The organism is Anaerolineales bacterium (genome assembly GCA_015075725.1).
In the GTDB taxonomy this organism is placed as follows: Bacteria; Chloroflexota; Anaerolineae; order Anaerolineales; family Villigracilaceae; genus Villigracilis.
This window is the reverse complement of the sequence record JABTTV010000001.1, coordinates 922747-980417: the sequence shown is the minus strand read 5'-3', so window position 1 is coordinate 980417 and position 57671 is coordinate 922747. Positions and strand designations below refer to the sequence as shown.

The 57671-nt window shown below is 51.2% G+C and carries 46 protein-coding genes and 1 pseudogene (1 of these 47 running past the window's edge); 17 read left to right on the top strand and 30 right to left on the bottom strand.

All coding sequences use genetic code 11. The features are described 5' to 3' along the window. Positions 1 to 21: 21 nt before the first annotated feature. The 9 genes from HS100_04725 (at position 22) to HS100_04685 (ending at position 9075) form a co-directional block, all read left to right on the top strand. Positions 22 to 408 carry a response regulator transcription factor gene (locus tag HS100_04725; GenBank protein ID MBE7433196.1) on the top strand — a complete coding sequence of 129 codons (387 nt, stop codon included), beginning with the start codon at positions 22 to 24 and terminating at the stop codon, positions 406 to 408. Positions 409 to 426: 18 nt separating this feature from the next. Next, positions 427 to 987, top strand: a complete 561-nt coding sequence (locus HS100_04720) for a hypothetical protein (GenBank protein MBE7433195.1) — start codon at positions 427 to 429, stop codon at positions 985 to 987. Between the two features lie 14 nt (positions 988 to 1001). Further along, positions 1002 to 1967 carry a DUF2807 domain-containing protein gene (locus HS100_04715; GenBank protein MBE7433194.1) on the top strand — a complete coding sequence of 322 codons (966 nt, stop codon included), beginning with the start codon at positions 1002 to 1004 and terminating at the stop codon, positions 1965 to 1967. Between the two features lie 122 nt (positions 1968 to 2089). After that, positions 2090 to 2545 carry a hypothetical protein gene (locus HS100_04710; protein MBE7433193.1) on the top strand — a complete coding sequence of 152 codons (456 nt, stop codon included), beginning with the start codon at positions 2090 to 2092 and terminating at the stop codon, positions 2543 to 2545. Positions 2546 to 2553: 8 nt separating this feature from the next. Further along, positions 2554 to 2841 carry a superoxide dismutase gene (locus tag HS100_04705; protein MBE7433192.1) on the top strand — a complete coding sequence of 96 codons (288 nt, stop codon included), beginning with the start codon at positions 2554 to 2556 and terminating at the stop codon, positions 2839 to 2841. 23 nt (positions 2842 to 2864) lie between these two features. Continuing rightward, the gene (locus HS100_04700) at positions 2865 to 3788 is read left to right on the top strand and encodes a hypothetical protein (GenBank protein MBE7433191.1); all 924 of its coding nucleotides are present in this window, start codon (positions 2865 to 2867) and stop codon (positions 3786 to 3788) included. 98 nt (positions 3789 to 3886) lie between these two features. Then, positions 3887 to 5029, top strand: coding sequence for an ATP-binding cassette domain-containing protein (locus HS100_04695; GenBank protein MBE7433190.1), 1143 nt, complete (start codon positions 3887 to 3889; stop codon positions 5027 to 5029). A 27-nt stretch (positions 5030 to 5056) separates the two neighbouring features. Continuing rightward, positions 5057 to 7462: an FtsX-like permease family protein gene (locus HS100_04690; protein ID MBE7433189.1), complete on the top strand. Its 2406-nt coding sequence runs from the start codon at positions 5057 to 5059 to the stop codon at positions 7460 to 7462. A gap of 104 nt (positions 7463 to 7566) precedes the next feature. Then, entirely contained in the window at positions 7567 to 9075 is a 1509-nt protein-coding gene (locus HS100_04685; GenBank protein ID MBE7433188.1) for a glycosyltransferase family 39 protein, read from the top strand. A 414-nt stretch (positions 9076 to 9489) separates the two neighbouring features. Here HS100_04685 and HS100_04680 read toward each other — a convergent pair whose 3' ends face one another. From HS100_04680 to HS100_04660, 5 genes are read right to left on the bottom strand one after another with little or no spacing between them, the layout of a single operon-like run. Further along, complete coding sequence (locus tag HS100_04680; GenBank protein ID MBE7433187.1) at positions 9490 to 10416, bottom strand: CPBP family intramembrane metalloprotease; 927 nt, start codon at positions 10414 to 10416, stop codon at positions 9490 to 9492. A gap of 37 nt (positions 10417 to 10453) precedes the next feature. Further along, positions 10454 to 10903 (bottom strand): SRPBCC family protein, encoded by a 450-nt coding sequence (locus HS100_04675; protein MBE7433186.1) that lies wholly within the window; start codon positions 10901 to 10903, stop codon positions 10454 to 10456. Further along, positions 10900 to 11415, bottom strand: coding sequence for a YbaK/prolyl-tRNA synthetase associated domain-containing protein (locus tag HS100_04670; protein MBE7433185.1), 516 nt, complete (start codon positions 11413 to 11415; stop codon positions 10900 to 10902). Before HS100_04670 ends, HS100_04675 begins: the two co-directional genes overlap by 4 nt. A gap of 5 nt (positions 11416 to 11420) precedes the next feature. After that, a complete protein-coding gene (locus tag HS100_04665; protein MBE7433184.1) occupies positions 11421 to 12296 on the bottom strand; it encodes a CPBP family intramembrane metalloprotease in 876 nt (291 codons plus the stop codon). Positions 12297 to 12302: 6 nt separating this feature from the next. Next, entirely contained in the window at positions 12303 to 12779 is a 477-nt protein-coding gene (locus tag HS100_04660; protein MBE7433183.1) for a cupin domain-containing protein, read from the bottom strand. A 101-nt stretch (positions 12780 to 12880) separates the two neighbouring features. On the opposite strand from HS100_04660, the gene HS100_04655 reads away from it, so the two are divergent. Next, complete coding sequence (locus HS100_04655; GenBank protein MBE7433182.1) at positions 12881 to 15403, top strand: helix-turn-helix domain-containing protein; 2523 nt, start codon at positions 12881 to 12883, stop codon at positions 15401 to 15403. Between the two features lie 439 nt (positions 15404 to 15842). Here HS100_04655 and HS100_04650 read toward each other — a convergent pair whose 3' ends face one another. Continuing rightward, positions 15843 to 18203, bottom strand: a complete 2361-nt coding sequence (locus tag HS100_04650; protein MBE7433181.1) for a tetratricopeptide repeat protein — start codon at positions 18201 to 18203, stop codon at positions 15843 to 15845. A 160-nt stretch (positions 18204 to 18363) separates the two neighbouring features. Between HS100_04650 and HS100_04645 the strand changes: the two genes are divergently transcribed. Beyond that, positions 18364 to 18696 carry a hypothetical protein gene (locus tag HS100_04645; GenBank protein ID MBE7433180.1) on the top strand — a complete coding sequence of 111 codons (333 nt, stop codon included), beginning with the start codon at positions 18364 to 18366 and terminating at the stop codon, positions 18694 to 18696. Positions 18697 to 18908: 212 nt separating this feature from the next. Here the strand turns inward: HS100_04645 and HS100_04640 are convergent, their stop codons facing one another. The 21 genes and pseudogenes from HS100_04640 to HS100_04540 form a co-directional block, all read right to left on the bottom strand. Further along, positions 18909 to 19904, bottom strand: a complete 996-nt coding sequence (locus HS100_04640; protein MBE7433179.1) for an NAD(P)-dependent alcohol dehydrogenase — start codon at positions 19902 to 19904, stop codon at positions 18909 to 18911. Between the two features lie 61 nt (positions 19905 to 19965). After that, the gene (locus HS100_04635) at positions 19966 to 20673 is read right to left on the bottom strand and encodes a DUF4386 domain-containing protein (GenBank protein MBE7433178.1); all 708 of its coding nucleotides are present in this window, start codon (positions 20671 to 20673) and stop codon (positions 19966 to 19968) included. Positions 20674 to 20688: 15 nt separating this feature from the next. Beyond that, the gene (locus HS100_04630; protein ID MBE7433177.1) at positions 20689 to 21348 is read right to left on the bottom strand and encodes a DUF4386 family protein; all 660 of its coding nucleotides are present in this window, start codon (positions 21346 to 21348) and stop codon (positions 20689 to 20691) included. A gap of 583 nt (positions 21349 to 21931) precedes the next feature. Continuing rightward, a pseudogene (locus tag HS100_04625) lies at positions 21932 to 22141 on the bottom strand (hypothetical protein). A 145-nt stretch (positions 22142 to 22286) separates the two neighbouring features. Continuing rightward, positions 22287 to 25019, bottom strand: a complete 2733-nt coding sequence (locus HS100_04620) for a helix-turn-helix transcriptional regulator (GenBank protein MBE7433176.1) — start codon at positions 25017 to 25019, stop codon at positions 22287 to 22289. Between the two features lie 512 nt (positions 25020 to 25531). Then, positions 25532 to 26170: a corrinoid protein gene (locus HS100_04615; protein MBE7433175.1), complete on the bottom strand. Its 639-nt coding sequence runs from the start codon at positions 26168 to 26170 to the stop codon at positions 25532 to 25534. A gap of 19 nt (positions 26171 to 26189) precedes the next feature. Then, positions 26190 to 27917, bottom strand: coding sequence for a phosphoenolpyruvate--protein phosphotransferase (gene ptsP, locus HS100_04610; protein MBE7433174.1), 1728 nt, complete (start codon positions 27915 to 27917; stop codon positions 26190 to 26192). Between the two features lie 25 nt (positions 27918 to 27942). Next, positions 27943 to 28218: an HPr family phosphocarrier protein gene (locus tag HS100_04605; GenBank protein MBE7433173.1), complete on the bottom strand. Its 276-nt coding sequence runs from the start codon at positions 28216 to 28218 to the stop codon at positions 27943 to 27945. 81 nt (positions 28219 to 28299) lie between these two features. After that, positions 28300 to 29613: a 2-oxo acid dehydrogenase subunit E2 gene (locus HS100_04600; GenBank protein MBE7433172.1), complete on the bottom strand. Its 1314-nt coding sequence runs from the start codon at positions 29611 to 29613 to the stop codon at positions 28300 to 28302. Between the two features lie 19 nt (positions 29614 to 29632). After that, on the bottom strand, positions 29633 to 30619 hold the full coding sequence (locus tag HS100_04595; protein MBE7433171.1) for an alpha-ketoacid dehydrogenase subunit beta: 987 nt from the start codon (positions 30617 to 30619) through the stop codon (positions 29633 to 29635). Next, complete coding sequence (locus HS100_04590; protein ID MBE7433170.1) at positions 30612 to 31637, bottom strand: thiamine pyrophosphate-dependent dehydrogenase E1 component subunit alpha; 1026 nt, start codon at positions 31635 to 31637, stop codon at positions 30612 to 30614. The genes HS100_04595 and HS100_04590 overlap by 8 nt, the downstream gene beginning before the upstream one ends. Positions 31638 to 31648: 11 nt before the next feature. Continuing rightward, entirely contained in the window at positions 31649 to 32617 is a 969-nt protein-coding gene (locus tag HS100_04585) for a sugar-binding transcriptional regulator (GenBank protein ID MBE7433169.1), read from the bottom strand. A gap of 20 nt (positions 32618 to 32637) precedes the next feature. After that, positions 32638 to 33780 (bottom strand): cysteine desulfurase, encoded by a 1143-nt coding sequence (locus HS100_04580; GenBank protein ID MBE7433168.1) that lies wholly within the window; start codon positions 33778 to 33780, stop codon positions 32638 to 32640. A gap of 39 nt (positions 33781 to 33819) precedes the next feature. Further along, the gene (locus HS100_04575; GenBank protein ID MBE7433167.1) at positions 33820 to 34119 is read right to left on the bottom strand and encodes a hypothetical protein; all 300 of its coding nucleotides are present in this window, start codon (positions 34117 to 34119) and stop codon (positions 33820 to 33822) included. Positions 34120 to 34205: 86 nt separating this feature from the next. Then, a complete protein-coding gene (locus HS100_04570; GenBank protein MBE7433166.1) occupies positions 34206 to 35474 on the bottom strand; it encodes a PTS galactitol transporter subunit IIC in 1269 nt (422 codons plus the stop codon). Positions 35475 to 35521: 47 nt separating this feature from the next. After that, the gene (locus HS100_04565; protein ID MBE7433165.1) at positions 35522 to 35821 is read right to left on the bottom strand and encodes a PTS galactitol transporter subunit IIB; all 300 of its coding nucleotides are present in this window, start codon (positions 35819 to 35821) and stop codon (positions 35522 to 35524) included. Between the two features lie 109 nt (positions 35822 to 35930). Continuing rightward, the gene (locus tag HS100_04560) at positions 35931 to 36395 is read right to left on the bottom strand and encodes a PTS sugar transporter subunit IIA (GenBank protein MBE7433164.1); all 465 of its coding nucleotides are present in this window, start codon (positions 36393 to 36395) and stop codon (positions 35931 to 35933) included. After that, positions 36392 to 37048 (bottom strand): class II aldolase/adducin family protein, encoded by a 657-nt coding sequence (locus HS100_04555; GenBank protein ID MBE7433163.1) that lies wholly within the window; start codon positions 37046 to 37048, stop codon positions 36392 to 36394. The genes HS100_04560 and HS100_04555 overlap by 4 nt, the downstream gene beginning before the upstream one ends. Beyond that, entirely contained in the window at positions 37045 to 38199 is a 1155-nt protein-coding gene (locus HS100_04550) for a hypothetical protein (GenBank protein MBE7433162.1), read from the bottom strand. Before HS100_04550 ends, HS100_04555 begins: the two co-directional genes overlap by 4 nt. Before the next feature lie 113 nt (positions 38200 to 38312). Next, positions 38313 to 39353: a zinc-binding dehydrogenase gene (locus HS100_04545; GenBank protein ID MBE7433161.1), complete on the bottom strand. Its 1041-nt coding sequence runs from the start codon at positions 39351 to 39353 to the stop codon at positions 38313 to 38315. A gap of 40 nt (positions 39354 to 39393) precedes the next feature. Continuing rightward, on the bottom strand, positions 39394 to 40209 hold the full coding sequence (locus HS100_04540) for a DUF4097 family beta strand repeat protein (GenBank protein ID MBE7433160.1): 816 nt from the start codon (positions 40207 to 40209) through the stop codon (positions 39394 to 39396). A 289-nt stretch (positions 40210 to 40498) separates the two neighbouring features. Between HS100_04540 and HS100_04535 the strand changes: the two genes are divergently transcribed. The 3 genes from HS100_04535 to HS100_04525 all read left to right on the top strand — a co-directional run bounded on the left by HS100_04535 (position 40499) and on the right by HS100_04525 (position 42385). After that, the gene (locus HS100_04535; protein MBE7433159.1) at positions 40499 to 40615 is read left to right on the top strand and encodes a family 1 glycosylhydrolase; all 117 of its coding nucleotides are present in this window, start codon (positions 40499 to 40501) and stop codon (positions 40613 to 40615) included. A 487-nt stretch (positions 40616 to 41102) separates the two neighbouring features. After that, a complete protein-coding gene (locus HS100_04530; GenBank protein ID MBE7433158.1) occupies positions 41103 to 41687 on the top strand; it encodes a hypothetical protein in 585 nt (194 codons plus the stop codon). Positions 41688 to 41695: 8 nt separating this feature from the next. Beyond that, positions 41696 to 42385, top strand: coding sequence for a nucleotidyl transferase AbiEii/AbiGii toxin family protein (locus HS100_04525; protein ID MBE7433157.1), 690 nt, complete (start codon positions 41696 to 41698; stop codon positions 42383 to 42385). 238 nt (positions 42386 to 42623) lie between these two features. Here HS100_04525 and HS100_04520 read toward each other — a convergent pair whose 3' ends face one another. The 3 genes from HS100_04520 to HS100_04510 all read right to left on the bottom strand — a co-directional run bounded on the left by HS100_04520 (position 42624) and on the right by HS100_04510 (position 46150). Further along, positions 42624 to 43898 carry a protein kinase family protein gene (locus HS100_04520; protein MBE7433156.1) on the bottom strand — a complete coding sequence of 425 codons (1275 nt, stop codon included), beginning with the start codon at positions 43896 to 43898 and terminating at the stop codon, positions 42624 to 42626. A 501-nt stretch (positions 43899 to 44399) separates the two neighbouring features. Continuing rightward, complete coding sequence (locus HS100_04515) at positions 44400 to 45203, bottom strand: hypothetical protein (protein ID MBE7433155.1); 804 nt, start codon at positions 45201 to 45203, stop codon at positions 44400 to 44402. 143 nt (positions 45204 to 45346) lie between these two features. After that, the gene (locus HS100_04510; GenBank protein MBE7433154.1) at positions 45347 to 46150 is read right to left on the bottom strand and encodes a VWA domain-containing protein; all 804 of its coding nucleotides are present in this window, start codon (positions 46148 to 46150) and stop codon (positions 45347 to 45349) included. Between the two features lie 586 nt (positions 46151 to 46736). Between HS100_04510 and HS100_04505 the strand changes: the two genes are divergently transcribed. From HS100_04505 to HS100_04495, 3 genes are all read left to right on the top strand, one after another. Beyond that, positions 46737 to 52235: a hypothetical protein gene (locus HS100_04505; protein MBE7433153.1), complete on the top strand. Its 5499-nt coding sequence runs from the start codon at positions 46737 to 46739 to the stop codon at positions 52233 to 52235. A 73-nt stretch (positions 52236 to 52308) separates the two neighbouring features. After that, entirely contained in the window at positions 52309 to 56439 is a 4131-nt protein-coding gene (locus HS100_04500) for a tetratricopeptide repeat protein (protein ID MBE7433152.1), read from the top strand. A gap of 285 nt (positions 56440 to 56724) precedes the next feature. Further along, on the top strand, positions 56725 to 57671 hold the 5' end (the start) of the coding sequence (locus tag HS100_04495) for a hypothetical protein (GenBank protein ID MBE7433151.1). The gene runs 1495 nt beyond the window's last position; the window shows 947 of its 2442 coding nt (coding positions 1-947); it begins with the start codon at positions 56725 to 56727; its stop codon lies off the right edge, out of view.

The window sequence follows — 57671 nt, the reverse complement described above, 5'->3', positions numbered from 1 at the left end:
TAGACTACAAGCGAGGCTCATATGATTCGCATCCTCATTGCAGATCCCGACCCCGCAACCCGCAAAGCCCTTTCCCTTTTGCTTCGCCGCAAACTGGGTGTGAACGGCATCGTCAAAGTGGGGGATGTGGAGTCATTGATCCGCACTCTGGCGGATTCGCCGCCCGATCTGCTTCTACTCGATTGGCAACTCTACGGCTCGCCCGCCCCCGAAACCTGCCGCCTGCTCCAGAAGGCGTATCCACGCCTGAAGATCGTTCTGCTCAGTGTGAATGCCAGTGACGAGGCTGCGGCAAGAGAGGCAGGCGCGGATTTCATCTATAAGGGCGCGCCGCCTGAAGAATTGATTGCAACGTTAACCAGGTTTTTGCGTAGGGACTCAATAGTCACCCAAACTCGAAGGAATTAAACCGAAAGGAGAATGAAAATGCAAACGAATCGTTCCAACGCCGGCGCTTTGATCGGGGGTACGCTTCTGATCATCTTTGGTATTCTGGCGCTGGCCGGGCAGATCTTTCAGGGATTTAACTGGGGGTTTCTGTGGCCCTTCATCGTGATCGGATTGGGAGCCATGTTCTTCGTGGGAATGTTCGCGGGCGGCAGGCAGGTTGCCGGTCTCGCCATCCCCGGAAGCATCATCGGCGGTATCGGGCTGGTGCTGCTGTTTCAGAACATCACCCAACGCTGGGAATCCATGTCCTACTTCTGGACGCTGATCATCATGTTCGTCGGGGTGGGAATCTACATCATGGGTTGGTATGCAGGCGACGAGGGCCAGAAAAAATCGGGCATCAATGTGATGAAAGTGGGCTTGATCCTGTTCATCATCTTCGGCGCTTTCTTCGAAATGATCTTCTCGTCGTTCAACGGCCTGATCTTCCCGGTCCTGTTGATTTTGCTCGGCATCTATTTGATCCTGAGCCGCTCGGGGCTGCTCGGCGGGAAGAAGGACGCTGACTCGTCAGAGCAGGTTCCCCCGGCAAGTTGAAAGGAAGAATCAATATGTCTCAACCTCGATCGATATTCGGTCCATTGTTCCTCATCGGCGCAGGCGTGATCTGGTTGTTGGTCAGATCGGAGTACATTCCCGCCTCGAATTTGTGGGCGTTGACCTACATCTGGCCCTATTTGATCATCGCGGCGGGCGTGGGATTGATCTTGCGATCCTTTTGGAAATACAGCTCCATCCTGATGGACGTGCTGGTCATCGGAGGCATCCTGCTGGCTATCAACTTTGCGCCAAACCTTGGATGGAACACACCCTCCCTGCCGTACTTTGCAGGCAATGACGGTTTTTATTTCGGTCCCAGTGACCCCGGCTCTGGGAACGTGGTTACCGAGTCGCGTGAAGTCGGCGATTTCACAACCATCGAGTTGGACTATCCGGCCCGGGTCACGGTCACCCAGGGCGATTCCGCATCGGTCACGATCGAGGCGGAAGACAACATCCTGCCGGGTTTGCGGACGAGGGTCCAGAATGAAGCGCTAAAGATTTATTATGACGCGGAAGACGGGAAGCACGTCAACCCGACCAGGGTCGTCAAGATCACGATCGTCGTCACCGAACTTCATGAAGTGGATTTCGATAGCGCGGGCGAGATTACCATCAGCGGCATCCAGACCGACGAATTGGATATTTCGCTCAGCGGCGCCGGGAATCTCAAGGTGAATGATCTCGATGCGGTGAAATTTTCCGTTGACTTGAGCGGAGCCGGGAGCATGACTGCCTCTGGGAAAGCGGATAATTTCGAACTGGACCTGAGCGGCTTCGGCAGTTTCACCGGCAAGGATTTGCAAACCCAAACGGCAGATGTCAACCTAAGCGGGGCTGGAAGCGCCACAGTTTGGGTGGAGGATGAACTCGACGCGACGATCTCCGGCGCGGGCTCGGTCAATTACTTCGGCTCGCCGTCCGTGAGCAAACAGATAAACGGCGTGGGCACGGTCAGCAAATCCGGCGATAAATGATCCGTTCATTCCTCCGCACCGTCCAATCGGACATACTCGCCGTTCGGCTAGTAAAGACTCTCCCATCGGCGGGGGAGTCTTTTTTTATCCTTCGTTACGATTAAGGTGAAAAGGATCAATGAATGTCACAAGTTTTTATTTCCTTGTCCAGCTGGCTTCATGCTTTGGCAACCGTTGTCTTCATCGGACATTTCGTCCTGCTCGCTGGAATCTACCTGCCTGCACTATCGAAAGATGGAGCAGCGCTCAGCGAAATCTCCAAACGAAGCCGCTTTTGGATGTACGCCGCGTTAATCGTCTTCACGATCACAGGGACGCATCTCATGCTGATCGACCCGGATTATCTTGGTTTCATGAATTTCGGCAATTTCTGGGGAATCGTGATGCTGGTCAAGCACATTCTCGTCCTGGTGATGATCGGGCTTGGGTTTTGGTACAACGCCATCCTGCGCGTCGGTCCGTTGATGAGTTCGAACAGCCCGGAAAAAGCGATTGTCCGTTTTCGGAATCACACCCATATGATGGCGGTTTGCGGTGTGTTGGTTTTGCTTCTTACCGCGCTGGCGCAGATGGAATAAGTAAGTACATGAAGATCCTTGCGCTCGAACACGAACTCGATGATGCAACAGCCGGGGGGTTCCAGCAATATGCCAAAGACGAGGCGAGAAAGGTCTGGGAGTTGGTTCAGGCTGGAGTGGTCCGCGAATCATACTTCCGCGCGGATCGAAGCGAGGCGGTTTTGGTGTTGGAATGTCAAACCACGGATGAAGCGCGGGAGGTGTTATCCACGTTGCCGTTCGTCCGGAATAAGTTGATCACATTCGAGTTGATTCCCTTGAAAGCTTATACCGGCTTCGAGAGATTGTTTGTGTAAAAAAACAAAAAGGAGATTCGACCATGCGTAACCATGCAAAGAGAAAAACCTTGCTTTTCTTTTCCGTGTTCATCATTTTAACCCTGGCTTGTGATATTGCCATCAACCTTATACCTGACAGCGGGGTCCCGGCCGCTGCGGAGACCCCTGTTCCGATCGAGCCTTTCACAACCACACCCGAGGTTTTTATCTCATTGACCCAAGCCATCCCGGCGACCGCTATACCCACAGAAGTTGGAACTGTAATGGTAACCGTCGACCCGCTGACCATAAACCTGCCGCCTGCGCTGGCAGAGGGTGTACGAGGTCTTCAGGTGCCGCCCGCCGCCGGACAGGACCTTCCTTACTGGGAGTTGACCCCCGGCCATACGATAATCGAGTTGGAAGATTATGTTCTGCAAGAAAAATTCCACAAGCCGCAGATCTATGTGTACCCCGCAACTGCATATGCCGAGATTTTTCCAGGCGCGTTTGAAAGTATGCATCGATTGCGCAACGTCATGAATGATCCCGGCATGGCCATCAGCGCCGACCAACTTCCTGCGGTTCCATTCTTCAATGCGGCGCAGATCTTCGCTTCGAACTTTCGAACCATCTCGTTTCAAAATGGGAGCGGTGTGCGCTTCCTGACCGAATATGCCCAGTACTTCGCAACGGTGAACAACTACGATCTGATCTACCATTTTCAGGGATTTACCGACGACGGAGAATTTTACATTATCGCGATTTTGCCAGTCACTGCCCCCGCGTTGGCTGAGACCAGTGACTTTGAGGCAGTTGTCCCTGTGGGAGGAATCGCATTTCCCGACATCAACGATCCAAATGTGGATATGCAAGCTTATTACGCCTCGGCCACGGAACTGTTGAATGCGACGCCTTCCGAAGCCTTTACTCCCGCCCTCAGCCAATTGGACGCATTGATCCAGTCCATGCGGGTGAATCCTTAGGGGTCGATCGAACTATCCACTTGGCTAGCAATACACTCTCCCTTTGGCAGGGGGAGTGTTTTCCTAAAATCCGTATGATTGGAGTGAGGAGATGCAAGATGTCCATTCTGACCGATCGTATAAACCTCGAGCCTTCGAGCGATGCGAATCCGCCCATGGTGGACTTGCGTGAGGTTGACAAGTTCTACCAAAGTCCCGCCGGTGATTACCATGCCCTGAAATCCGTCGACCTGCAGATCAATGCCGGAGAGTTCGTGAGCATCATCGGCAAATCCGGAAGCGGAAAGAGCACCCTGCTCAACATGATCACCGGCATCGACCGCCCCACAACAGGCGAGGTCTATGTGCATGGAAGCGCAATTCACGATATGAATGAGAATCAACTGGCGGGTTGGCGGGGAGAGAATTTGGGCATTATTTTCCAATTTTTCCAATTACTTCCCGCGCTCAGCCTCAAGCAAAATGTGATCCTACCCATGGACCTGGCTGGGAAATATAGAGCGCGCGAACGGCGTGAACGCGCGGAGCATCTTCTGGAGATCGTCGGTCTCGAGGAACACATGCATAAATTGCCAAGCATGGTTTCCGGCGGTCAGCAACAGCGGGCGGCCATGGCGCGCGCGCTGGCAAACGACCCGCCCATCCTGATCGCCGACGAACCGACGGGCAACCTTGATTCCAAGACGGCCGCAACCTTGTTCGACCTTTTCAATCGACTGGTGGCGGATGGCAAGACCGTCATCATCGTCACACACGACAGCAGCCTTGCCAGGCATGCACACCGCACTGCACTGATCGCGGACGGTGAGATCGTCAATGAATACATTGCCAAGGCGCTGCCAACCCTTACATCCCAACAGCTTCTCCTCGCCACGCACAAATTGAGATCCCGCATCTATGAACCCGGGGCGATGATCCTCACCGAGGGGAAGAACAGCGACGCGTTCTACGTCATTTCCAAGGGCACGGTGGATGTGATCCTGCCGCGCGAAAATCAATCGGATGTCGTTGTGGTTCAACTGGGTCCTGGAAAATATTTCGGTGAAATGGAATTCTTTCATGAACGGCGCAGCCGCGCTTCCGTTCGCGCCTGTCCCGCGTGCCCGGTCGAGGTGCTTGCTCTCGACTATGACTCGCTCGGCGCCATTTTAAATGAATCCGAACCGACGCGTGAAGCGCTGCACCTTGCTGCCGATCGCCACGAGGATGAAAATGTCGGAATGCGGAAACCAAAGAGATAGACCCTCCGCAATTTCCTGGAGAATGCCATGAGTGTCATCTGGCACAAGATCTGGTTCGATATCTGGCACAATAAAACGCGCACATTCCTTGCCGTGTTGAGCATTGCCGCGGGCGTATTCGCGGTCGGGTCGATGTTCGGAATGAGCGACATGCTCCTGACGACCATGAACGAATCGCACCGGGCTGTTCGCGCCACACACATCAATGTGGGATTGTACGCCCCGATCGACCGCGAAACGATCCTCAGCCTGCGCGATGTGCCGGGAGTTGAAGATGTGGAGCCGTACAATGCCGTTTCCATTCTTTATAAACTTAAATCGGAAGATGAATGGCGGCAGGGTGTGATCCAAATGCGCGATGACTACGACGCGCAAAAATACGAACTGCTCCAACTGCGCGGCGGGGAGTGGCCCGACGGGAAAAATGATTTGAGCGTGGAGCGCATGGCGGCGCAATTTCTGAATGTCGGGGTCGGCGATTCGGTCATCATCAAGATCGGCGACAAGGAACGCGTCTTTCCCATAACGGGTCTGATCCGCCATCCTTTTGTCCCCCCGCCTCAGTTCATGGACCTGGCATTCTTCTTCATGAGCGCGGAGGGGATGCAGCGTTTCGGCATTCAACCAGGCACGTTCAATAACTTTTATGCGCGCGTCACACCCTACAGCGCGGAGTATGCAAAACAGGTCGCCACGGCGATGAAGGAAAAACTGGCTAAGCAGGACATCAATGTAATGGGTTTCAGTTATGAAGATCCCGATGAACATTGGGGGCGGATGTACTTCGACTCGGTGACCCAGATACAAAAACTGCTTGCGCTCATCTGCCTGGCGATCAGCGCCATCCTGGTCTTTAACACGATCTCGAACCTGATCACGCAGCAAACGAATCAGATCGGCATCCTGAAAGCCATCGGGGGAAAAACGACTTCGATCGTCGGCATGTATCTGATCAACGCGCTGGTGTACGGCATGCTGGCATTCGTCATTGCATTCCCTTTGGGGATGGTGGTGGCTTACTCAATGACGAAGACCTTCCTCAACCTGTTCAATATTGATTTCGAACAGTTCCAGATTTCCAAGAGTGCGGTCGTTCTGCAGGCGTTGTCTGCCATTCTGGCGCCCCTGCTCGCGGGATTGCCTCCCATTTTAAAAGGCGCGGCGATCACCGTCAGGCAGGCAATTGCAAGCTACGGGATCGCCGGTTGGTATCGCGCAGGGAGGCTGGTCCGCTTTGTGGAGTCCATCGGTGAACGGCTTTTACCTTCGCACTATGCGACGGCGCTTGGAAACATGCTCCGTCATCGTGGGCGGTTGATCATGACCCAATTGGTGTTGATCGCGGCGGGTGTATCTTTTCTCATGGTGATGAGTCTCAACTCGTCACTAGACCTGACCCTTGATAATTTTTACGGACGAATGCGTTTCGATACAACCATCCAGTTCGAACAGAACGAGAGGGCGGACCGCGCCATCCAATTGGCAAAGTCGATCCCCGGCGTGGAGGAAGCGGAGATCCGTTTCATCCAGCAGGCGAATCTATTTGTCGAGGGTCAACTTGTCAAAGAAGCGGGCCTGAGTTCAACCATCCGCAGTAATTCCGCGGGGAGCGACTTCTTTGAACCAATGATTATCGCAGGTCGCTGGTTTGAGCCGGGAGATGGCCGGGCGGTGGTCATCCCCCGCGAGATGGCGGAGGATAACAATATTGAAGTGGGCGATATTGTAACGATCGACATTGGCACATTAGGCAGTGAACACTGGCAGGTGATCGGGTTGTATGAGCCGGTATTTGCCGGCGGATTTACATCGGTGATCCTCTTTGCTCCAGAGGAGACCCTCTTCAAGATCAGCAAGAAACACAATCAGGCGGCATGGATCGTCGTCCGCACGACCGAACATGATGGCGCGTTCACAGCAGAGGTGACCAAAAACTTGAAGGAGACCTACGAGCGACACAGCATGAAGGTTTCCTCCAGCCAGACTCAAGCAGATGCGCGCGCGACCAACGAGTGGTCGTTCAGTATCGTCACGTCGATGCTGCTGGCGCTGTCGGTCATTGTTGCCATTGTCGGCGCGATCGCCCTGATGGGGGTACTTTCCATCGGCGTGATCGAACGAACAAAGGAGATCGGCGTCTTGCGCGCCGTTGGGGCGCGGTCCCGCACCATTCTTGGAATCTTTGTGATGGAAGGTGTCCTGCAGGGTGTGATCAGTTGGATTGTGGCGGCACCCATATCCATTCTGGTCAGCCCGGTTGTAGCGCGCATGATGGGCAACATCATGTTCGGCGCGACGCTGGATTATCAATATAACTGGGCGGCAGTTTTAGACTGGCTCGGGATGATCGTTTTGATCTCGATCCTCGCTTCCATCATGCCCGCGCGTGGAGCGACCCGGATCAGCGTGCGGGAAAGTCTGGCGTACGCATAATAATCGACTCATGGGACTGTGCATGGGCGCTCACATCGGTGTATTTCAAGGACGGTTCATTGCCCGGCGACGTTTCAACAAGATAAAAATAACGAGAAAAGATTATGTTCAACGAACAAAAAACCGATAATCTCACCCTGCTCTTTATGGCACTTGTCGCGGTCATCTTCCATATTGCCCTCAATGGACAATATGGTTTTCATCGCGATGAACTCGACTTCATCATGAACGCACGCCGATTGGATTGGGGATACGTTTCGTATCCACCGATCACGCCGTTCTTTGCGCGCATCGGGCTGGAAATCTTCGGCGAATCGTTACGCGGATTACGCGTCCTGCCTGCCATTGCGCAAGGCGCTGCGATGATCCTTGCAGGGCTGATGGCGCGAGACATGGGCGGCAAGCGCAGCGCGCAAATCCTTGCCGCGTTCACTGTTTTCATCGCCCCCATGTCCCTGTTTGGCGGCACGGTCATCATGTACTTCGCTTTCGATTATTTATGGTGGGTGTTGGTCGCGTTCTTCATGGTTCGTTTACTTGCTACCGACGACCCTCGTTACTGGCTCGGCATCGGCGCGGGCATTGGTCTCGGCATGATGACCAAGTACACGATGGCGTTCTTTGTTGTGGGACTGATTGTGGCAGTGCTGGTTACGCCTGCGCGAAAGTATCTAAGGACGAAGTGGTTATATCTTGGCGCGGCTTTGGCGCTGCTCATCTTCCTTCCGAATCTCATCTGGCAAATTCAACACGACTTCATCTCGTTGGAATATCTCGCTTCGATACATGCGCGGGATGTTTCATGGGGACGCGGGAATGATTTTTTGCCCGAGCAGCTTTTCCTCACGACCAATTCCTTCTCCATCCCCTTGTGGACGGTCGGACTCAGCCTGTGCCTGTTCTCTGCTTCGATGAAACGCTTCCGCACGTTGGGTTGGATGTTCCTTGTTACGTTCGTGTTGTTCCTCATCAATCAGGGACGCGGCTATTACACGGGTCCCGCGTATGTGATGTTGATGGCGGCGGGATGTATCTGGTTCGAGAGTTGGTTTGAGAGGCTTGGCGGGAAAAAACGTCAGCTTGGATACGTCGTATTGTGGACGATGCAGGTCCTCGGGGGTCTGATCGGGGTTATCCTGATGAAACCGATCGGGGCAATTAATTCCACATTATGGGACTTCCGATCCGATGTGAGCGGCGATCTGTTTGTCGAGATGGTTGGCTGGGAAGATTTGACAAGGCAGGTCGCGGAGATATATCAAGCGATTCCTGAATCCGAAAAACCGCGCACAGTGATCCTGGCGGGCAACTACGGCGAAGCGGGCGCGATCGATTTATACGGAGATGAGTACGGCTTGCCGCGTATGATCACAGGCACGAACAGCATGTGGTATCGCGGCTACGGCAATCCCGAACCTCAAACTGTAATCGTGGTCGGTTTTGAAGGTGATTATGCAAGGCATTTTTTCAAGTCGTGCGAATACAGCGGCACGGTGACAAATTCTTATAACGTGCAGAACGAAGAGACGACCTTCCACACAGGCTTATACATTTGCCGCGAGCCGCGCCGACCGTGGAGCGAGATGTGGCAGGAAATGCGGTGGTTTCAATAGCCTGATCTGATGTTGTTTATAATTTGGGTTGCCGCTGAATTTCTGGCGGTAGAGCGCTGGCATCTTTAACCCGGATTTTAATATCACGTCATCACGAGCCTGGGAGTGGCAAGGGTGTTTGTCAATGTCTGGGACGGGATATCGATACATTAAGCAGGAAATTGAACAGAGGGAGCGTCCAATATCAAAGATAGGAAATGTCATTGCGAGCCTGATAGGGCGAAACTATCTAAGACTCTAGGGGAAGATTGCTTCGTCGGGCTGCCGCCCTCCTCAAAACGACATAATCTGATGTGTCGGATGTTAGACACTCCCTGGATAGAAGTTTGGCGTCATTCCATGGAACCAGTTGAATCCAAATGTTGTTTTGGCGATGTTGTCCTAAGGGATCACAATAATTTAGTAGCTCAACCTTTACAACCTCCCCGCCAGCGGTAGGTGCAGCCCTGTTTTCTTTCGGAGCCATTTGACCCACATTAAAGTTAACCCGCAGCCGATGAGCGCCCACACAAGCCCGATGAGTCCCACCTCTGGCCCGTAGATCCCGCCCGTCCAGGCGGTGGGACCGATGACTTCAATCGAGAGAAGATGCGTGGCAGGGGTCGAGCCGCTCACGGAGAATCCAAACACGTTCGCTTCAAATAGATTCCAGGTGAGATGCAGGCCGATCGAAATACCCAATTCCCCGGTAAGCATATAGGGCAGGCAGAGTGAGAGACCGGCAATTATCGTGGTGATGACACTAAAAACGGTCGCGTGTCCATTTGCCATGTGGCCGAGCCCAAAAATGGCAGACGAGAATAAAAAGGCGAGCAGAATCGCAGAACGCGGACCAACATGCCTGCCGGCAAACCCCTCGGCGATATTTTTCAATTGATAGGCGCGAAAAGCCATTTCTTCGTTGATGGATATCACTGTAAACATCAACACCTGAAGAAGAAAAGCCAGGCTGAAGGGCAAGCCGGATGCGGCGCTGGCAGAGCCAGTGATCAATAACCAGCCTGCTATTTTCATTGAAAGAAAAATACCGGCCATAAGGAATATGCCGAGTATCAAACCGAAACCCAGATCCAGCCACCAGTTGCGGTCAAAGTTGAAGCCAAGGTCAACAAATGATCGGTGATCAATGAAGCGTGCCATCCACCAGGTCAGGACCAACCCGCTTGCAAGATAGATCAAATAGGCAAGGGCTTTCGACAAGGGGGCCGCGTTAAAGGAACTGACCAAAACATCTTTGCCTATGGTGAGCATAAAGAAAAGGATCAAATAGAATAGGAAACGCCAGCCAGCACGTAGACGGTTTTGATCGGTGTTCCAGAAAATGTTTGTAATTGTCTTCATAATAAATCTCCAGTAATTTCTTCCATCTTGTTGATTCTTAACGGGCGGCGGCCTGCGCCAGCTGCTCCAATTCCGTGACATAAATTGGGTACAACACCTGTTTCGTCATCCAGCCTTCCACCTTGCCCGCCCATCCATCACGGACAGGTGTGGTGGTGATAATGGTCACATGGGCTGACTTGCCAGCGTTGCGCGGGTCAACAATGAATTTCGTAACGACATCAGTACCATCATTCGTTTCCACCAAAACACGGCCCGGCTCGGGCTCGCTGATGGTTGCGCGAAAGTCCCGCACTCTGCCAAATACTTTCATTTGAAACCTGACAATTGTGCCTGCGCCCACACCGCCCTGCTCCACTTGCAAGGATACAAAGAATGGTTTGGGGAGAACGAGTGGGTGACCATGCCGGTAATCGGCAAGGATGTCGTAAATTTTCTTGGCGGGTGCATCGATCAGCTTTGATGCTGCGATTTCATAGGGGATCATATTTGGGACTCCTTTATTTCTTTCATGGCAATAGGGACCAGGTTGGGCTGGGCAATGCGTAGATATGAATCTTTATCCATAAAAATCGAGCGGTCCAGCCTGCCTGCATTGAAGACGAGTTCATCATTCTCGAATAGGGAAGGATCAGCCAATACAATTAGATTTTGGTTGAACGAGAACGGCGGGACGGCGCCCATTTCACAACCGGTCAGCTGGCGGGCTTTTTCGGCGGGAGCAAACATGACGCGGGTTGCATTGCATAATGTCTTGATGACATTCAAATCCACGCGGGAATCGCCCGGGATGTTGGCGAGGTAATAGCGGCTTTCCTTCTTGCCGATCTTTACCAGCACAACCAGCGATTTGACGGCTTGTGAAAGCAGGTTGCCGCGCATCCGGCTGACAGGTTCCGTTTGTCCTTCAGGTGCGTGTTCCACTACGCGGAAGTTTGCTTGATTTTGTTCCAATAAAGCAATTATTTTTTCGTAAATATCATTTGCAGGGTTTGACATGATCGTTATTCCTTATTCAAATGTTTCAGGGATTGTTGATCGTTTGTATTCGGCGGGCGATTCCAAACATACCAGGCGATGATAAAAGCGAATGGAATCAGCATGACACCGAATTCACCTGTGAAGTATTGGGTGTTTCCTTTATCAACAGTGATTCGGTCCAGGAAGGTTTGGATCAACCCGTTATGCGTGGCATGCATAATGGCAACGGGCCAGATGCTGCCCGATTTCATTCGCAGCCATGCCAGTATGATGCCAGTCGTGATAACCATTGCAGTAAAACAAGCGATTTGATATGCCTTTGGCGTGCCCGTAGAACCATAACTGCCTGCGAAAATTCCAGGCAGGTGCCACGCTGCCCATAACAGACCACTGAGCAGGCTGGCATTTCGGAAACCAACAAAATTTGTTAGTTCAGGGACAAGGAATCCGCGCCAGCCGATCTCTTCGCCAAGGCTAAAGATCGTGGCTGGAATCAGATTAATGAGTGTTATGTAGAAAAAGGCGGAGACAATCACCGTACCGTCTGAAGCGGATGACATGTTGAGAGTCAGGCGGGCACGTTCAAGAAATGTCGGGTTGGGAATGCCGCCAAGTCCTGTGAACCAGACCAGGGCGTAGGCAGGAAGCGCATAAAGCATCGGCAGTACCCAGCCAAGCGCCATCCATTTCACAGGCAGCAGACGCCAACCAATATCCTTTAGTGAGCGATGGGTCAGCAGGCTTGCGATCACTGCCGCCAAAGCAGGGCTGGACATGACGATCAACGATACCACTGGCGGATCCTTGAATTGAGAGGCGAGTGCATTTGCCGCTAGCGTTATAAAAATTAAAAGCACAATGTAGGCAGCGACTCGATGATTAAGATGTGTTGTATTCATATAAAATCACCTGTCCGGGAAATAGTTGTCGTACTTCTCGTACAGCGCCAGCAGCTTGCTCATATCCTGCGGGGGCCAGCTCGGTTCAGACTGAACCATAGTTGCCAGTTCCTTGAAATATTCCTCGAAACCGCCGGGCGAAAGGAAGGTTAGAAAACGCGCAGGCTTGTCTTCATTATTGGAAAACGTATGCAACACGCCTGTCGGAATGTACACCATCGCGCCAGGTTCACCCTTGAACACCTCATGCTCTCGTCGGAACGTTACCGTGCCTTCCAAAACATAAAAGGCTTCATTGGTCACCTTGTGCCAGTGCAGCGGCGGGCCCGCAAACTTCGGCGGCGCAATATATTCCAGCAACGCCCACGCGCCATTCGTATCGGCGCTCGAAACTTTGAACGCCAAATTCACGCCCAAAAATGAAAGGGTCGGGCCTGCGCCGGGTTTCAATAAACGCGCTTGTGATTGAGTAATATCATTCATTGGCATCTCCTTTTGATGGCGGCATCATACGCTTCACATCCCATCATTGGGTGGCGCTCACTGACACAAAAAGTAACACAAGCCTGATACAATCCCGCGCGATGAATGTAGACACATTCGGAACATGGCTAAAAACGCGTCGCAAACGACTCGACCTCACGCAGGAAGCGCTGGCGAACCTTGTCGGTTGTTCGGTTTCCGCCATTCGCAAAATCGAAAACGATGAGCGCCGTCCGTCGCGCCAGATCGCGGAATTGCTGGCAGCGCATTTGGAAATTCCACCCGAGGAGCAGACTCTGTTCCTCAAGATCGCACGCGGCGAAGGCAGTTCCCAGGGACTAAAAAGCGCCTCAACCCGCCCCGAAAACTGGTCTGCCCTTCCTGAATCATTTTCCCCGCCCTCAAATATTCCCGTTCCCCCTACGCCCTTCATCGGGCGCGCAGACGAGATCGAAACCCTCACTCGTATGCTGGCAGACCCACACTACCGCCTCATCACAATTCTTGGGGTGGGCGGCATTGGCAAGACCCGCCTTGCAATGGAAGTCTCACATCCCCAGCACGCCTATTTCATTCAACTCGCCGCCATCAGCACCAGCGATTCGATCCTGCCTGCCATTGCGTCCGTCTTGAACATTCCCACTGGCAATGCCGACGAACTCAAGCCGCGCCTGCTTGGATATTTGCGCGAGAAAAATACCCTGCTGGTTCTGGATAATTTTGAGCACATCATAGACGGCGCGCCTTTGCTTTCGGAGTCTCTGCAATCTGCGCCCAAATTAAAATTCCTCGTTACATCGCGCGAACGCCTCAACCTGCAAGGCGAATGGACGCTCGAACTCAGCGGGCTTTCCGTCCCGCCCAATGAAGATGAAGGAATGGCAATCTATGGAGCCTTGCAGCTCTTTGAGTCACATGTGCAGCGCATCCGACCTGACTTGAAGCTGATCGGCAAGGAACGCGAAGCCGCCATCCGCATCTGTCAGCGGGTGGATGGAATGCCGCTTGCCATCGAACTTGCCGCAGCCTGGGTCGATGTGCTTTCATGCGAAGAGATCGCGAGCGAGATCGAACACAGCTTCGATTTTTTGTCGTCCACATTGCGCGATATGCCTGAACGGCATCGCAGCCTGCGCGCCGTTTTTGAACACTCTTGGAAGCGGCTTGCCAAACCTGAACAAGCCGCATTGAGCCGCCTGACCATCTTTCAGGGTGGCTTCAGCCGCGAGGCAGCTGAATCAGTTACCGGCGCGAAGAGAGGCGTGTTGTCGGGCCTGGTATCCAAATCGCTGCTGCGGCGTTCCTCCAATGGGCGCTTCGATCTGCACGAGGTCATCCGTCAGTATGCAAGGAATTATTTGGAGGATGAATCCACTTTGTGCGACAGGCACAGCGAGTATTATCTTGACCTGCTGCATCGAAGCGGATCGGATCTTTTTGGTGCAGATAAGGCAAACTCGCTGGGCAAATTATTCGATGAGTTGGGGAATTTGAATGTGGCGTGGGATTGGGCTCTGTCGCATAAGCGATTTGCGCTGATGGATGCCGCTCTCGAAAGTTTGTGGATGTTGTATGACGTGCATGGCTGGCTCAGCGATGGCATCGAACAGACAGATGAATTGATCGGCGCATTACGGACTGAAACGGATTCGCAGATTTATCTTGGACGCGCGTTGACGTTTCATGGAATGCTGGTTTTCCGCGCTGGGGATTACATTCGAGCGCGCAGGGTATTCGAAGAAGGCATCGAGATCCTGCGCGGAACGGGTGAATTAAAACATCTGCCGCCCGCGTTGATCTTCAATGGCATCGTGGTTTCGTTGATGGGTGATTTTTCGCATGCGCGTGAGTTGATGGACGAAGGCGTGGAACTTGCGAAAGAGCACGGCAACCGCTGGTTCATGGCGCTCGGTCAATTCGACCAGGGATTTATTGCGGGACAGGAAGGGAATCTCGAACATGCTTATGAGCGGATGCAGGCGGGCTTATCACTTTGGCGCGAACTGGGCAACTCACGATTTATTGCTTTTGCGTTGAATTTTCTCAGCCCGATCGCGATCCAATTGGGCAGGCTGGAAGAAGCACAAGGTTTTCTTGAAGAAAGCCTGGCGCTCGGTACGCAAATCCATGACCGTTGGGGTATGGGAACATCGCTCGGCAGGCTGGGAATACTGGCATTGCTCCGAAACGACCCAAACGGCGCGAAGTCCATGCTGGAGAAGAGCCTTGCCTTGTTCACAGATCTCGGCGCGCGCTGGGATATCGCCTGGGCATTGACCCAGTTGGGGAAAGCCGCAGTCGCGTCTGAAGAATGGGATCAGGCGAACGACTTGCTTAAACAAGCCATCAGATTATCGCTAGAAGCAAAGGCACTCCCCCAAGCCATCGACGCCGCGCTTGAACTTTCGGAGTGTTTCATTCATAAGAATGAGTTTGGAAAGGCGACGGAATTGATTTTGACTGCGATGGGTCATTCCGCCAGCACAGACTCCGCCAAACAACGCGCCGGGCAGTTGATGACGATCATCGAGGCTCGAGGCGATGCCGAATATCTGGAAAAAGCGAGACGGCAACAGGCAATATCCGGGGATATGGAAACGATTCTTTTGCATTTGGCGGAATGAGATGAGAGCATGGATATAGTCGTAATTGGCATCTCCTTCAATCCGCTAATGCTTAGTAACGCGGTCATGGTCAACTGACTTTGCTCTCCCTTATTTCGTAGGGTGTCATTTTGGTTCAAGAGAACAGCCTTGGATAAGCTAAAATTCTAAAAACATAAATTTGCAAAGAATGGGATCTTCCTCTGCCACCGCCATCAGCCATCCGAATATTGCTTTCATCAAGTATTTAGACTGGATACTTGATGGAATCTACCGCAAGGTTTTTTAGGCGGCAAACTTGTGGTTAGCTGATGTTTTTTCAGCCAACCAAAATAAACAACAGACATGAGGCACGGAGCGGGACAGGTTTTGCAGCTTGCCCTGTTTTTCACCTAAGCGTCTGCCGTGCCGATTGGAAATCTTGGGTTGCCATTTGGAAATTTATGTTGAGCAGAAGACATTATTCCTCCAACGCCAAGGCGATAGCCTGTTCGGGTGACATTGCGTGGCCCTCAGACCAGGCGGAAGCATACACTTCCTCGCCAAGTTGAGTACGCGCCTGGGTCATAGAGGCAGCGTAGTCCCTTTGATAGCTCGGGGGGAGCGGTTGGTTGATCGCTTCGCGCCAAGCGGATGCGGCACCCCAGAGACGCGCCGCTCGCTTCGCATTCCCTAGCGCAGCGGCAACCAATGCTAGTGCTTCCAGCGTGAACGGTGGGCCGAACTTACTTCCTGAACTCAGATAGAGGGACAAGGATTCTCTGAACATTCCTGTTGCACGCTTGTAATCCGCGCGCAGACGCGCCACATCCGCCAAACCACCAAGCGACCAAGCCATCAGGTAGGTCTCCCCCAACTCCTGGGTAAGGCGCAGACTTTCTTCCCAATTGGTGGCGGCGCGTTCAGTATCTCCCATCCTGAAACATGTATCGCCCAACCAGCAGAGCGCGTAGGCGATCCCCCAACGCTCATCAGTTGCCCGAAGCAGACGCAAACTCTCTTCGAGCGACTCGATTGCCTCCTCTCCCTTGCCGTCCCAATGAAAGCTTGCGCCCAGGTCAGCAAGCACCAAGCCTGCGCCTCGATTGTCTCCAATTTCCCTATATAATTTAACGCTTGCTTCTGCAAATTCTCTGGCCCGAATGTAATCGCCTTTACTTGTTGACAGGATGGATGACGCGCGCAGCGCTTTCGCCCGCTCCTTTCCCTGGGTGCCGATGCCAGAGGCAAGAATTTTCTCCAACCATAGGTTGCCTTCGCTTAAATAACCCTGACTGTGCCAGAACCATGCCAGCGCCCCCGCCAATTTCAATCCTGCTTCGATTTTATTGCTTTCAAGCGACCATGCCAACGCGACCCGCAAGTTATCATGGTCCAACTCCAATCGATTCTTCCAGCCCTGTTGCCCGACGCCAAATAGGTACGGCTCTGCCTCCTCCGCAATGCGCAGGTAGTACGCAAGATGACGATCTTGAATCAAGTTCGATTCTCCGGTCTCATTCAGTATTTCTTTGGCATACTGACGGATTGGCTCAAGAGACCGGTAACGCGGTTGATCCTGTTGTTCGAGGAACAGTAGTGATTTATCCACGAGGCGCGAAAGCGCCTCGAGAATCGATCGATTGGAATCCAGAAGCGCCACCGATTCGAGCGCATCCAATGTAAAGCCGCCAACAAAGACCGAAAGTTGTCGAAAAAGTTCTCTTTCCGTTTCTGTCAGCAGCTCATGGCTCCAATCCAGAGTCGCCCGCAATGTTTGTTGTCGTGAGGGTGCAACTCGACTGCTGCTGGTTAGCAATGCGAAACGGTCATCGAGCCGTGCAGCGATTTGCTCTATTGAAAACGTTTTGACGCGCGCGGCAATCAGTTCGATGGCCAATGGCAATCCATCGAGCTGTGAGCAGATGGATACGACAGCCCAGATGTTTTCGGCATTCAATGCGAAATCGGAACGAGCTGCGCGGGCACGCTCGGCAAACAGGGTCAGAGCTGGAAACTCCGAAACCTTTGCTACGTCAACGATGGAGTGCTCTTTTGGCATATCCAGTGCAGGGACCGAATGAAGCCATTCACCCGGGATTCCCAGCGCTTCGCGGCTGGTGGTCAGGATTTTTAAGTGGGAGCAGGTGGAAAGGAGGGAAGAGGCGAGCCGGGCCACATCTTCGATCAGGTGTTCGCAATTATCCAACACAAGCAGCATACGTTTGTTCCCAATACCTTCGGTAAGATGTTCCTCGGGAGACAGGTTATTCTTTTCAATATATCCAAGCGCCTGCAGGATGGCAGAAGGTATCAAGGATGGCTGATCAAGCGGCGCCAGCGCGACAAAGAAAACGCCATCGGAGAACTCGGCCAGTGACTGGCTCGCTGACGCGATACTCAGGCGCGTCTTCCCGATTCCCGGCGCGCCGATCAAAGTGACCAGGCGGATATCTGGATTGGTTAGATAGTCGTGGATAGCTGCAATATCCTTATCCCGCCCGATCAAGGAAGTAAAGGTTGCCGGTAAATTCGAACGGGGTTGTTGGGGTAGTGTTGGTGTTGAGACGCGCCAGGGGGCTTCTTCATTCCCCAGGCTGGGAGCCGATCTCCAGTCGCCGCGCGCAAACCGTAAAAAGGCTGTTCTTTCAGTTGCGGGAATCTTGAAGATTTCAGCCAGCAACTCGGCAATCTGGGCCGAGGGACGCCGTTCTTCTTCTTCAAGTTTCCGGATCATTGACACGGAACAACCGACGCGGTCAGCCAGAGCTTCGCGAGTGAGATCGAGTGTCTTTCTCTTGAGCCTGAGCCAAGAGCCAAAAGAGTGTTGTTCCTGCATCAATTTCTAAATCGTCCGTATCGCTTCAGTTTACGAATAAGTGACACTTTTTGTGACATTTTTTGCCACCAAACCGGAAGGGCGATTTGCTACAGTATGGGCATGGAAACAGACCCTTGTTTCTGAAAACATTATAACTGGTTGAACCAAAAAGGAGATCAAAATGTTCAAAAATCGTTTTCTTATTGTTCTTGGGGTTCTCTCCCTGTTATTGGTCGCGATGGTGATTTCATCCCCACTCTCCAATACGCCAACATCAATTGAGCGCGGTCGAGACGCTGATGCCGCACGCTATAGGTCGATGGCAGAGTACTACGTGATGTTGGAGGAACCCGCATTTCAACGCAGCCGGGCCGCGGATGCGGCGCGTTGGACAGCAATGGCGGAACGCTATCAAAGCGTGGGAGAACCTCAAAATCTTCTGCGCGGTCGATCCGCCGATGCAGCCCGCTGGACGGCGATGGCCAATTATTATCTGCAAGTGGTTGGAAAATAGAGACGGTTCGCTCCATTCGGTTCGCTGATTGAGACGTACCTTCTAGACTCAGTTTCTTCCCAATCAAATGTCAGACCCTGCACTGGAGTTTAACCAGTGCAGGGTCTGAAAAAAACATTCTTCATATGGCAGATCGGGGCAAAAAATAAAAGGGAATCACCTGATGCAGGGGCATCATCATCCCATGGCCACAGCCATTGCCCAAGCGAATCCTAAATTGCGATGACCACATTGCCTTTCTTGTAACCGCCTTCCACGTACCTGTGTGCCTCCGCCGCCTGCTCCATCGGGAAAGATTTATCAAGGCTGGCTTTTATCTTCCCTTCTTCCACCAGTTTTTTGACGAATGCCAGGCTATCGGGGGTCTCATTCGCAAAGGCGCAAATGACCTTTTGTTTGCTGCCTGTGAGTGATGTCCACAGCATATCGAGCAGTGCTTTCATCTTGAAGCTGGATAAGAGGTAAATTCCATTTGGCTTGAGTGAGCGCCTGACCTGCGAAAACGAACTTTTGCCGAGGACGTCGAAGATCAGGTCGTAGGTCTCGGCGTTCTGGGTGAAGTTCTCTTTGGTGTAGTCAATAACCTTCTCCGCGCCGAGGGATTTGACGAATTCCAATCGCGGTGTGCTGCACACGCCTGTCACTTCCGCTCCGTAATATTTGGCAAGTTGGACAGCCATCGAGCCGATTCCGCCCGAGGCGCCGTTGATGAGGACTTTCTGACCGCGTTGGAGGTTTGCCTTCCCAAGCAGACTCGTCGCCATGATCGCCCCGTAGGGCAGGGTGGCTGCCTCCTCATAACTGAGTTTGGACGGTTTGAGCGCCACAGACCCAGACTCGGGGATGCAGACGTACTCAGCATTGGCTCCCATGCTCATGCCAAGATAGGCAAAGACCTGGTCGCCCGCTTTGAATTTCGTCACGTCCTTGCCAACCGCTTCGACCTTCCCGGCCAGTTCGCTGCCCAGAACGGTGATATTGGGTTTGCCAAGACCAAAGGCGATCTTCGCAGGGAGCCAGAGGAAGAACGGCATGTTGAATTTGCGCGGGGAGACGGCCTTGAAATTTCGCGCCATTAAATCTCCGAAGTTGACAGAGGCCGCATACACCCTGACCAAAATTTCATTGTCCTTTGGCGTGGGCTTTTCCATTTCTTTGAGATGCAGGACATCGGGTGTTCCATATTCTGTGCGTACGATTGCTTTCATTCTGTTCTTTCCTTTCGTCATTTTCATTTAGTATAGGTCTCGATCTCATCTGCCGGGCGCATTACGCCGCAACGGGGATGAGTGCATCTGACTTTACGGTTCTCACACCGACGATGAGCAAGTACAGCACCATCCAGAGTTCAAAGACCCAGATCGGAATGCTCACATAGCCCTCGATTACTGTCCACAAGTCTGGAGCCAGGAATGCCGCGAGCAGTTTCACGTGATAGCAGACACAGACTGTGATAAGCGCCGCGCCCAGCGCCTTGGGGAAAATGCCTGACTTGTAGACAAGATACCCCAGCGGAACCAGCCACAGTCCCATGAAGACCGAAGAGGCGAGACCACCGTAGCGCTGGGTGTCGAGCAGCATTTGCACCAGGGCATCCGCTCCCCCGGCGCCCAGGGCTGCCGCATAAGAACTATCGGTTGCGACCCGCATACCCTCGAATGCGAAGACGTCATTGAGGCTGACGATTCCGGCGCCAATTGCGACGAATATCACCATTGCGCTCGCGGCGTCCTGATGCACGTGCTTGAGCAGACGGTAGAGAGTAAAGGCGAGGAAGACCCAGGCTGTCACCATGACAAAGTCGGAGACGACAGCTATTCGGATTACCCCTGCCTTCGCGACGACATTCGCAGTCGTGGTTGCCGCGTCGTCAGTAACGTACAACCCGTTGAACACTTTATAGGGAAATGCGGCGAAGATGGCGACAAGCAAGTACAGGATGCCGGCAATTCTTGCAATGCTTTTGGGCGAATTCATGTTAGTTTCTCCTTTTTATGACATCTTGTTTGGGTTTCTGAGCAGCAATACAATTCCCAGCCAGATGAACCAGATAATTTGTCCCAGCCCAAAGACGCCGGTGAAGCCAGTCAATGCAGGGATGATCGTAATGATGCCCACCGCGCCAACGAACAAGCCGAGGATGTTCAGCCCTTTGGGAAGTCCGCCGGATCGCAATGCGCCAATGCTGACCAGCAGTGTCCACACGCCACCGAGGATTTCGCCGTTGGCATTACCCAGCCCATTTGCTACGGCTTCGATTCCTTGAAAGGTCAACACAGCCTGGGAAGGGTCTTTGGAATGGAGGGCTACAACGGTTGCAAGCCCCGCATTTGCGACCATGCCGCTGGCAATGAGCGAACTAGCCCAAATGATTCCAATCACGGTCCCCACTTGCATGAGCGCGGACGCGCCGGATTTGATGCGGTCGTACAGAGCCAGTGACAGGACAATCAGCGCAAAGCCGAAGCAGACGTACATGAGCAGGTTGGTCGAGAAGATGACCGACTTTTTTTCGACGTTCAACGCGAGCTTTTGAGCCGGGTCGGTGATGCTGAGATAGTCCAAGATGACGAGAAAGATGACAATTCCGATCAGGTGACTGATCGCCATGTACAGAGCGGCGATGCCACCGGATTTCTGTAATGTTCTCATGTTTATCTCCTTTTATTCTTTACTCTCTACCACACAAATGTCGTTACGAGGGTTTCCTCCCCGAAGAACCCTCTGTTTTGGCGAGGAGATTGCTTCGCACACTTGCCCTGCGTGATGTGCAGGGAAGTGCGCTCGCAATGATATAGATAGGTCATGCTTCGGCATTGCGCCAGGTCCATGCGAACCCGATGATGAGCAACAGACACAGGGTCTCGACGCTGGCGATGAAGATGTAGTGGGAGTATGACGCCATGCCGCCCCAGATATAGGCTATGGTGACGAGACCCGCAACAATATTGACCCAGCGATTGATCCCGTATTTCAACACGCGGGACAAGACGATCATGGCAATTCCGATCTGCCCCATGACCGCGCCGACCAGCATCAATTGGGGAATGGATGCGCCAGAGCTGGCAGCGGTTTTCGCCACTTCTTCCGCCGCGCCAGGGATGAAGAGCGAGAGGATATCCGCTTTCAACATGTTGACCATGACCGCGATCCACAGGGTCGAGAGCAGGACTTTCGTATCGAACTTTTTAATGGATTTCATTTTTGTTTCTCCTTGTTTTGATCGAACTTGATTTATCGAGACCAATGGCATTCCGAGGTCGCGAACTTTTTTGAGCAATCCGTGCAGGGCTGACTGATCCGCTACAGGTCCGGAAAGAAGCGTGTTGCCATCCTCTTCCAGCGTGATGGTCAGTCCTTCGAATCGATCCCCCCAGTGAGCGTCAAGGTGTCCCTGGAGACGGATCTCGTACTGCTGGACGGTTGGGGTCGGCTTATCAATCATTTGTCGCCTTGTGTTTGATCTGCCCCAAGATACTATTGGATGTGGTGAGACGTCATCACCACATGATGTGATTGAGATGGTGATTGCAGGAAACAAAAAACTCCAGCAGGTGAGGCTGGAGTTGGATTGGGAAAGTTTCAGAGGTCTAGAATATTTCGAGTTCTTGGGCGCGGCGGACGGCTGCCCGGCGGCTATTGACCCCCAGTTTGTTGAAAATGCTCTTTGTATGGGTGCGCAAAGTGTTGAGCGACACAACCAATCGTTCAGCGATCTCGGGTCCGCTCAGTTCGCTGCGGAGCAATTTAAGCACTTCCAGTTCGCGTTCGCTCAGAGGCTCAACTATTTTTGATTTACGATTTTGGATTTTGGATTGGGTGATAGCTTCCTGGGATTGGGGGAAAGTAGCCAGAAGTTTATTTACATATTCAAGAAGTGCAGGGTGTTCTCTTTTTTCATGGGTCGATTTGAAATCCGAAATCAACAAACGCATGGCTTCGCCTTCATCCACAAAAATGCGCACATAGCCTTCCGGTTCAGCGAGCCTAAGGGCACGTTCCAGCGGAGTGAGGGCGCGCGGCGGATCGTCCTGGGCTTGATAAGCGAGCGCTTGTAGAATCAGGATTTCGATCACGCTTCCGTTCCGCCCTCCAGCCTCGGCGGCTTGCTGGAGGCGTTCCAGCAATCCCAATGCTGTGTGAAGATCGGCATCCACCTTGTTGGCTTTGTAACGAGCGATAAGCGCCCGAGCCAGCGCGAGATGCTCGAACTCGCGCCTATAGCTCAACTCGTCCTCTGGGGACAGGTTCTGTTCGCGCGCCCAGGAAAAAGCTTCGATCAATCGCCCCTGCCTGATCCATATCCGCGCTTTCAATGCTGAAATCGGAGGATCGGGCAGCGGATTCTGGACGTATTGCCTCTCCGCCTCCTCCAAGCAAGCAAGGGCTTGAGTCAGGTCACCTTGGGACGCTTTCAGGCGCGATTGCGCAGTACATAACCGCTGGGACCAGCCGGTTGTCGCGCCTTTTTCGCCCATTTGCCGAGCTGTCAACAAAGATTGTTCCGCGGCTTCCAGATCGTTTTGCTCACAGAGCAGTTCACTCAGACCTCGGTGCAGATCAGATACGCTAATAAAGAACGGCATACCGCGATTCGCAGCAAGTTGCAGTGACTGCTGATAAGCAATGACAGCCTCTCGAAGGCGGCCCTGAACCAGCTTGATATTTGCCAGGGCGAACGTGATGCCGATGGCGCTGGCAACGTCATTGACCTGCCACATCATCGCCTGAAACTTGAGGAGGTCCCGTTCTGCCTCCTGCAAATCGCCGCTGGCGTATTCCGCCAGCGCGAGCAGGGCAGTGGCTTGCGTGTGATAAGGTGTGGTTACATCAGGAGCGAGAGACAGTGTTTGACGGGCATGCATTTTTGTAGCGGGGATATCGCCCAAAGCCAGGGCGCGATAGGTACGGGCGGCAGAGATCGAGGCGGGCAACGACCGAAATTCTTTTTCGTCCACCACGATCATCCTTGACGATGAATTCTCTGCGGATTCCAGCCATCGTTCGGCATCCAGAAGGCGGGACTCGCTCGCCTCCAATTCGCCGGTTCCCAACAGCGCCCAGGCATAGCCTACGCAGATCACCGGATGGGCGCGGACAATTTCATCGGGCAAAGACCTCACCCACTTGAGCCAGGTGTCATATTGATATGTGCTGTCCTTCTCCCGCCAGACGCGTTCTATTAAGCCTGCCGCGTGTTCTAACTCTTTGGCAGCCAGGGCATGAGGGATGGCAGCGTCGGTCAGATCATTCTGCTCGAACCAAATGCTTGCCCGCCGATGCAACGTGGACACTTGATCGGGCTGCTCCTGCCGCAGGTACGATTGCAAAACCTCCGCGAAGAGATGATGATAGCGATACCATTGGCGTTGGTCATCCAGAGGAACGAGGAAGAGGTTGCTGTATTCCAGCGCGGAAAGCATTTCTTTGCCGTCCTGCCGTTCTGTGACCGCGTTGCACAACGACGCGCAAAATCGGTCGAGAATGGAAGTATGCAGCAGGAAGTTACGAGCCGATTCTGGCTGGCGCTGAAGTACTTCTTCCACCAAATAATCCAACACAAAACGATTGCTGCCGGTAAAGGCGCGGATGAAACCAGTGATATCCTCCCGTCCCTGCAAGGAGAGCGCCGCCAATTGCAAGCCGGCGATCCATCCTTCGGTTCGAGACTCCAATGCGGCTACATCTTTATCGGAGAGGTTCAACCCCATCATCCGGTTGAGAAACTCAGCGGCTTCGGCAGGGGTAAACCGCAAATCCGCGGCGCGCAGTTCGGTGAGTTGACCTCGCGCACGCAATCGCGCCAAAGGCAGGGATGGGTCCTCGCGCGTAGCAATGATCAGACGCATCTGCGGCGGTGGGTGCTCGACAAGAAATGAAAGGATTTCGTCAACCGGCTTGGAATCGATCACATGGTAATCGTCCAGGACAAAAAGGAACTCGTTCAGGGATGTTGCGATTTCATTCAGCAGCGCCGTCAGAATCGCTTCAGTGGAAGGTGGCTGACGGGATTGGAGCGCCGCCAGTAAACTTTCGCCAATTCCCGTATGTATAGTTTGTAATGCCGTTATCAGGTAGGAGATGAAGCGTACTGGGTCGTTATCCCCTTCGTCCAGCGAGAGCCATGCGACTGGGAGTCCGCTCTGGGCGACCCATTCACTGACCAAAGTGGTCTTGCCAAATCCGGCGGAAGCGGAGACGAGGGTCAACTTGTGAACTGAATGGAGACCATCATTCAATTGTTCGATCAGGCGTGGACGGGGAACAGTGCCGGGTCGTGGCGGGGGGATGTATAGCTTCGTTGCCAGGATCGGTGCGGGCATAGCTTGATTATAATGCTGCAACCTCCACCTTCCGATTTGTGATGATGCCGCCGTGACAACTGCCTTTATCAAGTATTCAAACTGGAAACTCGATCGAACTAACCGCAAGATTCATTGTGGCGGCAAAATCGTCTTTATTTGGTACGGTTTTTTCCCCGTCAACCCAGAAAAACATACTATAAATGAGTCTATGTTTATAAATTGATGAAGTTCTTGTATAAATTGCCTGCAAATATATAGAATATGAGGATGTTCACTCGAAAGTTAGATTACCCCCCCCATAATGGACTGTTCAAACTAGCAACCGAGTCAAGCAAAATGGGCGTCTATAACGTCAGCATGTTATGGACAAAAGCCAAACACTTTTTATTGGTTTTCGCCAAGCTAATGTAACGAACCCGGGTCGCTCTTGCCAATATCCTTTAGCAACAGCTCCGATTCTGCTCCCAAGCCTGGAGGTTGCGAAATTGCCTCACCTCCCCGACGCGCATGACCGCGTTGCAGAGCTAACTCTACTTTCCCAGCAAATCATTCACCAAGTTGACCGCGCGACTGGCGTCGAGGGCGAAACCATCGGCTTCGATCTGTTGGGCATAGGTCTCAGTGACGGGTGCGCCGCCGACTATCACCTTGATATCCCTTCGCAAACCTGCAGCATCCAGCGCATCAAGGGTCGTTTTCATGGAGGGCATGGTGGTGGTCAACAATGCGGACATGCCAATCACGTCCGGCTTAAGTTCCATCGCCTTCTTCACAAATTCCTCAGCGGGGACGTCCACCCCCAGATCTATGATCTCGTAGCCTGCGCCTTCCAGCATCAGCCCGACCAGATTTTTCCCGATATCATGCAGGTCGCCTTTGACTGTACCCATCACCACCCTGCCACTCGATTTCTTCTCCGCTTGTTGCAAATGCGGTTTCAGGATTGCCATTCCGCTTTGCATGGCGCGCGCCGCGATCAACATCTCAGGCACGTAATATTCCCCCGCCTCAAAGCGAACTCCCACTTCGCGCATTGCCGCGATCATGCCGTCGTTCAGGATGATGTTTGGATCCAACTCTGCATCCAACGCAGACTGCACGTTGGCTTTCACGCCTTCAAAATTTCCTTCTAACACCGCCTCGAATAAATTCTGTAAAACCTGTTCCATCTTCATTCTCCTTATCAGTTTAGTCCAATTCAGCCAGGACTGCCTTCATGTATTTTTCGATTTCCGCGGCGGTGCCAAGGGACATGGCTTGATTGGCGATCTCTCGCGCTTTGTCGTCGGTCAATTTGCCAATCAGGTGTTTGGCTTCGGGGATGGCACGCGGGTTCATGCTGAACTCGTCCAAGCCGAAGCCGAGCAGGATCGGGATGGCTTTGGTCATGCCCGCCAGTTCGCCGCACATGCCCACCCATTTCCCTTTGGCATGACCGGCTTCGATGGTCTGCCGGATGAGGCGCAGCACGGCGGGATGCAATGGCTGGAAGAGATTCGCCACTTTCGCATTGCCGCGATCCACTGCCAGCGTATATTGCGTCAGGTCGTTGGTACCGAGACTGAAAAAATCCGAGGCTTCGGCGAGCACATCCACCAGCACCGCGGCAGCGGGAGTCTCGACCATGATGCCCACGGGGATGTCCGCGGCAAATTCAACGGAGGCAGACTTGAGGCCCCGCTTGACCGCTTCGACTACATCACGCGCGCGCCGCAGTTCGTCCAAATCCGAAACCATGGGGAACATGATGCGGGCGCGATGTCCTGTGGCGGCGCGCAGAATGGCGCGGATCTGAGTCTTGAAAAGTTCCGGCTCATCCAGGCTGATGCGGATCGCGCGCCAGCCCAGAAACGGATTCAACTCGTCGGGGAAGGGCAGGTAGGAGGGCGGCTTGTCACCTCCTATATCCAGCGTGCGGACGATGACGGGGCGACCGGACATCACTTCAAAGATTTCGCGATAGATGCGGAATTGTTTTTCCTCGCTTGGAGGCTGGGTGTCTTCGAGGTAGAGAAATTCCGTGCGGAGCAGACCGATGCCCTCCGCGCCATGTTCGATGGCATCTCGGGCGGAGGCGGCCTCTCCCACGTTCGCGGCAACTTCCACGCGACGACCTTCCACGGTGCGGGCATATTTCAACGCGGCGGATTTGAGGATTTGCAGCTGTGACTCGCGCTGCGACTTGATCTGTTTGCAGCGCGTGATTGTTTCCTGATTTGGCTCAAGGATCATTTCGCCCGAACGACCATCCATCACGATGAACGCGCCGTTGGAAACGTGATCGAGCAGACCGTTCCCCATGCCGACAATCGCGGGCAGACCCAGCGTGCGAGCCAGGATCGCGCTGTGCGAAGTCAATCCGCCCTGGGCAGTGATGAAGCCGAGGGTCAACGATGGATTGAGGCTGGCGGTGTCGGAGGGGGTAAGGTCCTCCGCCAGGATAATGGACGGTTCACTGACCGCGCCCAAGGCTGTATCCGGCAACCCCAGCAGGATTCGCAGCACGCGGCGACCGACGTCCTTCACGTCCAGAGCGCGCGCCGCGAAAAGTTCGTCGTTGACACTGGCGAGCAGGTCGGCGAGTTCGTCTGTGGCGTTAACCAATGCCTGCTCGGCGGTTTGACCGATCTCCACGAATTCACGGATTTTCCCCTCCAGTGCGGGATCGTAGAGCATTTCCTGGTGAGCCACGAAAATGGACGCTTCCTCTTTGCCTGCCCTTTTTTCGATGGAATCATACAAGCCCTGCAATTCGACGCGCGCGCGTTCACGCGCGGCATCGAAACGTGCCAACTCTTCCTCCGCACTTCCAGCGGCGCGGACCGGGACCGTCAATTCCGCCGGGATGTAACAAAAGACCGGACCGATGGCGATGCCGTCGCTGGCGGGGATGCCCTTGAAACTCTTTTCTGTCATAATACTTTTGTCTCTTCACACGAAATCAAGTCTCGCCGAAATTGCTTTCGATGAGGGATTTCAACGCCTCCAGCGCGGATTCTGCATTTGCGCCCTCGGTCTGGATGAGGATTTCATGGTCCTTCATGACGCCGAGGGTCAACACCATGATAATGCTTTTGGCGTCCACAAATTTGCCGTTCGTCGTCAGGTTTCTCACCTTAATGGTGGAGGAAAATTTGGAGGCGGTTTGCACGAATAATGCGGCGGGACGCGCGTGCAAGCCCACTTTGTGTTTTACTTGTATTGTAGCTTCAGGCATGGTGAATCTATGCTCCTCAAAGGAATGATTGCGTAAAAATCTTTATCTGCTACTCTCCGCGATTGCAGGAAAGCCTGGCACTTAATACAAAAGCATGGACGGCGACTCAAGCCCGGTCACCAGGTCGGACAGGAAGCGCGCCGCGACGATGCCGTCAATCACGCGGTGGTCGGCGGAGAGGGTGAGCGACAGCACCGGTCGGACTTCGATGCGGTCGTTTTCGTCCACCACCATGGGTGTCCGCACGATGCTCCCGACAGCGAGGATGGCGCTCTCCGGTGGGTTGATCACAGCGCGGAATTGGCGGATGCCGAACATACCGAGGTTGGAAATGGTGAACGTGCCGCCATGTACATCCTCCAATTTCAGTTTGTTATCCCGCGCCCGGTCTGTCAGTTCGGTCAGACGCAGGTTGATCTCGCTGACGCCCAATTTGTCCCCGCTTTTGAGCACCGGCACGATCAAGCCTTGCGGCGCGGCGGTGGCGACGCCGATGTTCACGTCTTTCCACAGGGAAATCGAATCGCCGTTGAATGAAGCGTTGAGGTATGGGTTGCGAACCAGCGTCCACGCCACGACCTTGATGATTAGCGCCGTGAGGGTGACGCGCGGTTGCCCCAACTTTTCGGCTTGCGCGTTGAATCGCTTGCGGACGTTTTCCGCTTCGGTCATGTCCACATCCACGGTCAGGGCGATGTGTGGCGACTCCTGGAAACTTTGCTGCATCCGCTCGGCAATCGTGCGGCGGATGCCCGTCAACGGGATGACCTCCGCCTCGCGCTCGTGGATGACGGGTGCAGGGATCGGTTTCGCCATCTCCGACACATCGGCGGATTGCACGCGTCCACGCGGACCCGAGCCCGCCACTGTTTCGAGGGCGATTCCACTCTCGCGCGCGACGCGGCGGGCGGCGGGCGTGGCGGCGACGGTCACGCGCCCAACCGGTTTTTTACTCGCGAGGAATCGTTCCACGTCTTCGCGTGTGATACGCTCACCCGTCGCGGAAACTTTGGAGAGGTCCACGCCTTCTTCTTTTGCCATGCGCAGCGCGACCGGTGTGGCAAGGATGGAAGCGGCTGAGGCGGCGTTCACGGTTTGGGGAACAGGAGCAGCCGCTGGCTTGGGAAGAGGCGAGGGCACGTCAGCCATTGAAGGTAAATCTGCAAGCGTCTCACCTTCCTTCAAAATATAGGCGATGACCTTAGTCACTGGAACCACGTCGCCGTCCTTGAACAGGATGCGAGCGAGAGTCCCAGTGGCGGGTGCGGGGACATCAATCGCCACTTTTTCAGTTTCCACGGTCAGCACGGTTTCATCGAACTTGATGAAGTCACCCTCTTTTTTGGACCATGTGATGATGGTGGCTTTTTCCTGGTCCATGTCAAACTTAGGCATGATGAATGGGATGGGCATGTTAGAGCGCGCCTCCCACCATTGCTCGGATCTCGTTCTCGATATCGGCTTCCTGCGGAACGGCGAATTTTTCGAGACCGCGGTTGTAGGGGATGGGGATGTCCTTGCCGCCGAGCCGCCGCACCGGCGCGTCAATGTAATCGAAGGCGGGACTGCCGACGACCGACGCGATGACTTCGCCTGCCCAGCCGCCCGTCTGGCAGGCTTCATGAACTACGAGCAGCCGTCCCGTTTTGACAACCGAGTTGATGATGGTTTCGGTATCGAGTGGAAGCAGTGTGCGCGGGTCAATGACTTCGACCTCGATGCCGTCCTGCGCAAGACGTTTGGCGACGTTGAGAGTCTTCATCACCATAATGTTGTTGGCAACGACGGTGAGGTCGCGTCCCGCGCGTTTGACCTCCGCCACGCCAATGGGAATTATGTAATCGTCTTCTGGCACATCGCCTTTCGTTTTGTACAGCGCTTTATGTTCGACAAAGCAGACAGGATTCGGGTCGCGGATGGAAGCGAGCATCAAACCTTTGGCGTCGTATGGCGTGGAGGGATTCACGACTTTTAGCCCCGGGAAATGCATGAGAATGCTTTCTAGCGATTGCGAATGCTGCGACGCCGCGCCAGTGCCAGAACCGCCAGGCATGCGGACAACGATGGGGACGCTGGTGCGCCCGCCGAACATGAAGCGCATCTTGGCGGCTTGATTTGCGATCTGGTCGAGCGCGAGCAGGACAAAATCCATGAACATGATCTCGGCGACGGGGCGCATTCCCAGCAGGGAGGCGCCGACCGCGGTGGCGACAATCGTCGCTTCGGAGATGGGCGTCTCACGCACGCGTTCTGGACCGAACTCGTCCAACATGCCGTGTGTCAACCCGAAGGCGCCGCCATATACACCGATGTCTTCGCCGATCAAGAAGACGGACTCGTCGCGTTTCATCTCTTGCCAGAGCGCCTGACGGATTGCTTCGAGATAGGTCATTTCAGGCATAGACGTATTCCATCAGTGTCGAGATGTCGGGATCGGGAGAGGCTTCGGCATATTCCACCGCTTTGAGTATGACCTGTTCCGCCTGCGCATTCACCTCCCGCGCCTGTTCTTCGCCAAGGATCTCGGATCGAAGCAGACATTTGGTGAAACGCATAATGGGATCGCGATTCTGTTTCCAATCTTCGATCTCTTCCTTGGGGCGGTACAAGTTGCGATCGCTCTTGGAATGACCGAAGTAACGATAAGTCATCGCCTCCACAAAATAGGGACCGCTTCCCGCGCGGACGTATTCAGCGGCATTCTTCATGGTTTCGTATACCGCAATCACATCGTTGCCGTCCACGGTTGACCAGGGAATTCCGTACGCTTCGGCGCGCTGGGCGATCGGCAATTTTGCCACGACGCGCTCCACGTCCATCGACATGCCGTATTTGTTGTTCTCGCAAACGTAAAGAACGGGTAGTTTCCATAAACTCACCATGTTCAAGGCTTCGTGGAAGACGCCCTCATTGGATGCGCCATCGCCAAAGATGCAGATGCAAATCTCCTTGCGCCTCTGCATCTGGAGGGCAAGTCCCACGCCCACCGCTTGCGGGATTCCGCCTCCGACGATTCCATTTGCGCCCAGGTTGTTGGATTGAAAGTCCGCGATATGCATTGAACCGCCGCGTCCGTGGTTGTAGCCCGTGTCCTTGCCCAGGAACTCTGCCATCATCATGTTGACATCTGCACCCTTGGCGATGAAGTGACCGTGTCCGCGATGATGGTTGATCAGGTAATCGTTAGGTTGCAAGGCCAGACGCGTGCCTGCCGCCACCGCTTCCTGCCCAGCCGAGAGATGCATCGTGCCGTGGACTTTTCCCTCCGCGTAGAGTCGATCTGCTGTATATTCGAAATGGCGGACGGTACACATTGTCCGATACAAACCGATCAACGTCTCATCGGATAACCCCAGCCTTCTTACGCGTTCGTTAAAATCATCCTGTATAATATTTTCCTTCACCTTTGGTTTCGCCATGAAAGCCTCGATTATTTATCATCCGCCATGTCGAGCACTTTTCTGGCGGTTGGAGTATCCGTCACCAGCACGTTGACATACCCGCCACGCAACGCGCCGAGAATTGCCTCCACTTTACCTTCGCCGCCCGCCACACCCAAACGGATCGGAATGGACAGCAAATCCCTGCGGCGGATGGTCATCAAGCGGCGCGTAAATTCCTCGCAGGCAGGCTGACCGTGGATGTCGAAATGCAATCCACAAACATCGCCGATGCCGCCTTCGCGCCGCAAATCCTTCAACTCCTGAAGTGAAACATAACCCGCCAGATAAAAGCTGGAATATTCGGGCAATGTTGTACCGACCCCCACTAGCGCCACGTCTGTTTTTCTACCCGCCTTGACCGTCTCTTGGATGCTCTTTGTTTCCAACAGGGAAGCCACCATTTGTTCGTCCTTACAAACGTATGGCGCGTTCAGATAATATGCGTCCCCGCCCACTTTTTCCGAAAGGCGCGATACCAGATCGTGGCCGTCATATTCCATGTTGCGAACGCCCATTGCGCCGACCAATTGCACAACGCGCATCGGAATCGATTCGGAGGTTTCGAAGGCGTCCACGGTTGCGCTGATGGACGTGCCCCATGCCAGACCGAGGGTTATATCCGGTGCGACGAAGCGTTTCAACAGTTGCGCCCCTGCGTTTCCCAGCGCGCGTACGAGACGCTCGCCCTCTGCTGGAGCCGTCACTGCAAAGGCGTCCTTCAATTCGAAGCGTTCGATTAACGCTCGTTCCAGGTCAGGGTCCGATTTTGCGGCGCGCCGAATGCGGATCTCCACGATGCCGCTCTGCCGTGCCTCCGTCAACATCCGCGAGATCATCGAACGCGTCACACCCACGGCTTTGGCGATCTCGGACTGGTTCTTATCCTCCAGGTAATACATCTCTGCGACATCCGCCAGCAGACTGGCGCGGTCCTGGGTGGCTCGTTTATCCTTCATACATTCCTTCCAATAAAAATTTATACTGCTACGCGAGGCAAAACGCGGACCAACACATTCATGAACTCATCCATCTCGGCTTCCGTGGTGAACATGCCCAGCGAGATGCGCAATGTCGCTTCGATCTGTTCGCGCGGCAGCCCCATTGCGGTCAGCACGTGCGAAGGCTCGATGGATTTCGAGTTGCAGGCGGATCCCAGTGAGACGGCGACGCCTTCATTGCTCAGGCGTATTTGCAGCATTTCCGCGTCTGTGCCAGGGAAACTAACGGAGATGACGTGCGGCGAGGTCGTATCTTCCAATCCATTCACGGTCACATCCAGACCGGTAGCCTGTAACCCATCCACCAGGTATTTTCTCAGCCCTGTCAGCCGCGCATGCTCCCCGGCGCGATGTTCTCGGATGAGTTTCATCGCTGCACCCAAGCCCACGATGCCGGGCACATTTTCGGTTCCGGCACGGCGCGCACGTTCGTGAGATCCGCCAAAGAGCATCGGGAATAATTCAATTCCCGAACGGACGTACAATGCGCCAACGCCTTTTGGTCCATAGATTTTGTGCGCCGAGAGCGAGAGCAAATCCGCGTTCAACTCGTCCACATCCACATCGAACAAACCGACTGCCTGGACGGCATCGGTGTGAAAGAGGATGTTGTGTTCGCGGGCAATCTTCCCGATCTCTGAGACCGGCTGGATGGAGCCAACCTCGTTGTTTATGGACATGATTGAGATCAGTTTGGTCTGGGGACGGATCGCCTTCCGCATATCTTCAGAGTTCACCAAGCCGTGTTTATCCACCGGCAGATACGTCACGGCATATCCCTCCTGCTCGAGGCGATGCGCGGCGTGCAGGACGGCATGATGCTCAATGGCTGAGGTGATGAGATGAGCTTCTTTGGATGGGAACAGTTTGAGGATTCCGAAAAGAGCGAGGTTATCCGCCTCGGTCGCTCCGCTGGTGAAGATGATCTCGTCCGGGCGACATCCGATCCCGCCGGCAACGTCCGCCCGGGCTTGATCCACAAGTCTCTGGGCATCCTTCCCCGCCCAGTGCAGGCTGGAGGGGTTGCCAAAGTTGGCATCCAAAGCCTCCAGCATCCGGTTCCGCACGTACGGGTGGACCGGGGTTGTTGCACAGTAATCCAGGTAAATTCGATGACTCATACAATCTCCGATAAAGTCACTGAGGCACATACTGAATGGTTACATGATGTAATCAGCCCGTATCTGTTTCAGTATTTTTTCGAGGGTGGCTGGGTGCATGGGATCGCCGATCAACGGCTTGATGTTGATGACCGGACAGCCCGCCTCCGCTTCGGTGAAGGCTGGCAGCAGTTGCAGGATCAGATTCGAGTGCGGAGGGAAGCCGTATTCGCCCGCCGCAAGGTGCGTGACGACCTGACAATCGAGTCCGTGCTTCTCGAAGAATTCGGTGAGTTGTTCTGCCACAATCATCACCCGGTTGGAGCAATGTCCGCCGACCACACAAACTTTATATTTCATGTCTGCTTCTCGATCTTTCCTTGGAGAGTGGATGGCTTCCGCCCAGTTTAGTAAAGCGGAAGCCACCTCTCTATTTAATTGTAGGTTTAGCTGAACAATCCGAACAGCCTCTGGATGAAGAAGCCGAGGATGTCGCCGCCCATATCCCAGCTAGCCAATTTCAAGCCTTGTGAAATCTGCTCGCCGTACTGCCCCATCATCTCGAAGGCGGCAGTGTGTGAATCCACGGTCAGCGTGGAGAAGTACATGAACGGGATCGAGTAGAGCAGGATTACGATCACGGTCTTGATGACGTTACCCTTGGTATAAGGCACCACTGCGCCCGCCCAGAACGGAATGACCGCCAGCGAAGCGATGGGCAGCATTTGCACGCCAGGCAAAACCGCCGCCAGCAAAACACACAACGGGAACAGGATGACGGAGGACGCCATTACCGCCGGGTGACCGAGCAGGACGGCGCAGTCCACCGCGACGAAGATCTCGCGATCCTTGAAGCGTTCGCGCATGTACTGGACGATGGACATGGTGATCGGCACGATGCCTTCAGCGATGATCGAGACCATGCGGGGCAGGACGACCATCATGGTTGCCACTTGCATCCCCAAGCCGAGCCACTGCTGGACGTTATAACCCGCAGCGATACCAATGATAAAGCCCAGAATGAGACCCAGGATTGCGGGTTCACCGATCAGCCCGAAGCGTTTCTTGATGCCTTCGGGGGAGGCGTCCCAATCTTTGAGACCGGGAATGCGGTCCAGCACCCAGACCACGGGCATGGCGAAGAGGCTGGCTTGCACCGTCGTACCGCAAGGCACGCCGATGCCCGGCATGTCGTTGAACTCTTGATATTTCTTGGCGGTCAAGTCGCTCATGAGACTGCCCAACACCAGGTAGAGCACACCTGCCGCGATACCCAACACCACATTCCCGCCGGTGAGCGCCCAGACGAAGCCTGCCAACGCGGAGCCGTGCCAGTAGGACCACACATCCGTCCACAAGGTCTTGGTGAGTTTCAACACCACCATAAGCACATTGATCACCAGGATCGAAACCACCAGTCCTGCGACACCTGGCCAGCCCCAGGCAATGCCTGCGTCGGCCCAGTTGACGTCCACATAGGATTTCTCAATGCCCATGTTGGTCGCCAGTGCCTGAACGGCCGGCTGCAGGGCAGAGATGATCAGGTTGACAACCAGGAACAAGCCTGCCAGACCGACACCCGTGGTGACACCACCGCGCACGGCTTTGGCAAAGCCAACGCGGAAGATGAGACCCAGAATGATCAGGACGATCGGCACGATCACGGTGGAGCCCAGTCCCAGGAACCAGGCAACAGCGTTTTGTAGAATTTCCATTTTGTATTCTCCTATTGAGATCTTATTTGTGGCCGGAAAACCTCCGGCTACTTGCTTTTGACTACGTCGACAATCTTTTCCAGTAGTACGTTCTTTTCTTCCTGCGAGCCGATCAGGAAGGGCATGCCTTGGATGACCGGAACATCGAAGGTACGGAAGATCTTCATCATCGAAACGATTAAGACCAGGTCGCTGCGCGTCAGATAGCCTTCGATGTCAGCCATCAGAATTCGCTTGACCTCCACGTCTGCAAACCCCTCCTTTGCCATGCGCTCACGAATCGTATCCTCCGCAATCGTGGAGGTGTTGATGCCAGCGCCGCAGGCTACGACGATCAATTTACCCATATCTTCCTTCTGCCTCCTTTCATACAAAATTCGCGACCATCGGAATGAATCAGTTGAAACATCTCCAGCGACCTGCCTCCTTCTCGAAAACAAACCATTTCCTGATTCCTCAACCCAGGCGGAGTTCACGCCTGAGCCAGGATTCGACCCCCTGCAGATTGGCTTGTTCCCGTAATTCAACTAATTTTTCAGGCTGACCGAACAACTCGGCCAGGTTTCTCAACGTTTGGATCTGCTCCTCCGGATCACGGTTCGCCAGCATGAAGACAACGCTCACCTCCAGACCTTCATCCGGATCCGCCATATTTTGGAATACCACCGGCTGACGCATCATCGCCACCCCTAAAGCGGATCGGTGGACTCCCTCGGAATCCGCGTGGGGAAAGGCGATACAGAAGGGCTTTGTCGGCAGCCCGGTGGGATGATGTAGTTCCCGTTCCCAGGTCTGCGCGCCGTACTCTGCGGTGACAAGTCCCTGCGCATGCATCCTCACCGCCAACAGGTCAATGACTTCACGGGCGTTCTGCGCCTGTACATCGAATGCGATCAAGGCTTCGTTGAATTCCAGCGTCATGGTTTCTTTTGTCCGTAACGGTTGTGGTAATAATCAAAGGAAGCAGTCGCCTGTTCTTTGGATAAAATGACAGGCTTGCCTATCGCACATGCAATGAAATAGGTGCGCGCTGCTTCTTCCAGCGTCACCGCGCGTTCAAGGGCGTATTCGAGCGTCCTGCCGACTGTGATCGGTCCGTGGTTGCCGAGCAGGACGGCGTATCTGTTCCCCATCACTTTGATGGGCAGGGTGGAAAACTCAGGATCTTCCACGCTCAGGTAGCGTGTCACCGGCACGGACTGCCCGAACCAGTCTGCCATTGTCTCGGTGATGACAGGGATGGATTGGTGAATAACTGAAAACGCGGTCGCATGTGGAGAGTGCGTATGGATGACCGCGTAAATTTCGTCTGGCCGGGCGCGCATGAAACCGGCCCACAGGTTGAGCGCTACGGACGGGCGAAATTTACCCTCGACAAGATTCATATCCATATCGGTGACGATCATGTCGTCCGGAGTAAGGCGTTCGTAGTCCAATCCGCTGGGAGTGACGACGATGTATCCCGTTTGCGGGTCGCGCGCGCAGACCGTCCCTCCCGCCATCCACACGAGGTTGTACTTCGGCAGGAGCAGGGCAGTCCGCAGAACCTGAGCGCGCAATTCTTCGAGGATCATTTCAATGGATACTTTCCGAGTTCGTGCCCGGCTTCGAAAAAGGCGAGCATATTCTCGAGCGGGATGTCGTTGCTGAAATTGTGGGCAGGCGCCAGAATGTAACCGCCGCCCTCGCCCATCTGCTCGATGCGCAGGCGCACCTCCCGGCGCACGTCTTCAACTTTCCCGTTGTTGAGAACCGTCTTCACATCCACGCCGCCCTGGAAGGTGAGGTCTTTGCCAAAGTCGCGTTTCAACTCGACCGGGTCCATGCCGCGCAGATGCCCCTCGATGGGATTGAGAATCTCGAAGCCTGTCTCGATCAGGTCAGGGATGAACTTTCGGATCGCGCCGTCGTTATGCAGCAGCACCTTCGCGTTGGGCGCTTTCTTCTTGATCATGTCGATGGATTTTTTATATCGCGGCTTGAAGTATTTGGTATACACCGCCGGGTTGAACATGGGACCGGCGTTCGTGCCGTAATCATCCGCCATTTCAACGACCTGCACATACGGTCCGACCACGCTGAGAAAGGCATCATAGAAACCGTCCAGCACCTCCGCAAGTTTGCCGAGCAGATAATCGAAAATGTGCGTATCCATCACGGTGAGAAGCAGGGCATTTTCCATGCCGACCAGCGCGCGGGTCATTTCCCACAAGTTGCCGTAGACCGGGCGGTGCGCGACAATGGCGAAATTGGTGTTGTAATATAGGTGTTCCACTTCCTCCTTTACCCCCTCCAAGCGAACTGGGTCGTACGGATCGGGCCATGGATAATTCTCGATCTTTTCGATGGACAAATCCTTGCCCAATGGCGCGCCATGCAGATCGTAGTAACCGGAGACCAACCGGTGGGTGATACCCCACTCGTCCACAAACTCCTGGAATTCCCCGATCATCGAATTGGCGACATAATTTTTCGGCGGGCGGATGTGGATGAAGCGGAAGTCGGTCCCGAGTTTGTCGAGGATGGGGTTGTAATCCGGCGTGGTGTAGAAGCCCACCAGCGTGCGCCGCGGCACATCCTGCACCCCGAAGTGATTCCGAAGCAGAACGTATCTCTGCTCCGTCAGGTGATTGGCTGACCCTCCCAGGGTGATCGGAACCCGGTCCGGTTCCTTGTGGTTCAAGGCGGCCGCGATGCGCTCACGCGGCGTCAATGATCCAGACATGAAAATCTCCTATATTCACACTTGTGAATACATAATCACATATGTGAATTATAGGGTATTTGGATGGCGCCTGTCAACAGGTTTCACAAAGTCATGACAAATGTCATACACGTTCACAAATCGGGATTGATGACCATTTTGACCACCTCACCCGCCATCATACGCTTCAGCGCCTGCTCCACCTGATCCAGCGAGACCTCCCCGCTCAACATCGGAGCGACATTGACCGCCCCGGAGACAATCAGTTCGAACGCTTCGCGCGCTTCTGCCGCCGTCCCGCCATGCATGTTGAGCAGGTCAATCTCACCGTAGTGGACGCGGCACGCGTCCACCGCGACCTTTGTTCCGCCTGGCAAGCCGCCAAACCACAGCACCCGTCCGCCCCGCCGCACTGCCTCCACTGAAGTTTCCCATGTGGACTTGGTTCCGGCGCACTCGATGACCAGATCCGCGCCGAAACCGTGCGTCAGCTCGCGGACTACTGTCAACGCATCCTGTTCCTTCGCATTCACCAAATACGTTGCACCAAGTTCTTTCGCCACCGACAGCCGCGCCGGACTGTGACCGATGGCGATCACCTGCCCTGCCCCGGAGCGCAACAACAACTGGATGAACATCAAACTGATCGGTCCGCCTGCGCCGATGATTGCCACTGTTTCCCCCGGCTGTACCGCCACCTTATGCCAGCCATGCACCACCGTGACTAGCGGCTCCAGCAACGCTGCATGAGCATAGGGGACGTGAGCGGGGATCTCGAACGTTGATTTGCGCACTATAGAAGCCGGGATGATCATGCACTCAGCGAACGCACCGAAGTTGTATACCAGGTTCTCGCACAAGTTTCCCTGTCCGCGCTGGCAGTAATAACATTCCCCACACTCGGCAAAGACGTTTGCCGTGACGCGCATTCCTTCGTGGAATTGCGTCACCCCTTTCCCAACCTTCACCACATCCCCTCCGAACTCGTGACCAAATACGAACGGCGGCGGGAATTTGGGATGCCCGCGCCGGTAGGTTTTTACGTCTGTACCGCAAGTGGTCGCCGCTCGAACTTTGACCAGAAGCTCTCCCTCTTTCGGCTCGGGAATGGGGAGACTCTGCAACTCGATTTGCTCTGGTCCGAGATAGACCACCGCACGCATTTCTTTTCTCATGTTTCCTCCGCCTTGAATGTCTGGTGTCGCATATTGCGTATCAAGGCATGATCCGGATCCAGACTGCCCCGCTCACAGTTCGAATCTGCAACGCTCCGTCGCCTGCCCCAAATTTTCCGTCGCACCAGCGCGTGGATGAATTGATGCCAGCTAACATGCAAGCCATGTCGCCGCTGGTGGATTGCGCGGCGAGCGTCAGGCTGGACTCCGCATCGAGATACGCCTCCACAGGTCCATGATCCGTCTCAAGATGGACCTTGTCGCCTGCATGAATCAAGCCGTAGAAGATAATCGTTCCCATGATTGTCGAAACACCAATATCCCCTTTTATGCCATCGAGAGTCAACACGCCGTAATTTCCAACGATGCTGATTGTTCCCGCATTGTTCTTCACGGTCACATCCCCGCGGTTGGAACGCGCCGTCACCATCCCTTGAACATCTTCAATCAAAATGGCACCCGAAACCGAGGCTGCTTCCACCTCGCCCGTGTAATCGCGCACTATTATGGAGGCAGAGTCGGTCTCGATTGTCAACGAGACATTATTTGGAATGCCAATCTCCAAATGAACCGGTGGATCGGAAGATCGCTTTCCTGTGTAATTGAAAACATACTGGATTTGATCGTTCACCGTCGTCACGTTATATTCGGTTTGATCGGGGGAGAGTGTTTGACCAGCAACGGTCACATGCCCCTCTTCGCCGCCGTGAACGGTCACCGAGCCCATGTTGAGGTGTATGAATACAGATTGACCTTCAGCAATTTGCGCAACGCGAATTGGCAGTTGAGTGGGTGGGTTCCCAGACGCGCAGGCGAAGAGAAACAGGCACAGGGGGACGGAAACGATTTTTTTCACGACTGGATAATGATGAGACTAAGTTTACCTCATCATCTTCGGTCTGTATTGCAGCGCATCCGCCAGGTGCGGCGATTCAATATCCTCTGCCTGTCAAATCCGCAATCGTTCGCGATAAATCCAGGATGCGATGATAAGTAGTTTGTCGAAAATAATTTTACAAAGATTTGCTCTTGGCGGCGTCCCCGCCGCCGAGGATGGCGGCTTGAGCCGAAAATTGTTTTCTAAAAACTTACGACCGATTACTTAGTCGCGCATCGACAATTTGAGTTGACCCATCTACAGCACAATGCAGTCACCCGCATCAGGCATTGATGTTCGCGGGCATAAGATCTGGTCACTGGTGGATGACTTCGAATGGGGATATGGCTTTTCCAAACGCTTCGGTCTGACCCGTACCGACTAAGCCACCCAGAAATGTATCGCCAAGAATTCAGGGGAGTTGTATGCAGATGTCACTCGGAAAAGGGGGGGTTCTGAATGAGCCAAGCGAATAAAAAAGTTCTTCGTGATAAACTTTCTACATGACCACCTCGACTGCATAAGCGTTTTCTAATATCGCCTTGGTCAAGTTTACATTGGCAAAACTCGATTGAACTAACCGCCAGGTTCATTGTGGTGGAAAATTGGCATTTGGAATAGTCAACTCAATTCTAGCTAAGTTTTCAAAGCCGCCAGGCATGCCGGAATCCCAGCCGCTCACAACTGCGTTCCGCCGGTATCCATAGTGCGGCTTATCCTGCACAGCTTAGAGCATCATTTCCAACTGTAGGGCATCCTGTATTGGCAAACGTTGCCAGAGCCTCAAGTCCATGCTGATCGCTTGACCTCACAAGTAAAATACTGTATTATGTGAACTGGAAATTAGTATTAAACCAATTTCCAGGCGAAACATGCAAAAAAGCCAGTATTTAGAGACCCTTTTACGACCCCCCAAGACCGTCTTCACCTTGGAAGACATAGCCTTATTGTGGCAAGAGCCAAGTACGCAAGCTGTCCGGGTCCGGCTCAGCTATTATGTTCGGCGCGGAAAACTACATCGCATCCGAAAGGGACTCTACGCCAAGGATAAGAATTACAGTAAATTGGAACTTGCTACACGGATATTTACCCCTTCCTACGTAAGTTTTGAGACCATCCTTGCCCGGGAAGGTCTGATCTTCCAATTCCATACCCGGATCAGCGTTGCTTCCTATTTGACACGCGATATCGAGGTGGATGGACAGGTCTACTCATTCAGGAAGATCAAGATGCCCATCCTCACCCATCCCATGGGCGTCGAAAATAATAATGAGAACTCCTTTGCAACCAGGGAACGCGCCTTGTTGGATACCTTCTATCTCCGAGGCGGGTATCAAATTGACAATCCTAACGGTTTGGATTGGAATAAGATATTCGACATGCTTCCAATCTACCATAACCAAAGAATGGCAAGTCGGGTACGCAGGTTTTATAAGCAAGTAAACCGTTCAAAGTAGGGATAACCATGAAACTCGATATCTCTACCCACAAGACCATCCTCTTTCAAATCCTCAAGGACATCTATTCGGACACAATGATCGCGCCTTTCCTGGGTTTCAAGGGCGGCACTGCTGCCTTGATGTTCTACGGTTTGGATCGCTTCTCTGTCGATCTCGACTTCGACTTGTTGGACGAGCGCAAAGAAGAGGTTGTATTCGAACGTGTCACGAATATCATCGAGAAGTACGGAACGATCCGGGAAGCAAACAGGAGGCGCTTCGGTCTCTTCTACGTACTGTCTTACGAGGATACGGCCCGCCACATCAAGGTGGAAATCAACCGGCGGCAATTCGGTTCCCGCTACGAGATCAAGACCTATTTGGGTGTATCCATGCTTGTGATGGTTCCCGAGGACGTTTTCGCGCATAAATTGGTCGCCATGCACGAACGGATTGGCAAGACCAGCCGTGACATTTACGACGTTTGGTTTTTTCTTCAACAGCGGTTTTCGATCAATCGCAAGATCGTTGAAGAACGCTCCGGGATGTCCTTCGACACGTTCCTGCAAACTTGCATAGTGCAATTGGAAAAGATGAGCAATCGCCACATCCTGGACGGGGTTGGGGAGTTTTTGACGTCTAGCCAGAAGGATTGGGCAAAAGCCAAATTACGTGAGGAGACAATTTCTTTGTTGAAATTGAGGTTGGGGAGTTAGCTGCTGGGCGGTTCCTGGGGAAGCAATTTGCTTTCAGAAATTGGTGCAAATCTTGTTGAAATGAAAGTTTGCGGTGGTATCATCACCTTATGACCACAGCCACTGCACAAGCGTTTTCTAATATTGCGTTCATCAAGTTTACATTGGCAAAACTCGATTGAATTGACAACAATAATAATATATCACTAGTAACAAATTTAAAATTTACCAATTCATACTTCTGTCCTACAAAGCTACATTACCAGCCGGTTGCTTTCTTACAGCGCGGGCAATTGACCGCTTTGTAAGGAATCTGTCTACTACAGTTAGGACATCTTACCATGCCATATATTGCATGCCCATTAGGACAGTAGATACTAGCTGGCTGTTGCACAACTTCACCACAAACCCGACACCGGATCAACGAGTAAGTTGCCTTATTTGTGTTTGGATTAGTGGAATTACTTGGTACTTGCTTGATATTCTTGATTGGACTGGATCTTTTGGTATTACTGTAAACCGTAGAGCTAGCAACTCTGCCTCGTAGAGTCTGTTTTGGAAGTATGGTCAAAGGTGTTGGCACAATAGCCCCAATATGCCAGCCTAACTGTTCCCCTTCGCGAATAACAGTCTCTAGGCTTGGGAGTGTTCTGATGTCTCGGATGTGGCAGAAATCAACTGCCTTTCTGGTTAAGTACCTCACCTTTGGCGATAATGACAATGCCATTGTAAAAGCTGCGGATGTGCGTGGGCTTAATAGATCTGCTTCTGAGAAGACTAATTCCCTGTCCTGCTGACCTTTTTTCCATTGTCCCGGTTTCTCTGAATAGATTAACAAAGAGAGATATATTATCAACTCCGAAAAGTAATCAAGAGTTGGATTGAGAAATTTATTATCGCCGCGATTGGGAGATTGATAAGCAGGTAGCCCTTTGATTTGATCTGGGAAGTTCTCGAGTCCTGGAACAAAAAGTGAGTCATAATCGATTAACTTCAAGAAAATACCATTGTTATTTGACACGACAAGGATATTCCCATCTTGAAGGTCTCCATGCGCGATCTTGTTCGCATGAAGTTCTTTTACCATTGTCAAAAACTCGTCGGCAAGAAAAGTTAGGGCTTGTGGATTAGAAATATTCTCGTCTATGTATTTGTCTAATGTGCGGCCCTCAACCCATTCCATATAAGTGATGGGATAACGTTCATTATTTACGATAATGCCGCTTGGGATGTATTCATATTCAACGAAATACCTAAGGTGCCTTGTGCCAAGGTATGCGGCGGTTGTTTGATATTTTCTATATGCATCAGTAACCTCTGCTGTCCAACACCTCAAAGCTGCCTTGGCTGGTTTTTTGGGCTGCCTGAAATCAATTAGGTAAACTCGCGAGTAGCCTCCTGCCGGCGCGAACAACCCAATTCCGGTTTTCTTTTTTCGCGGCGTTCCACCTTTGAATCGTAACGACTGGACGGTTCTATCGAGATAAGTCACAGCGAAATCATAATCTGCCGCATTTGGATATTTCTTTGGCATTATGAATCCTTCATTAGGAGTGTTTTGGAATGCACATCGCTATTCTATACATGACGGTTTGAACCCATCTGTCTCGCACTCTATAAAAAGAATTATTCGCAATCCCTTTGACCATGCTTCATGTAAAGAAGACGATTGATCATGTCGACAACTCCGGATTGCCTGAGTAGGCTGTCGTTGAATCCAATAAGATACATCTCGTGAGTTGATAATATTAATAACATCGTTTTCGCCTGGTGCTCGTAATAGAGTTACTATACATCAACATAGAACTTGCAATTGACTATAACCCTTTTCAAATCCAAATCACATCTTGGATCGCCATGTCTGAAGGTCTAAATATAGAAGAATATTGATGTATTCGACGAACAGACTACTGTTTCAACGCAAGGTTGCGAGTAATAGTCGCTAATTTGCGTCCGATTTTTCATCGTGAAAATACCTACCTTGCGTAGTAATACTAAGACAACACCAGCAAGTCTCTTCCAATTATTGAATGCTTTACTCCACGAGGGGTGCCGATGTTGTGTCTATCCCTGACAAACGAATCACTATACAGGATGTGTCATCATCTTCAAGACTGATATCGCTTCGTCTTGCAGATTCGATTAATACACGGAATTCTGAGAAAAACTTAAGATCGATAATTCTCGTCATCATTTGAGAAAATTGATCTTCATTCTCCTCATGTATCTTTAGTAACCATTTGGCAAATGCATCAGATGCAAGTATGAAAGAGTCGTCACGTCTCGCACCACCTTCAGTGAATACCGGTTCGTTAGCTTGTCTTCCAACACTGGTAAAGCATGATGGAAAATTGTCAAAGTCAGCCGATCCTGTAGGCAAAAAAGACCTCATTAAAAGGTTGTCACGGATTTGGAAGATACAACTATCTCCCATGCATAAAGCTTTCCACCTTACAGAATCCCCCTCTTCATAAAATCGTATTGCTACAAATGTCGAGCCTGCTGGCTTTTGCTCGCGGAGCCTGTTTCGGAGAAAGTATTTCTCGGGTCTAGCGTGATCCACAATTTCCCTGACCTCGTCCGACCACTGACCTTGCAATGGTAAAAACCATTCTTTCCATTCTCTCTGGACCAACAAGTGATCAAGTTGTTCATCGCTCAGGTTTATGAATGAATGTACTAGAGTCCGTGCCCATACAGCTGGAAAAAAAGATTGCCCCACTCCATCTGCAAGGCAGAATAAATTCTTCGAGGGTTTTCTGCCGACAAAATCTTGACACTCAGATAGCTGTTCAAGCTCCTTAGGAATGCGAAACATTACGGAAGTAAGGCCGCTCATTTGCGTGTCATCCCTTTACGACTAAAAAGTTCAGACTCTATTTTATCTAAACAGTTCGTATTCAGTAGCCATGTTCGCATCTTTGATTTAAATTCTAGTGATTTTATATGACCTTGTTATGAACAAATAAATTCTAAATCGGACTAAGCTAGTCCCTCTGCGCGCAAATCACCCATTGTGGAACCAAATGAGAGAAGCTTGACCAGTGTTTCTGCGCCGGCCTTATATACAAATCCCCTAGCCGCGCCTTCAGGGTTGAAACCAGCCATTTTCGCATTTGTAAGCGTTGTTTCTGGCAATTCGCTAGAAATGCTAAAGAGGAATTTGGAAAATTCATCCTGAAGCCCAGTTTCAGAAATCGGCAACAAGATCTCTCCTCCTGCGGCCTGTTGAATGTGTGCATTCAGAAGAAGTAAATTACCATCATTGCTACGAAGTTTCATTAATTCTTTGGCAGCACTAAGCGCCTTAGACATATCATTTGGCTGACCATCCGTAATGTTGATTAAGACGGGCGGAAAGCTATCTGTGTGATCCTTCACCCATTTGTCTGCTTCAGCATGAGCTAGTTCAAACGCTTCTGCCATTGGTGTACCATTAGCAAATGCTGGCTCGATCCAGATTGGCATTTCCCACGGCATGTCAACCAATCCCCCTGCTCCATCTGGAACTTTTCTCATAATCTGTTCAACACGCGCGGGGCTTTTGGCGATATCTCCTATTACCCCACTCACAAGGAGACTGACGCTGGCTCCGTAGCCAATCACGCTTATACTACATCTATTCTTCACTTCTTCGCCGGCCTCGTTGGCTCGAATAATCTCATAGATTACTCGATTTACTGCTTTGGCAGCGAATGTGGCCTTTGTTTCGCCCTCGTAGGGATCGCCCATCGACCCGGATTGATCCACAAGTATAAGGATGAGACCAGGTCTCTTACTACTCATTTTTGCGACATGCGACTTTTCCATTTCGATCCTCCTTGAAACATATGATCAGACACGCGAACAATCCGAAGGTAATAGACGACAACCCCTGGGTTGTATCCATACCATTGTTCAACCGTGATCATAGCACAGTATTTAGTCGCTTTCAAGTGCAGACAGCAATCATCACAGGTTAGCAAGTGTGGAGTAGTGTTTAATCCAAAAATCTGTGCCGTTTTGTCCTATCTTCTGCACTATAGTAAAATACTGTAGTATCGCCTTTTTATGGTTTTGCGAAATTTTGAAAAAACGACTGCCATATATGGTGTTTTGACTTTTCAATAAACCACCAAATATGGTGCGTAAACAATATTGGCGAAAGTCCGGTAAAATAAAGTTGTCTGGGATTTGCTATTATGCCCTACTATATATTGCGAAGTGCGACCGGAAATTGCCCATATCTGGTTGTTTTCAAGGAAGATTCACCGTAAATCCTAAAGTGCCCAAAATAACTGAAATGCAACAGTTACAAATTATGGAAGATGGTGGCAAAGAGTGCATATCCTTCATATGCATATGGTGAAAAGAGTAGCCCAAGGGATCCCGTATGTTAGAAAGCATTTATAAGCCATTTCGAATAAGGTCCAAAGATTACTTCATAAGGTACCCTTTGGGTTCAGAGGGATACTTGGCAGGGGCGTTTTTAGCATCAACAAATGAGCCTGCCGAGGAAAAGGTGGTGATAAAGATTCTCCACCCGCACATTTTCGCGGCTTTACTAGGTAAACATTCTGCAGAGCAAGGCTCCCCCGACAAACTAGTGAGTGATTTTGTACGCGAAGCGATAATTCTGAATGAGTTAGAAAAGAACGGTATTGGCGAAGGGGTCATGCTACGGGGGGTCTCTATAGGTCTTAAAAACTTAGAACTTATCGATGAAATGCGGGAGGATATAGAAGTATTGTGTCTTAATTATCCAGCTGCTGCTTATACGGAATTTCCACTTTTTCTTATTGACTTTTTTAGTGGGAGTGATAAGGATCATAAACTATTGGTCGAATCTCTTGAAGCTTCCAAGTCGCTCTTAGAGAATCCGAATATTGGTCTGCCATTTTTAGCATTAGAGTATGTGGGGGATGGATATGATGATCTCGACAATTTGTTGGATAAGGGCAAGCTAACATTACAAAGCAAACTCTTGATTGCTCAACATTTCGCGCATCTTCTATCTAAGATTCACTCCATTGGAATTGCCTATCAGGACTTCAAGGAGAACCATATTTTTTGGTATGACGAGAAAATGAAAATCAAGGTAATTGATTGGAATGAAGCATCACAGAAAGCAACAAATGAGCAGAAGCAAAAGGATCTTCGTGAATTTGGAAAGTTGCTTTATGAATTATTCGTAGGCCGAAAGTACATAGGGAAGGGCATTAGCGCCGATGTTCGTATCGACGAAGATGTCCCAGGGACAACATTTATGATTATGAGTGGCGGTGAACACGTTACACTTGACTTTGGAGAAAGTGGTTGGCGATTGCCTTTTGTATTACGACTCCTAATAGAGGAATTGATATCAGCTTCAGAAAAAGGACGATATCGAAATACAGAAGTCCTTTTGGATGATTTGAAGAATCCGGGACTAATCGAATGGCTATCTACCAACCCTATTGAACCGGACTTCCTTAAGCAAGCGGGTCGCAAGGCAGATGCAAAACGATCGCTCGCCCAGAAAGCCTTTATTGCTGCAGACTATGAATCTGCACGAAATCTCCTCCTTGAATCATTATTCTATTCTCCAAGTCTGGTGGCCCTCGCTCTGTTTCTTGAATTGATTTTCCTTCAGAGAGGAGAAATAGCGCCGTTAACAATCTGTAAAAATGTCCGAGAATTGTTAGAAAATGATGAATATAAATTAGCGCTTAGCCAACTTGACAACAATGATTATCCCGAGTTTCGTGCTCTTTACCAAATTGTCAACGACTTGGAAACCTTGCTAAAATCTGCGGATGACCATCTTAATGCGGGCAACTTCTTGGAGGCTAAGGATTCCTATTTACATGCCCTTACCATCGATTATCAATGCAAGAAGGCTAGAAATGGATGGTATAGTTCAAATGAAATTGCAGGTTTATTTCAATCTGCAGATGAGGCGCTTAGGAAAAATCAGTTTGAGCAGGCCACAATAATTCTCGATGAACTTAAGGGGAGGTTGCCAAGTAACTCAGCAACAGACAGCTTTGAAAGGAAAATCAAGTATGGCCGGCACTACCAACGTGCTCTGATAAATGAAAAGAACGAGCGATTTGACATTGCCATCGAGGAATTACAGCAAGCACTTCACTTTCAGTCAACCTTAGAAGCTCAGGAACTGTTCCAAAAAATCTCACGTGCAGGATCTCTTCAGGCATCATTGCAAAAACAGTTAGATGATGACAATTATGAAGAAGCGCGGAATGAAGTTGATCAACTGCTTAAACTTTATCCAGAGAGTCAATCTTTTCAGGCGGTAGCTCAGCGAGTTTTGGTGGGTAGAAACGAGTACAATACAGCAAAAGAGTCTCTCGAAGATGCGGCAAAGTTAGTGCGCGGATGGAAATTAGAAGATGCGCGGCACAGACTCAATCAAGCAAGGCAAAGGATAGCATCGTCAAATTTTACGAGCCCCTCAATTTTGCTTTTTCGAGAACAAATAGATTTACAAATCACTCAGATTGACAGGGTTTCTCGGCTCCAACAAGCCCTGAATGGTGCTCTGGCTAATGGTGAATTTGCCATGGCACTCGATGTAATTGACGAAATCAGCACGATAGGGCTTGAAATCGAGGTGGCTAATATCCGCCAGAAGATCTCGGAACTCAAATCAAGAGTAGATCAGGTTCACGTTGCTCGGGAAAATGGAAGATATGATGAAGCTCTTAGAGAGTTAGAGAACATAGAGGAATCGACGCCTGCTACCAATTTTCTCCAGAGGTTGAAAGATTTAATTTTGTCAGAGAAAGACGTACGTGAGGAAGCAGGTAGTCGGCTCGAAGAGGGAAGGAGTTTAGCACAAAGCGGCGAATGGGAAAGAGCCCTTATCTCTTATCAGTCAGCCGTCGAAGTTATATCCAAGATTGACTTGGTGGAAAAGCAGGAACTGAAAAGGCTAAACACTAACATAGATATCAATATAAGATGGGCAAATGATGCACTTGAGGCCTATCGCGCCGCGGAACACGCATTTGAGTCGGGGGATCTGGCGGATGCCTTAGCCAAATTGAACAGTATTCCTGAGAAATTGACTACCTCTCCCCGTGTAGAAAAACTCCGTCTGGTTTTTAGGAATGCCAAAGACGAGATAAATTCACTTAAAGGCACGGTTCTTGATCTAAAAGCTGCTTTTACAGCAGGTGATCTCGACGCTGCAAGCAAATCCATTGCAAAACTACCTGGGAATCTTGCCTGGAAATACTCCAAGCAATTTTATGAGGAACAGGGCGTGGCGAAGTTGCGCGCGGTTATATCCGATGTTAAGATACATCTGGAAGCCGCCCAAAGTGCCTTCGAACGTGGGAATTTGGAATTGTCTAATTTTGAATTGGATCAGGCAGCAGATTTTTGGCCAGAATGTCGTGATATTAAGGCGATGCGGTCCCGTTTCCACGAGCAAGACGCACTCGCAAAAGAGGCTGTGCGAATACGGAATGAGATTCAACAACAGGTAGCCAATTCAGAATATGAACATGCCCTGGAACTCTTATTGCGTTTATTAGAAAGAAACCCAAGCGATAATCAGCTACAAGTAGAGATTTCAGATATTCGCGAAGAAGCCAAACTCTACCAATACGGAGTTAAAGAATTTAGAAAAATACGAAAACAGAGTCAAATCGATGATGAAATGATATTAAAGTTAGATCAACTCAAGCGGCGTCTTTCCCCGTTGGAATCAAAGGCTGATCAGAACAGAGTCAGAGTCAAGGAGCTATTCAAGGCAATTGATGATTTGCTGTACCAACACGGTCTCAAACTCACAGAAGCCCTGAGCCTCGATCTCTTGAAGGCAAACCGCGGTAAGAAATACAAACATGCGCTTGAAATTATTAATAGGCTTTCGCAGATAACTGGAATAACTCAGGTTAAACCGTCTTCTGAAATTATTGCCGTAGCCTCTAATCTTACCGATCGAGCTAAAGCGATATCGGTAGCGAGAGAGCACTTGATAAGTTTTGAGTTGCTTGAGTCAAAAAATGCACTTTCCAGTCTCGATGTTGATGACGACAGTGAAACTCAAAGTCTTAGTATACAACTTGAACGATTATTGGCTTTTGAACATGCGATTCTCTCGAAGGATTTCGATTTAGCTCTTGCGACCTATCAAAGCTTGAGGAAAGAATACTCATCAGATCCAATAATCAAATCACTCGATGAGATTGCTCAAGCATGCATCGCTCTGTTACAACCAGGAGGGGCAAAACTTGCCGAGCAAGCTTATAAAGTAAGGAGCGATTTTAGCCAACTTATAGCCACCAGACCCACCCGTATTGCCAACTACATGAATGCCTTGCTGGAGGCAATCGAACAGCAGGTACGCGTGGAGGAACATATCGAAAACCTCATACAAAGCGAGCAATATGATGAGGCTCAGAAGTTGTTGCTTGATCCGACTATTCCCAACAAAAGGATATTCCTCTTACAAACTAAAATCAATAATGCACTGTCTACGAAAATAAGCTCTCTTAAGGTAGCAGCCCGTGCAGCTCAGGAAAGGAAAGATTATGGCACCGCTTATGGCCTATATTCAGATGTACTCCGTTACGCTAATGAAACAGAGCGTGAGGTTATTGAGGGACAACTAAGAGAATTGGATAGTCTTAGAACAAGAGAGATACTAGAGAAAACGCAAATTGCAGAAGACAAGTTAAAGACGGCCCAGGATGTGTATAGGAAGCTCCAGTTGTGGTGGAAATTGGATCTAGTGGAGGGTTTTAATAAAAATAAAGAAATTCCGGTACTCGATGTCGCGAGAAATATGTTATACACAATCAACCAATTGTTGCGTGAAGCCCTTAATCTGAATCCGAATAATAGTGCCATCAGCAAACTTCAAGGCGAGGTTGCTCAATTTGAATCAAAACTTAATACGATGAGCGACATATTTGTGGTGATAGATTCGATAAGTTATATTAAGGCATGGTCTATAGCAGCACCACTTGGGGAACGCCCACTGATAATAAACCTCATTGTATCTCGAAGAATTAAAGAGAAAATCTTTGGGATCAAAAAGTCTGTCCGCGAATTGATAGAGAGAGGGAAAAGTCTCATCGGTATAAGTCATATTGCCGCTAATCAATCTATTCACAATTCTCATGACTTGTCTGAGGGGGTGGACAGGGATTTAGTTAAACAAACTTCCGAATCTGCTGGAATACCCCGGCCTAAAATTAATCTCATTGGAATAACTGCTATTGTGGTTATCTTAGTGTTGATTGGTTTAGCAGTTCGAACTCCTGCTCTGAAATTTCTCCAATCCCCAATGGCGGTTCCGACCGAAGAACCCACGGGAACGCCAACTTACACTTTCACTCCCAAGATTCCGACAAACTCGCCAACCACAATACCTAGTGAGACACCAACTCCTTTTCAACCTCTTGTAATTGGGTTACCCCGCGTTATCGGGATTAGAATTTACAACGACCAAACACTTAGCGTGGTGGCCTTTACTTTGGGAAAAGATGAACGAATAGTATTGTGCGGGTATGACCAAGTCCTGGACCGCTACTCCCTCGTGAGAGAATCGATAGCCACTTGTAATGAAACGGTTTACTGGGCGAATGCCGTGGATATAAAGATTGGAGAGGTTTTATCACCACAAATTGGTATTGCCAAAACGCAACTAGCAATATGGGATCCAAAGAACCCTGGAAACTCATTGGAGGGGCAGTTTCTATTCGACAAAATCCCTGTATTAATATGCAAAGTAAGCAATACTGGGACAACTCTGTTGTTCAGTTATAATAACTGTTCAGATCCTACTGGGTGGGTCGCAGAAACTTATATGAGGACGCTGGTTGAAGTGCCGGGCTCACAAGTACCCGATACTCCCACCATCATTCCCCCGCCGTAAGACTTATCCCAACAAGGTACTGTCTGCATTTCATTTTCGTTTTCAAACGGGAGTTGTCCCAAGTGAGGATAGGATGACACAACCACAACTTGACGCCACTTCAATCGAAATACGCTTATCTCAAGCCCGAACCGCTATTCGCGATGGTAATTATGCCGACGCAATAGCTCTTGCCGATCGAATTCTCGAAATCGAGCCTGATCACCAGGATGCCAAACGACTTAGAGACGACGCTAGTTTGCAGCACGCCAAGCAGTTAGTGGCATTGGGAATGAACGCATATTCGAAGGAAAGTTTTGAAGAGGCAGCAAACCTCTTTGATGAAGCGATCTCATATGAAAAACATAACTCTGGTATTGAACGCTTGATCAATACGGAGAGGATCAGGGAATTTCTGGAAGAAAGCCGACAAAAGCAAAACCTCCCAGAAGATCTGCGATTGGCGCATATTGCTTTATTTGCGGGTGACCATATGAAAGCCCTGGAAATGATTTCAGGATATCAAGATGCACTTGTGGTTAATTTTCGGAACAAGGTCAAACAGCATCAAGAGGCTTCTTCGGCACTCTCCAAAAATGATTTTGTAGCCGCTCTTCCGCTTTTGGAGCAGATCAATAAAGAAGACCCAAAGGCTTCGATTGTTCTTGAGAATCTTCCACGCGCGAGATATCATAAAGCGCTTGAAGAGGGTATCGAGGCGCTGGATGGGGGAGATTATCCATCGGCTGAAACGAAATTCCGGGGGGCGTTAAAGCATATTCCAGGTGACGCAAAAGCCCGGGAATTACTGGAACAAGCTCGCGACCATCGTGGAAGGCGAGAACAAATTTCAAAGATTCTTGCTCGTGCGCAAGAAACCATCTCAAGGCATCATTATCAGGAGGCGATAAATCTTCTTGAACAGGCATTTAAGTTGGAACCGAGCGAGAAAGTTGCAGGGAAGTTGTCAGAAGCACGCAATCTATTTAACGAAGATCGGCGCCAACAGGCACTTGCCCTTGTGCAAGATGGTGAAAGATTAACTGCCTCAAGTGAGCTTGAACGGGCACAGGAGAAATTTGCTTCTGCATTGCAGTTAGTTTCAGGACTGAAAGAGGCGCTTCTTGGCCAAGAAAAAATAAAACGGCTACTCGGAGAACGTGAAAAAGCAGATTCAGCCCATAGAACAGCATTAAACTACTTGGAAGCTGGGGATTTTGATGGCGCAGAGAAGGAACTTCTTACAGCGCGACCCCACGCTTCTGATCCAGTTGCAGTCGAATCAGCCCTTCGCAAGTTGCCTCTACAACGGGGTCTCTCCAGAGCTAAAACGCTTATGGCTGGGCGAAAATATGCCCGAGTTATGGATGAACTTGAAAAGATCCCTCGAGAATTTTCCTCCGACCCGGCTGTTGTTCGTTTAATGGAAGAGGCAGATCAAGGCAAGAGACTAATGCTTGCTCAAGGCTTTCTTGACGCTGGCGATCCAGATGGAGCGCTTAAGATTACCGGGGAACTAAGACGAGAGTTGGGCGAAACCAATGAGCAACTAAATACAATTATTAAAGATGCTGAGGATTCGAAGAGAAGAGCGGCTGAAGGGAAGGATGCAATCCGCAAGGGAAAATCCGCTCTCATTGCCAATCAGCTGGATGCAGCACTTTCTTTTTTCGACTCTGTGATGAGGAGTACCTCCCCAGATTCACAGGAGTATCAAGAGGCTTATGAGGGTTACAACGATGCGCTCTCGCGCAAATATACGGCTGATCAAAAAAACGTCAGCGCCGGCTTGGATCGCGCTAGTCAACTTTTAAATGAGGGGAATTATGAAGCCGCATGGGAGGCGTTGGAGGATACAAAGAATATTATCAAATTCAGGAAGTTTACGCCGGATGCAGATACAGAGAGCCGGCTGGCTGGTCTCAAGAGTGAAATTGAGCAAGCAAGGGCAAGATATGAACAAATAACAGGTCTCATCGCAGCTGCGGATGAGAAAGTGAAATTTGGGGACTATGCAGCCTCGTTGGCAATATATGACCAGCTCCTTCAATTGGCAGGCGAGCGACCTGAGCTTCGACATGCACGAGACCGGGTTGCGAAGTTACTCAACCAAGAAGAAGGAGGGCAGGATGCGAAAGCTCTGGCAGTAGCAGCCCTCGGGAAGCACGATTTTCAAGAGGCTTGGAAGCAAACTTTGATAGCAATTGAATATGATCCCAAGGATTTCAGCATCCAAAGCTTGCAAAACCAAATTATTACCCAGGTGAGAGATCTTGCTAATGGGGCCTTCCAAGCTCAAGATCTCGAGAACACGCTTCGTTATGTTAAACAATGGCAGTCATTCTGGCCATTTGATCCCGATGCCATTTATTTGGAACAGCGGGTGAATCAGGAGAAATCCATCCGCAAAACCATCGCTGAAACGCTAAAGAAAGCGCGCAAGTCAAAAGATCCTGAAGAACGATTGCGAATCTTGGATAGCGGGATAGCCGAGTTGGGTGAGCACCATGAAGAACTTACCCGCGAACGAAGGGAATTGAAAGCCAGGCTTGATGCCGAAGAGGAAGTAAACTGGATTCTGGAAATAACGGCACGATACAAAGAAACCGGCTATTTTGGGAAGGCAATTGAGGCATTAGAAAAAATTCATAAGGCCGACCCGGCGAATCGTAAGGTCGATCGGGAGATCGAGCGTACCCGACATGATGGTCTATTGTTTTTACAGAGCGCGTTCCAAGAGGTTGAACTAAAACTCGCAGGCGGTGATTTTGAGGGTTGTCTCGAACATTTGGAAATGGCCCTGCGCGCAACTACAGAAACCGAGGAAAGGAATCGTCTGATTGCGCTAAAAGAACGTGTCTATCGTGTTCAAAGACAGGCAAGGTATTTGGAAAGCGCTGTTCGTAAATCTCAGCGTTTTATGGATCAAAAACAGTATGAAGCAGCAAGCCAAGCGATTCGCGTTGCTCTGGAACCAATCAAGCAAGATGATCGGCAAGAATCTGTATTGCATGCATTGATACAGAAACTTGACGACGACGCCACCTTTGTTGATTCGCAATTGCGAATGCAGAGGGCAATCAATGACCTGGTCAATACCGCAGAGGAAAGCGCGGCTTCCTACAAATATGAAGAGGCGATTGAAGCGTTGGAACAAGCAGTTGTGCTTGATCCAGCCAATGGTAGAGTTACGAATCTCCTCACTTCAATTAAAAAGAAGAGGCAGGCAAGCGATGAAATAGTTCGCGTTGCGATTGAGAACGCGACAGCCACACAGGAGACCGATGTTGAGAAAGCTCTTGAGTACTTGATTCAGCTTCCGGTTTATGCCCAAGAGTTGCCAAAAGTACGAACACTTAAATACGAATTGGAATACCGCGCCAAAGAAGCCAGTTATCGAAAATATATGGACCAAGGAAATGAACACTATAGGCGCAACGAATATCAGGAGGCGATGAAAGCTTTCGAAAGCGCTCTTAATATGAGACCCGCAGATGCCGGGGCTACGAACGCGCTTGCCTCTGTTCGGCGAGATGAACAGAAAATGCGACGAGAACGAGCGCAGATCGAAATCGCAAAGGGAAAGCAGGCCGAGGAACAAGTAGAATATGCCACAGCCTTAGACCACTACAGAGAGGCACTTGACCTTGATCCTGAGAACGAATCAGCCAAAACTAGCTATCAGAGAATAAAAGATCGTGCACAGGCGGAGATCCGGGATCGCCGCCGCCGCCGAGGGTTGATGTTTGGTGGCTTGACAGCACTATTGCTGATTATCGGCCTACCAACATTCTTTGCTATGGGTGGACCGAGGCGGATTGCGGCTATGTTTCCTACACCAACCAGTACATTCACCCCATTGCCAACGCCAACGTTTACGGCCACGCTAACACCTACCGTCACTCCCACATCAACATTTACTCCTCTACCGACTCTAACGGCATCACCTACCTTCGCGGCTGGGGTATATCCTGGCACCTTCTACCCTGTTACAACAATTAGTTATTTTCCCGATCCGCTACTCTCGAGTTCGCCCGCTGGAGCATGGAGTGGACTATTCTATATCTGCAATCGTTATAACGCTGGGCAGTTTGATTCATACCGAATTGCAGCATATCCTGAAGATTGTACTACCAGGAGGTTTCTTGGGTGGGTAAATGGAAGATATGTGTTATTGCAGTTCCACGGAGATTTTCCAACAGAACTGACAACTCCAGGACCTTAGCATCATATTGATTATATAAAACTTGACGGATGAGAAAATAAGTATTTATCCATAAGCGAAGAATATGTATAGACTAATTTTTGGTATCTTTAGTCAATATCAATACCCTTCAAATTAGTAGAAAAGGGATAATTTTCATCCATGTTACTCAAAATTTCACTATAGGTTGGTTTTTTCGCAAATATTTAAGTTGTCAAACCTCTTGTTCTAATTGCCAATTAATGTATAATACGCAAATGCTATAGGTACTGTAAGATCATTGACAGGTCGGTTCTAGGAGGCAGAATGCTAGCAAAATTCCTAATTGTGTGCGGCGGAAGCGGCGAATATTTGCTTGGGCAAAGAAGGATTGCTGGTATCAGAGGTGAACTCCAAGTAGATGTATCTGGTGAGATCGCTCGGACTACGGATAGAATTAAGCGGGGGGCCAATGACCCGAATTCCCGCACAGTTGCAGCCGATGCCGGCGGGGCTTCCGTCAAACAGCATTTAAATCTCATTGATGAAATTGCGAAGCAAAGGGGGTGGAATCAAAAAGCTAAGGACCATGCGCATTTCGTCTCAGATTACTTTGTTGAGGAATTGCCTCTTGTCGACGGTATGGCACAATCCCCCGCCATCGGCGGTTTAGCGATCTCTCATCCAGATGTGCATTCGCAGTTAATTGGCGCGATCGAAGGCCTGTTGCAGGGAGTTGCAAATGGGAGTGAATTAGAGTTTTGGATAGTTGCATCTACGTCTGGAGGTACTGGAGCGGGAATTCACCGACTAGTTGCAGAGGCAATTAACGAGGTAGTGCAAGACCAGCCATTTGGTAGCCTTAAAATCAAGTTCATCATCATCGGACCATCTACCTACAAAACAATCGCCGGCGACAGATCTGCAGTTAGTACTTTCTTGGGACTAGCGGCAGATGCCGTGCTTGTAGATGAATTGACCAGGAAGTTTCCAATAAAACCAGCCAGCATATTCTGGTATTACATAGATGTTCCCGATTATGGCTCAGGCGACCCAAGCAGAAAACCACGAGGAGAAATTATTGCAACGATAAGCCGGGCTTTAATGTTGCAGGAGCTAGTTCGAGACTTAGATGCAGCCAAAGTGAATGTGAACACAGTCTTATTCCGTGCAGGGTATTGGGGAAAGGAATATGATGAGGATGTCCGGTACAAAGCTGCTTTGGATGGCTTTACGACGAAAATTGACCAGTTTATACGCCCAGCCTCAGATCC

What these genes read in the sequence shown, in the direction of transcription:
- HS100_04725 (MBE7433196.1), top strand. Translation starts at nt 22, where the DNA reads ATGATTCGCATCCTCATTGCAGATCCCGACCCCGCAACCCGCAAAGCC.
- HS100_04720 (MBE7433195.1), top strand. Translation starts at nt 427, where the DNA reads ATGCAAACGAATCGTTCCAACGCCGGCGCTTTGATCGGGGGTACGCTT.
- HS100_04715 (MBE7433194.1), top strand. Translation starts at nt 1,002, where the DNA reads ATGTCTCAACCTCGATCGATATTCGGTCCATTGTTCCTCATCGGCGCA.
- HS100_04710 (MBE7433193.1), top strand. Translation starts at nt 2,090, where the DNA reads ATGTCACAAGTTTTTATTTCCTTGTCCAGCTGGCTTCATGCTTTGGCA.
- HS100_04705 (MBE7433192.1), top strand. Translation starts at nt 2,554, where the DNA reads ATGAAGATCCTTGCGCTCGAACACGAACTCGATGATGCAACAGCCGGG.
- HS100_04700 (MBE7433191.1), top strand. Translation starts at nt 2,865, where the DNA reads ATGCGTAACCATGCAAAGAGAAAAACCTTGCTTTTCTTTTCCGTGTTC.
- HS100_04695 (MBE7433190.1), top strand. Translation starts at nt 3,887, where the DNA reads ATGTCCATTCTGACCGATCGTATAAACCTCGAGCCTTCGAGCGATGCG.
- HS100_04690 (MBE7433189.1), top strand. Translation starts at nt 5,057, where the DNA reads ATGAGTGTCATCTGGCACAAGATCTGGTTCGATATCTGGCACAATAAA.
- HS100_04685 (MBE7433188.1), top strand. Translation starts at nt 7,567, where the DNA reads ATGTTCAACGAACAAAAAACCGATAATCTCACCCTGCTCTTTATGGCA.
- HS100_04680 (MBE7433187.1), bottom strand. Translation starts at nt 10,416, where the DNA reads ATGAAGACAATTACAAACATTTTCTGGAACACCGATCAAAACCGTCTA.
- HS100_04675 (MBE7433186.1), bottom strand. Translation starts at nt 10,903, where the DNA reads ATGATCCCCTATGAAATCGCAGCATCAAAGCTGATCGATGCACCCGCC.
- HS100_04670 (MBE7433185.1), bottom strand. Translation starts at nt 11,415, where the DNA reads ATGTCAAACCCTGCAAATGATATTTACGAAAAAATAATTGCTTTATTG.
- HS100_04665 (MBE7433184.1), bottom strand. Translation starts at nt 12,296, where the DNA reads ATGAATACAACACATCTTAATCATCGAGTCGCTGCCTACATTGTGCTT.
- HS100_04660 (MBE7433183.1), bottom strand. Translation starts at nt 12,779, where the DNA reads ATGAATGATATTACTCAATCACAAGCGCGTTTATTGAAACCCGGCGCA.
- HS100_04655 (MBE7433182.1), top strand. Translation starts at nt 12,881, where the DNA reads ATGAATGTAGACACATTCGGAACATGGCTAAAAACGCGTCGCAAACGA.
- HS100_04645 (MBE7433180.1), top strand. Translation starts at nt 18,364, where the DNA reads ATGTTCAAAAATCGTTTTCTTATTGTTCTTGGGGTTCTCTCCCTGTTA.
- HS100_04640 (MBE7433179.1), bottom strand. Translation starts at nt 19,904, where the DNA reads ATGAAAGCAATCGTACGCACAGAATATGGAACACCCGATGTCCTGCAT.
- HS100_04635 (MBE7433178.1), bottom strand. Translation starts at nt 20,673, where the DNA reads ATGAATTCGCCCAAAAGCATTGCAAGAATTGCCGGCATCCTGTACTTG.
- HS100_04630 (MBE7433177.1), bottom strand. Translation starts at nt 21,348, where the DNA reads ATGAGAACATTACAGAAATCCGGTGGCATCGCCGCTCTGTACATGGCG.
- HS100_04620 (MBE7433176.1), bottom strand. Translation starts at nt 25,019, where the DNA reads ATGCCCGCACCGATCCTGGCAACGAAGCTATACATCCCCCCGCCACGA.
- HS100_04615 (MBE7433175.1), bottom strand. Translation starts at nt 26,170, where the DNA reads ATGGAACAGGTTTTACAGAATTTATTCGAGGCGGTGTTAGAAGGAAAT.
- ptsP (MBE7433174.1), bottom strand. Translation starts at nt 27,917, where the DNA reads ATGACAGAAAAGAGTTTCAAGGGCATCCCCGCCAGCGACGGCATCGCC.
- HS100_04605 (MBE7433173.1), bottom strand. Translation starts at nt 28,218, where the DNA reads ATGCCTGAAGCTACAATACAAGTAAAACACAAAGTGGGCTTGCACGCG.
- HS100_04600 (MBE7433172.1), bottom strand. Translation starts at nt 29,613, where the DNA reads ATGCCTAAGTTTGACATGGACCAGGAAAAAGCCACCATCATCACATGG.
- HS100_04595 (MBE7433171.1), bottom strand. Translation starts at nt 30,619, where the DNA reads ATGCCTGAAATGACCTATCTCGAAGCAATCCGTCAGGCGCTCTGGCAA.
- HS100_04590 (MBE7433170.1), bottom strand. Translation starts at nt 31,637, where the DNA reads ATGGCGAAACCAAAGGTGAAGGAAAATATTATACAGGATGATTTTAAC.
- HS100_04585 (MBE7433169.1), bottom strand. Translation starts at nt 32,617, where the DNA reads ATGAAGGATAAACGAGCCACCCAGGACCGCGCCAGTCTGCTGGCGGAT.
- HS100_04580 (MBE7433168.1), bottom strand. Translation starts at nt 33,780, where the DNA reads ATGAGTCATCGAATTTACCTGGATTACTGTGCAACAACCCCGGTCCAC.
- HS100_04575 (MBE7433167.1), bottom strand. Translation starts at nt 34,119, where the DNA reads ATGAAATATAAAGTTTGTGTGGTCGGCGGACATTGCTCCAACCGGGTG.
- HS100_04570 (MBE7433166.1), bottom strand. Translation starts at nt 35,474, where the DNA reads ATGGAAATTCTACAAAACGCTGTTGCCTGGTTCCTGGGACTGGGCTCC.
- HS100_04565 (MBE7433165.1), bottom strand. Translation starts at nt 35,821, where the DNA reads ATGGGTAAATTGATCGTCGTAGCCTGCGGCGCTGGCATCAACACCTCC.
- HS100_04560 (MBE7433164.1), bottom strand. Translation starts at nt 36,395, where the DNA reads ATGACGCTGGAATTCAACGAAGCCTTGATCGCATTCGATGTACAGGCG.
- HS100_04555 (MBE7433163.1), bottom strand. Translation starts at nt 37,048, where the DNA reads ATGATCCTCGAAGAATTGCGCGCTCAGGTTCTGCGGACTGCCCTGCTC.
- HS100_04550 (MBE7433162.1), bottom strand. Translation starts at nt 38,199, where the DNA reads ATGTCTGGATCATTGACGCCGCGTGAGCGCATCGCGGCCGCCTTGAAC.
- HS100_04545 (MBE7433161.1), bottom strand. Translation starts at nt 39,353, where the DNA reads ATGAGAAAAGAAATGCGTGCGGTGGTCTATCTCGGACCAGAGCAAATC.
- HS100_04535 (MBE7433159.1), top strand. Translation starts at nt 40,499, where the DNA reads ATGCAGTCACCCGCATCAGGCATTGATGTTCGCGGGCATAAGATCTGG.
- HS100_04530 (MBE7433158.1), top strand. Translation starts at nt 41,103, where the DNA reads ATGCAAAAAAGCCAGTATTTAGAGACCCTTTTACGACCCCCCAAGACC.
- HS100_04525 (MBE7433157.1), top strand. Translation starts at nt 41,696, where the DNA reads ATGAAACTCGATATCTCTACCCACAAGACCATCCTCTTTCAAATCCTC.
- HS100_04520 (MBE7433156.1), bottom strand. Translation starts at nt 43,898, where the DNA reads ATGCCAAAGAAATATCCAAATGCGGCAGATTATGATTTCGCTGTGACT.
- HS100_04515 (MBE7433155.1), bottom strand. Translation starts at nt 45,203, where the DNA reads ATGAGCGGCCTTACTTCCGTAATGTTTCGCATTCCTAAGGAGCTTGAA.
- HS100_04510 (MBE7433154.1), bottom strand. Translation starts at nt 46,150, where the DNA reads ATGAGTAGTAAGAGACCTGGTCTCATCCTTATACTTGTGGATCAATCC.
- HS100_04505 (MBE7433153.1), top strand. Translation starts at nt 46,737, where the DNA reads ATGTTAGAAAGCATTTATAAGCCATTTCGAATAAGGTCCAAAGATTAC.
- HS100_04500 (MBE7433152.1), top strand. Translation starts at nt 52,309, where the DNA reads ATGACACAACCACAACTTGACGCCACTTCAATCGAAATACGCTTATCT.